This is a genomic window from Devosia sp. WQ 349K1 (genome assembly GCF_016595685.1).
In the GTDB taxonomy this organism is placed as follows: Bacteria; Pseudomonadota; Alphaproteobacteria; order Rhizobiales; family Devosiaceae; genus Devosia.
Genome location: NZ_JAENGO010000009.1, coordinates 1 through 57,671, shown reverse-complemented (window position 1 = coordinate 57,671; position 57,671 = coordinate 1). Strand labels below are relative to the sequence as shown.

53 protein-coding genes are annotated in these 57,671 nt (G+C 57.8%); 22 read left to right on the top strand and 31 right to left on the bottom strand.

The window, feature by feature from the left end; all coding sequences use genetic code 11:
* Window positions 1–8: 8 nt before the first annotated feature.
* Genes JHL21_RS16660 through JHL21_RS16645 form a run of 4 tightly spaced genes read right to left on the bottom strand, consistent with a single transcriptional unit; the run spans window position 9 to window position 3,395 of the window.
* Window positions 9–707, bottom strand: coding sequence for a fumarylacetoacetate hydrolase family protein (locus JHL21_RS16660; RefSeq protein ID WP_169196270.1), 699 nt, complete (start codon window positions 705–707; stop codon window positions 9–11).
* Between the two features lie 15 nt (window positions 708–722).
* Window positions 723–1,586 (bottom strand): ABC transporter permease, encoded by an 864-nt coding sequence (locus JHL21_RS16655; protein WP_182395330.1) that lies wholly within the window; start codon window positions 1,584–1,586, stop codon window positions 723–725.
* On the bottom strand, window positions 1,576–2,400 hold the full coding sequence (locus tag JHL21_RS16650) for an ABC transporter ATP-binding protein (protein ID WP_200214761.1): 825 nt from the start codon (window positions 2,398–2,400) through the stop codon (window positions 1,576–1,578). The genes JHL21_RS16655 and JHL21_RS16650 overlap by 11 nt, the downstream gene beginning before the upstream one ends.
* Window positions 2,397–3,395, bottom strand: a complete 999-nt coding sequence (locus JHL21_RS16645) for an ABC transporter substrate-binding protein (RefSeq protein ID WP_200214759.1) — start codon at window positions 3,393–3,395, stop codon at window positions 2,397–2,399. Before JHL21_RS16645 ends, JHL21_RS16650 begins: the two co-directional genes overlap by 4 nt.
* A gap of 106 nt (window positions 3,396–3,501) precedes the next feature.
* On the opposite strand from JHL21_RS16645, the gene JHL21_RS16640 reads away from it, so the two are divergent.
* Window positions 3,502–4,191 (top strand): GntR family transcriptional regulator, encoded by a 690-nt coding sequence (locus JHL21_RS16640; protein WP_169196273.1) that lies wholly within the window; start codon window positions 3,502–3,504, stop codon window positions 4,189–4,191.
* A 2-nt stretch (window positions 4,192–4,193) separates the two neighbouring features.
* On the opposite strand, the gene JHL21_RS16635 is transcribed toward JHL21_RS16640, so the two are convergent.
* Complete coding sequence (locus JHL21_RS16635) at window positions 4,194–4,820, bottom strand: TetR/AcrR family transcriptional regulator (protein ID WP_199530713.1); 627 nt, start codon at window positions 4,818–4,820, stop codon at window positions 4,194–4,196.
* Between the two features lie 437 nt (window positions 4,821–5,257).
* On the opposite strand from JHL21_RS16635, the gene JHL21_RS16630 reads away from it, so the two are divergent.
* Window positions 5,258–6,403: an FAD-dependent monooxygenase gene (locus JHL21_RS16630; RefSeq protein WP_200214758.1), complete on the top strand. Its 1,146-nt coding sequence runs from the start codon at window positions 5,258–5,260 to the stop codon at window positions 6,401–6,403.
* A gap of 31 nt (window positions 6,404–6,434) precedes the next feature.
* Complete coding sequence (gene dctP / locus JHL21_RS16625; protein ID WP_169196276.1) at window positions 6,435–7,442, top strand: TRAP transporter substrate-binding protein DctP; 1,008 nt, start codon at window positions 6,435–6,437, stop codon at window positions 7,440–7,442.
* A 108-nt stretch (window positions 7,443–7,550) separates the two neighbouring features.
* Here dctP and JHL21_RS16620 read toward each other — a convergent pair whose 3' ends face one another.
* Window positions 7,551–7,940, bottom strand: coding sequence for a RidA family protein (locus JHL21_RS16620; RefSeq protein ID WP_169196277.1), 390 nt, complete (start codon window positions 7,938–7,940; stop codon window positions 7,551–7,553).
* Window positions 7,941–8,187: 247 nt separating this feature from the next.
* Between JHL21_RS16620 and hpaD the strand changes: the two genes are divergently transcribed.
* The 7 genes from hpaD to hpaI all read left to right on the top strand — a co-directional run bounded on the left by hpaD (window position 8,188) and on the right by hpaI (window position 15,707).
* On the top strand, window positions 8,188–9,207 hold the full coding sequence (hpaD, locus tag JHL21_RS16615; protein ID WP_200214756.1) for a 3,4-dihydroxyphenylacetate 2,3-dioxygenase: 1,020 nt from the start codon (window positions 8,188–8,190) through the stop codon (window positions 9,205–9,207).
* 26 nt (window positions 9,208–9,233) lie between these two features.
* Window positions 9,234–10,568 carry an FAD-dependent monooxygenase gene (locus tag JHL21_RS16610; RefSeq protein ID WP_169196279.1) on the top strand — a complete coding sequence of 445 codons (1,335 nt, stop codon included), beginning with the start codon at window positions 9,234–9,236 and terminating at the stop codon, window positions 10,566–10,568.
* 39 nt (window positions 10,569–10,607) lie between these two features.
* A complete protein-coding gene (locus JHL21_RS16605; protein ID WP_169196280.1) occupies window positions 10,608–11,651 on the top strand; it encodes an amidohydrolase family protein in 1,044 nt (347 codons plus the stop codon).
* A gap of 88 nt (window positions 11,652–11,739) precedes the next feature.
* Window positions 11,740–13,194 carry an NADP-dependent succinate-semialdehyde dehydrogenase gene (gene gabD / locus JHL21_RS16600; protein WP_200214755.1) on the top strand — a complete coding sequence of 485 codons (1,455 nt, stop codon included), beginning with the start codon at window positions 11,740–11,742 and terminating at the stop codon, window positions 13,192–13,194.
* 25 nt (window positions 13,195–13,219) lie between these two features.
* The gene (locus JHL21_RS16595; protein WP_200214754.1) at window positions 13,220–14,089 is read left to right on the top strand and encodes a fumarylacetoacetate hydrolase family protein; all 870 of its coding nucleotides are present in this window, start codon (window positions 13,220–13,222) and stop codon (window positions 14,087–14,089) included.
* Window positions 14,089–14,889 carry a 2-oxo-hept-4-ene-1,7-dioate hydratase gene (gene hpaH / locus JHL21_RS16590; RefSeq protein WP_199530766.1) on the top strand — a complete coding sequence of 267 codons (801 nt, stop codon included), beginning with the start codon at window positions 14,089–14,091 and terminating at the stop codon, window positions 14,887–14,889. Before JHL21_RS16595 ends, hpaH begins: the two co-directional genes overlap by 1 nt.
* Before the next feature lie 8 nt (window positions 14,890–14,897).
* Window positions 14,898–15,707, top strand: coding sequence for a 4-hydroxy-2-oxoheptanedioate aldolase (hpaI, locus tag JHL21_RS16585; protein WP_200214753.1), 810 nt, complete (start codon window positions 14,898–14,900; stop codon window positions 15,705–15,707).
* Window positions 15,708–15,990: 283 nt separating this feature from the next.
* Here hpaI and JHL21_RS16580 read toward each other — a convergent pair whose 3' ends face one another.
* Window positions 15,991–17,223, bottom strand: coding sequence for a DUF3500 domain-containing protein (locus JHL21_RS16580; protein WP_200214752.1), 1,233 nt, complete (start codon window positions 17,221–17,223; stop codon window positions 15,991–15,993).
* A 124-nt stretch (window positions 17,224–17,347) separates the two neighbouring features.
* Between JHL21_RS16580 and JHL21_RS16575 the strand changes: the two genes are divergently transcribed.
* The 9 genes from JHL21_RS16575 (at window position 17,348) to JHL21_RS16535 (ending at window position 24,973) form a co-directional block, all read left to right on the top strand.
* Window positions 17,348–18,046: a GntR family transcriptional regulator gene (locus JHL21_RS16575; protein WP_200214751.1), complete on the top strand. Its 699-nt coding sequence runs from the start codon at window positions 17,348–17,350 to the stop codon at window positions 18,044–18,046.
* A 13-nt stretch (window positions 18,047–18,059) separates the two neighbouring features.
* Entirely contained in the window at window positions 18,060–18,869 is an 810-nt protein-coding gene (locus JHL21_RS16570; RefSeq protein WP_169196287.1) for an IclR family transcriptional regulator, read from the top strand.
* Between the two features lie 167 nt (window positions 18,870–19,036).
* Window positions 19,037–19,762, top strand: coding sequence for a dienelactone hydrolase family protein (locus tag JHL21_RS16565; RefSeq protein ID WP_200214750.1), 726 nt, complete (start codon window positions 19,037–19,039; stop codon window positions 19,760–19,762).
* 10 nt (window positions 19,763–19,772) lie between these two features.
* Window positions 19,773–20,555, top strand: coding sequence for an SDR family oxidoreductase (locus JHL21_RS16560; protein ID WP_200214749.1), 783 nt, complete (start codon window positions 19,773–19,775; stop codon window positions 20,553–20,555).
* On the top strand, window positions 20,555–20,956 hold the full coding sequence (locus tag JHL21_RS16555) for a nuclear transport factor 2 family protein (RefSeq protein WP_169196290.1): 402 nt from the start codon (window positions 20,555–20,557) through the stop codon (window positions 20,954–20,956). Before JHL21_RS16560 ends, JHL21_RS16555 begins: the two co-directional genes overlap by 1 nt.
* 37 nt (window positions 20,957–20,993) lie before the next feature.
* On the top strand, window positions 20,994–21,851 hold the full coding sequence (locus JHL21_RS16550) for a fumarylacetoacetate hydrolase family protein (protein ID WP_200214748.1): 858 nt from the start codon (window positions 20,994–20,996) through the stop codon (window positions 21,849–21,851).
* A 134-nt stretch (window positions 21,852–21,985) separates the two neighbouring features.
* Entirely contained in the window at window positions 21,986–23,005 is a 1,020-nt protein-coding gene (locus JHL21_RS16545) for a hypothetical protein (RefSeq protein WP_200214747.1), read from the top strand.
* 140 nt (window positions 23,006–23,145) lie between these two features.
* Window positions 23,146–23,655 carry a TRAP transporter small permease gene (locus JHL21_RS16540; protein WP_200214746.1) on the top strand — a complete coding sequence of 170 codons (510 nt, stop codon included), beginning with the start codon at window positions 23,146–23,148 and terminating at the stop codon, window positions 23,653–23,655.
* A 1-nt stretch (window position 23,656) separates the two neighbouring features.
* Window positions 23,657–24,973: a TRAP transporter large permease gene (locus JHL21_RS16535; protein ID WP_200214744.1), complete on the top strand. Its 1,317-nt coding sequence runs from the start codon at window positions 23,657–23,659 to the stop codon at window positions 24,971–24,973.
* Between the two features lie 74 nt (window positions 24,974–25,047).
* Here JHL21_RS16535 and JHL21_RS16530 read toward each other — a convergent pair whose 3' ends face one another.
* A complete protein-coding gene (locus JHL21_RS16530; RefSeq protein ID WP_169196295.1) occupies window positions 25,048–25,878 on the bottom strand; it encodes an IclR family transcriptional regulator in 831 nt (276 codons plus the stop codon).
* Between JHL21_RS16530 and JHL21_RS16525 the strand changes: the two genes are divergently transcribed.
* Window positions 25,867–26,118, top strand: coding sequence for a hypothetical protein (locus JHL21_RS16525; RefSeq protein ID WP_200214743.1), 252 nt, complete (start codon window positions 25,867–25,869; stop codon window positions 26,116–26,118). The two genes, JHL21_RS16530 and JHL21_RS16525, sit on opposite strands and share 12 nt — an antisense overlap.
* 55 nt (window positions 26,119–26,173) lie before the next feature.
* On the opposite strand, the gene argG is transcribed toward JHL21_RS16525, so the two are convergent.
* From argG to JHL21_RS16475, 10 genes are all read right to left on the bottom strand, one after another.
* Window positions 26,174–27,511 (bottom strand): argininosuccinate synthase, encoded by a 1,338-nt coding sequence (gene argG, locus JHL21_RS16520; RefSeq protein WP_169196296.1) that lies wholly within the window; start codon window positions 27,509–27,511, stop codon window positions 26,174–26,176.
* 182 nt (window positions 27,512–27,693) lie between these two features.
* On the bottom strand, window positions 27,694–28,440 hold the full coding sequence (locus tag JHL21_RS16515; protein WP_199530695.1) for an SDR family NAD(P)-dependent oxidoreductase: 747 nt from the start codon (window positions 28,438–28,440) through the stop codon (window positions 27,694–27,696).
* Between the two features lie 49 nt (window positions 28,441–28,489).
* Window positions 28,490–29,533, bottom strand: a complete 1,044-nt coding sequence (locus JHL21_RS16510) for a Gfo/Idh/MocA family protein (RefSeq protein WP_169196298.1) — start codon at window positions 29,531–29,533, stop codon at window positions 28,490–28,492.
* A gap of 11 nt (window positions 29,534–29,544) precedes the next feature.
* Window positions 29,545–30,546, bottom strand: a complete 1,002-nt coding sequence (locus JHL21_RS16505; protein WP_199530694.1) for a Gfo/Idh/MocA family protein — start codon at window positions 30,544–30,546, stop codon at window positions 29,545–29,547.
* A 13-nt stretch (window positions 30,547–30,559) separates the two neighbouring features.
* Complete coding sequence (locus JHL21_RS16500; RefSeq protein ID WP_200214741.1) at window positions 30,560–31,336, bottom strand: SDR family oxidoreductase; 777 nt, start codon at window positions 31,334–31,336, stop codon at window positions 30,560–30,562.
* Window positions 31,336–32,514, bottom strand: a complete 1,179-nt coding sequence (locus tag JHL21_RS16495; protein ID WP_200214740.1) for a hypothetical protein — start codon at window positions 32,512–32,514, stop codon at window positions 31,336–31,338. The genes JHL21_RS16500 and JHL21_RS16495 overlap by 1 nt, the downstream gene beginning before the upstream one ends.
* Complete coding sequence (locus JHL21_RS16490; RefSeq protein ID WP_200214738.1) at window positions 32,511–32,849, bottom strand: hypothetical protein; 339 nt, start codon at window positions 32,847–32,849, stop codon at window positions 32,511–32,513. Before JHL21_RS16490 ends, JHL21_RS16495 begins: the two co-directional genes overlap by 4 nt.
* Before the next feature lie 55 nt (window positions 32,850–32,904).
* Entirely contained in the window at window positions 32,905–34,029 is a 1,125-nt protein-coding gene (locus tag JHL21_RS16485) for an ABC transporter substrate-binding protein (RefSeq protein ID WP_200214736.1), read from the bottom strand.
* Between the two features lie 56 nt (window positions 34,030–34,085).
* The gene (locus JHL21_RS16480) at window positions 34,086–34,934 is read right to left on the bottom strand and encodes an ABC transporter permease (RefSeq protein WP_200214734.1); all 849 of its coding nucleotides are present in this window, start codon (window positions 34,932–34,934) and stop codon (window positions 34,086–34,088) included.
* 18 nt (window positions 34,935–34,952) lie between these two features.
* Window positions 34,953–35,750 (bottom strand): ABC transporter ATP-binding protein, encoded by a 798-nt coding sequence (locus tag JHL21_RS16475; protein WP_248306568.1) that lies wholly within the window; start codon window positions 35,748–35,750, stop codon window positions 34,953–34,955.
* A 293-nt stretch (window positions 35,751–36,043) separates the two neighbouring features.
* On the opposite strand from JHL21_RS16475, the gene JHL21_RS16470 reads away from it, so the two are divergent.
* Entirely contained in the window at window positions 36,044–36,982 is a 939-nt protein-coding gene (locus tag JHL21_RS16470) for a MurR/RpiR family transcriptional regulator (protein WP_200214732.1), read from the top strand.
* 4 nt (window positions 36,983–36,986) lie between these two features.
* Window positions 36,987–38,447: an amidohydrolase family protein gene (locus JHL21_RS16465; RefSeq protein WP_200214731.1), complete on the top strand. Its 1,461-nt coding sequence runs from the start codon at window positions 36,987–36,989 to the stop codon at window positions 38,445–38,447.
* Between the two features lie 25 nt (window positions 38,448–38,472).
* Here JHL21_RS16465 and JHL21_RS16460 read toward each other — a convergent pair whose 3' ends face one another.
* The 13 genes from JHL21_RS16460 to JHL21_RS16400 all read right to left on the bottom strand — a co-directional run.
* Window positions 38,473–39,402 (bottom strand): transcriptional regulator, encoded by a 930-nt coding sequence (locus JHL21_RS16460; RefSeq protein ID WP_169196307.1) that lies wholly within the window; start codon window positions 39,400–39,402, stop codon window positions 38,473–38,475.
* A gap of 307 nt (window positions 39,403–39,709) precedes the next feature.
* Window positions 39,710–40,486 carry an ABC transporter substrate-binding protein gene (locus JHL21_RS16455; RefSeq protein WP_200214729.1) on the bottom strand — a complete coding sequence of 259 codons (777 nt, stop codon included), beginning with the start codon at window positions 40,484–40,486 and terminating at the stop codon, window positions 39,710–39,712.
* A 3-nt stretch (window positions 40,487–40,489) separates the two neighbouring features.
* Window positions 40,490–41,356 carry an ABC transporter permease gene (locus tag JHL21_RS16450; RefSeq protein ID WP_254082101.1) on the bottom strand — a complete coding sequence of 289 codons (867 nt, stop codon included), beginning with the start codon at window positions 41,354–41,356 and terminating at the stop codon, window positions 40,490–40,492.
* Window positions 41,353–42,348 (bottom strand): ABC transporter ATP-binding protein, encoded by a 996-nt coding sequence (locus JHL21_RS16445; RefSeq protein ID WP_199530686.1) that lies wholly within the window; start codon window positions 42,346–42,348, stop codon window positions 41,353–41,355. The genes JHL21_RS16450 and JHL21_RS16445 overlap by 4 nt, the downstream gene beginning before the upstream one ends.
* Window positions 42,345–43,274 carry a DUF58 domain-containing protein gene (locus JHL21_RS16440; RefSeq protein ID WP_200214727.1) on the bottom strand — a complete coding sequence of 310 codons (930 nt, stop codon included), beginning with the start codon at window positions 43,272–43,274 and terminating at the stop codon, window positions 42,345–42,347. Before JHL21_RS16440 ends, JHL21_RS16445 begins: the two co-directional genes overlap by 4 nt.
* Window positions 43,271–44,272, bottom strand: coding sequence for an AAA family ATPase (locus JHL21_RS16435; RefSeq protein ID WP_367948217.1), 1,002 nt, complete (start codon window positions 44,270–44,272; stop codon window positions 43,271–43,273). Before JHL21_RS16435 ends, JHL21_RS16440 begins: the two co-directional genes overlap by 4 nt.
* A complete protein-coding gene (locus JHL21_RS16430; protein ID WP_200214725.1) occupies window positions 44,269–48,426 on the bottom strand; it encodes a VWA domain-containing protein in 4,158 nt (1,385 codons plus the stop codon). The genes JHL21_RS16435 and JHL21_RS16430 overlap by 4 nt, the downstream gene beginning before the upstream one ends.
* Before the next feature lie 34 nt (window positions 48,427–48,460).
* Window positions 48,461–49,831, bottom strand: coding sequence for a hypothetical protein (locus JHL21_RS16425; RefSeq protein ID WP_200214723.1), 1,371 nt, complete (start codon window positions 49,829–49,831; stop codon window positions 48,461–48,463).
* Complete coding sequence (locus JHL21_RS16420) at window positions 49,828–50,400, bottom strand: hypothetical protein (protein WP_200214721.1); 573 nt, start codon at window positions 50,398–50,400, stop codon at window positions 49,828–49,830. Before JHL21_RS16420 ends, JHL21_RS16425 begins: the two co-directional genes overlap by 4 nt.
* On the bottom strand, window positions 50,397–51,287 hold the full coding sequence (locus JHL21_RS16415) for an ABC transporter substrate-binding protein (RefSeq protein WP_200214719.1): 891 nt from the start codon (window positions 51,285–51,287) through the stop codon (window positions 50,397–50,399). Before JHL21_RS16415 ends, JHL21_RS16420 begins: the two co-directional genes overlap by 4 nt.
* Window positions 51,288–51,345: 58 nt before the next feature.
* On the bottom strand, window positions 51,346–53,109 hold the full coding sequence (locus tag JHL21_RS16410; protein WP_254082100.1) for a PQQ-binding-like beta-propeller repeat protein: 1,764 nt from the start codon (window positions 53,107–53,109) through the stop codon (window positions 51,346–51,348).
* Window positions 53,110–53,208: 99 nt separating this feature from the next.
* Entirely contained in the window at window positions 53,209–53,727 is a 519-nt protein-coding gene (locus JHL21_RS16405; RefSeq protein WP_169196316.1) for a c-type cytochrome, read from the bottom strand.
* Between the two features lie 576 nt (window positions 53,728–54,303).
* A partial coding sequence (locus JHL21_RS16400; protein ID WP_200214716.1) for a DUF5801 repeats-in-toxin domain-containing protein occupies window positions 54,304–57,671 on the bottom strand: 3,368 nt, incomplete at its 5' end.

Below are 57,671 nucleotides of genomic sequence, written 5' to 3'. Positions count from 1 at the left end.
GGTTTGCGTTATTCAGCGGCTAGAATGTTCAGGCTGATGGGCTCGAGGCCTTCAACGCCACCTTCGATGCTCTGACCGGCAACGATAGCGCCAACACCGGCAGGCGTACCCGTGTAGATCACGTCGCCGGGCTGCAGGTGATAGTAGTGCGAAAGGTGCGAGAGCAGCTCTGGAACCGACCAGACCAGATCGGAGAGCTTTGCGTCTTGGCGGGTTTCGCCGTCGACCTTGAGCCAGATCGACTGCTCGCCAATCGCACCGAATTCCGCAGCCGGGGTGATCGCTGTCAAAACAGCTGACTGTTCAAAATCCTTGCCGAAATCCCACGGACGACCCTTGGCGCGTGCGACGAGCTGGAGGTCGCGGCGGGTCATGTCGAGGCCACAGGCGTAGCCGAACACCGCATCACTGACCTCATCGATAGACGCCTTAAACAGCGGCTTACCGATGACCACGACGAATTCCATTTCGTAGTGGTAGTTTTCGGTGCCCGGCGGATAAGGGATCGACGAGCCATTGGCGGTCAAAGCCAGCGGGTTCTTGAGGAAATAGAACGGAGTCTCGCGATCGACCTCAACACCCATTTCCTTGGCGTGGTCGGCATAGTTGCGACCCACGCAGAAGATACGGTGAACCGGATAGAGATCGTCGGTTCCGACAACTGGAACTGCCGGGAAAGACGGGTCAGCAAAGAGACGATTAGACATAGAAAACCTTATTTATCAGTCGTTTCCGCGACGGTTCTGCCAGAAGACAACGCGCTTCTCGGTGAACATGACGATGGCGTACATCGATAGCCCGACGAGGCTGAGATAGATGATGAGGGCAAACACGCGTGCCGTATCAAGCTGCGATGCAGCCACACGGATCAGTTCACCAAACCCCTTGCCGCCACCGAGGAATTCCGCGGTGATTGCGCCGGCCATAACTGACAGAGCCCCGATCTTCAGACCTGTAAAGATCTGCGGCAGACCAAAGGGGAACTTCATGCGGATGAGCGTTTGCAGGCGGTTAGCGCCCATGGTGCGGAACAGCATGTGAGCATTTTCGTCCGCAGATTGCAGGCCCGAGGCCGTGCCGACGATGATCGGGAATACCGATACAAAGGTTGCCAGAGCAATCTTGCTTTCGAGGCCAAAACCCAGCCAGGCGACAAACAGCGGCGCAAAGGCAATCTTGGGCATGGTGTCGATGGCAACCAGATACGGCATCACCGCGCGTTCGCCGAACTTGGTTTCACCAACCAGCGTGCCGAGCCCGATACCGATGATTGCGGCGAGCAAAAATCCGATCAGCACTTCCTGCGTGGTGATCCACAGCGCGGCCAGCATATAGCCACCGGTCGCCAGATTGAGCCCGACGGTGATGATCTGGTTCCACACCTGAAACGGTGTGGGCAGGATGACAGTGTTGATCAGGCCCGACATGGTCACGAGATGCCAGAGCGCAAAGATAATCGCGCCCAAGCCGAGAATGGCGACCGAGCGGGGCAGGCGGTCGATGGGCGATACTTTTTCGGTCCAAACGGTGGATGGAAACTCAGTTGTATCAACCAGCGGCGGGAGGACCTTGATGTTACTTCCCATGGTTCACACCAATATCTAGTCGGTTGCGGATGTAAGCAACGAGTTCGCCGAAATGAGGATCAAGCATCATCTCCAGCGTACGCGGACGCGGCAGGTCGATGATCACTTCTTCCATGATCCGACCGGGGCGTGCGCCCATGACAAAAACCTTGTCCGACAGCAGAACGGCTTCGGGGATCGAGTGGGTGATCAGGAATGTCGTGGCATTGCGCGCCATGCAGATGCGCTGCAATTCCATATTCATGTGGTCACGCACCAACTCATCGAGCGCCGAGAACGGCTCGTCGAGCAGCAGGATTTGCGGCTCGGTGATCAGCATTCTGCAGATCGAAGCGCGTTGCTGCATCCCGCCCGAAAGCTCTTTGGGATAAGCGTTTTCGAATCCCTGCAGACCAACCAGCTCCATCAGCGCTTCGGCATTGCTCCGTTGCGCGCGTGCAGCCGCTTTTCCGTGACGGATTTCAATGGGCTGAAGAATGTTCTCGATCGTGGTCATCCACGGCAGTAGCACCGCCTGCTGGAACATCATCCCAATGTCCGGGCGCGTGCCCAAAACGGGCGAGCCCGCCAGCATCACTGAGCCTGCCGTTGGCGATACCAGACCAGCCATGATCTTGAGCAAAGTAGATTTGCCGCAACCCGACGCGCCGATCACCGAGGTGAAACTGCCACGCGGCAGGTCAAAGCTCACATTTTCAAGCGCGGTAACGGCCTGTCGAGCGAAGGCCTTTTGGAGGTTGCGGACCTGATAGACCGCAGGAGCCGAAGCTCCTGCGTTTGTTGTTTCCAGACCCACAGAAGGGGACTGCGTCATTTGCCGTTCCAAGTGTCGATGAAGTCATTGGTGTAGACGACGCTGAGGTCTTCCAGTGGCTTTTCCAGCTCGCCGGAGGCCACAAGGCTTTCTTCCCATGCCTTCCAGGCGTCGAGGTCCTGATAGCCATAACCGAGCGAAGCATCGAACGGGGTCTGACGAATGATGATCTGGTCGATCAGCGCATTCGCGAACTCTTTGTCCTCAACTTCCTGCGGGTTTTCAGCGCCAATGTGCTGGATCAGAGCTTCGCGGTTTGCCGGATCAGCAGCCCACTTTGCACCCTTGACCACAGCGCGGCCGAAGGCTTCAACGTCGGACTTGTTCTCATCCAGATACGGCTGCATCGCTGCGAGCGCGTTGCCGAAGAAGGTCTTGAACTTGTCCGGTGTGATGTTGGTCAGCTTGACGCCACGGGCGTTCAGAATTGCCGCGTCGTTGGTCGCTGCCGCATAGGCATCGATATCGCCGCGCAGGAAACCGGCCGTAGCCTGGCCACCATCACCAACCACGAGGAAGGTGAAGTCCTTACCTTCTTCAAGGCCGGCTTCGGTCAAGATCGAGCGCGCAAACGCCGATTCAGACCCGTCAGCGGTACCGATACCGATGACTTTGCCCTTCAGCTGATCAGCCGAAGTGATTTCCGAACCTTCTTTGACCACGATCGAGAACGAGCTGAGTGGGTTGAGGCGGTAGATATTGGTGATTTCGACGCCACGCGAACGCGCCTGTAGCAGCGGGCCTGCACCCGGATTGCCGATCTGCGCCTGGCCAGCGGCCAGTGCCTGAATAACGGCACCCGAGCCGTTCAGGGCTTCGATGGTGACGTTGACGCCTTCGGCTTCAAAATAGCCTTCGCCCTGCGCGGCAATAATTGGCAGGAGCAGAACAGCCGATGGATTTGGGACCGCAACGGTGATGTCACCGGCAAATGCTGCTTGGCTGCTCATAATTGCGAAAGCAGATGCAGCGATCCAACCCTTGAAATGATCCATGATTTCTCCTCCAAACAAGATAATGGATTATTCTTATAAATTCGAATAGAATTCCATTTTGCGACTTTGTCAACCTGCGCTAGAACAGACCGGTCTGGGGGACGCCATGAACGAAGACAAACCTGATGAGCCGACCAAGCTGACGGCCGCGAGCCAAATCGCCTTGGAGTTACGTCAAGAAATATTGCAGGGCTCATTGCCGCCCGGCAGTCGTTTGCGCATTGAAGTGCTTCGTCAGCGCTTTTCGACTGCGATCAACCCTGTTCGAGAAGCGCTCAACCGCCTTGTTGCAGAAGGCTTAGTTGATCTGCAGGACCACAAAGGCTTCTCGGTCAGCCAGGTATCTTTGGAAGTATGGCGTGATCTGCTCGAGGCCCGGTGTATTCTAGAGGTTGAGGCGCTTCGCCGGTCCATCGCCAACGGCACCGAAGAGTGGCGCGACGAGATTGTCGTAAGCCTGCATCGGCTGACCCGCACGCCGCGATTCTTGGATGACGCGCGCAAAGTCCGGAATGATAAGTGGGAGGTCTACCACCACCGGTTCCACCGGGCGCTGGTGTCCTGCTGTGGCTCAGACAAAATTATGGCGATCTGCGATGACCTGCGGGAACAATCGGACCGCTATCGCGCAGTTGCCGCTTCATCGCATAAGCCCCGCACCGATTATGATGATGAGCACAAGGCGATCGCTGAAGCCGCAATGGCCGGAAATGGCGATGAGGCCGCAGGGCTATTGGAGCGTCACTACCGGAAAACGCTCAAGGTGATTGAGCAATATTTCGCTGAGCAGCACTGATCTCAATCGGCGCGGACGGCTGTTTCGTCCAGAACAAAAACCGCGTTGATCACCACGTCGATAGACTCGGCAATTTTCTGCATCACCGGATTATTGCCGGTGAGCATGGCAGTCATCAGATTGACGCTGCAGGTCGCGCCAAACAGCATGCCAGCGATGAGGTTGGAGCTGAGAGCAACGCGTCTGCGTTGTTCCGGTATCCGGTCGATCGCTTCCACAAGCGACGCGCGACTTTGATAAATACCCAGCTCCAGAAACGTATCCGCAATCCCGTTCTTGGAAATGCTCTCTCCAACAGCGAGCCGACACAGATTGATGTGGCGGGGCGACAGCACATGCTTTGAAATAATGCGCAATCGCTGGCGCACTTCGTCCACCGGGTCATGCGCCACGGCCTGCGATGCCCCGGCGTCCCACAAGTAAGAGGACGACACCAGCTCGCGCAGCAGTTCTTCTTTGTCAGCGAACATCACATAGAGCGTCTTCTTGCTCATGCCCGCTGCCTTGGCGATTTCGGTCATCGTTACGCCGGAATAGCCCTTGTCACAGAACAACCGTTCCGCATGTTCAAAGACCAGTTCACGTCGTTCTTCTGCTGCCATCGTCACTGGCCGGCCGACACGTGCCATACTCACTGCCTTCGCTTTATTCGCCGCTCTTTTCACCGACTGTGCACGGTAAGACACCGCCCGAACCTATTCTTGTCCATATACTGGAAAAGTCTCAAGATCGTTGGTGAAGACCCAAAACTTTGTGTGTCGCCAAAGCTGACACTCCGACCTCTCGTCTAAGTATCTGAAACTAAGATATTTTCTTTCCATCCTTTGTGGTGCCGCAAATGCTCCCACAGGTGGTCTGTCAGACCCATGGTTTTGCCTTTTTGTCCGCGAAATCCACGCGGAAAATACAGAAATCCAGCCAGTTTTTCCGCGCCGAACCTGCACCTTAGCGCCAAAACCCACCCTCATTCCGTCCAAAGAATTCCCCCGATATCCGATACTTGACTTGGGAAACTTCCAGGTTTCCTAATGGCGGCAACAAAGGAACTCTAGGGAGGAGGTTTCCGATGAAGGAAATCAAAGTTCTCGTTGTCGGAGGCGGGATCGGTGGACTCGCAACGGCTATTGCAATGCGTGGCAAGGGCTTTGCCGTCGACGTCATCGAACGCAGCTCCGATATGCATGCATCGGTTTTTGGCGTCGGCATTATTCAGCCTTTCAACGCCTTACGCGCTCTGGATGCTATTGGTTGCGCGCAGCAGTGTTTAGAATTTGGCTATTCCACCCGCGCTTGGGGTAAGACCCTGAATGCAGAAGGCGTCGAAGTTCGTCAGATGCCGGGTGCGACCATTCCCGGTTCTAACCTTCCGCCCATGAATGGCATTACCCGTCCAAAGCTGCACGAAATTCTGACCACGCGGGCCAATGACGTCGGCGTCAACATTGCCTATTCGACCACTGTTTCCAGCTACGAGCAGGGCGCACATGGCGTCGATGTGGTGTTCTCGAACGACACAGCGGCCCATTATGATGTGATGGTTGCGGCGGACGGCACCTATTCCAAGCTCCGCGAAGACATCACTGGCGACGACACCAAGCCCGCGTACAACGGCCAGTCGGCATTCCGCGTCAACATTCCACGCGTCATCGACGGGGAGATGGAGATTGACCGTATCATTCTTCAACACGCACCCCACGGCATGGCCGGGTTCGTGCCCATTGGTCCAGACTTGGCCTACATGTTCTTCAACACCAGTTGGGACAAGTCGGTTCGCTATGAGGCCGCGGAATTGCCAGCGGTCCTGCGCGAGCAGCTCAAGGGCTTTGGCGGCCTGACCGGCGCGGTGCGCGATCGTTACATCTCCGATGATGCCAATATCGTGCTGCGCCCCATTGAGTGGATGATTGCTGATGGCCCATGGCACCGCGACCGTCTCGTGATGATCGGCGATGCCGCACACGCATTCCTTCCGCACATGGGGCAGGGCGCTGCTCAGGCCATCGAAGATGGTGTCGTGCTCGCGGAAGCACTCGCCGAACACGACGATTACGAAGCCGCTTTCACCAGCTACTTCGAGCGCCGTTACGATCGTTGCCGCCGGGTTATTCAGGCCTGTGTGGACATCGGCGAATGGGAGAAGGGCCGTCTTAAAGACTTCGACAACGTGGCCACCACGCAGTCGATCATCGAGACCTTGGTCCAGCCCATTTAAATCCATCAACCTGTCATTCAAGGAGGAGAGAATGACACTACTGAAGCGCTTGGCTGTTTTGGCTGCGCTGGGGGCGTTTTCGTCCCCAGTCGCCGCCCAAACGGAAATTATTTTCAACACTTACCTGCCGGTTTTTGAAGTCACTCAGCAAGTCGCCGTGCGCGAATTTGCTGAGCGTATCGAAGCGGAAAGTAAGGGCGACATCGACATCCACATCCCTGATGTGTCGTTGGCCCCGATTGATCGCCAATATGAGATGATCCTTGATGGCATCTCCGACATGGCCTTCATTCCAACCAATACTGTCCCGCAGATTGTTGCGCTCAACCGTATTGCCGATCTGCCCGGCCACGCCCCATCGGCGTCCGCTGCCTCGCAGGCGCTCTGGGCCACCTATAAAGAGCACTTTGAACCCTTGAACGAATACAAGGGCTTGGTTGTTCTTTCGGTGCATGCCCTCCCAGGTCGCCAGTTCATGTCGATCAAGAAGCCTCTGGAAGAGGTTGCCGATTTCCAGGGCATGAAGCTGTGGACCCCACCGGGCGCGATGAGCGAAATCGTCACCGGTCTTGGTGGCGTGCCGGTTATGGAGCCCTTCACCAGTCTGCATGAGAACGTCAGCAAGGGCACTGTTGAGGGCTTGGTGATCACACCAGACTCCGCCAACTCGGCTCGCGTTCTGGAAGAAGCCCGTTTCCAGACCAAGATTGATGGTGGTCTGGGTTCAATCTCTTTTGCGGTGGTTATCCGTGAAGAGCGTTGGAACGAGCTGAACGACGAGCAGCGTGCTGCAATCGTCCGCGCTGCTGAAGGTTTACCAGCCCGCACAGGCGCAGCCGTTGATGCGCGTGAAGTCGAAGTTGCTGCCAAGTTTGATCATCTGGCTCAGGTTGAGCCATCGGCAGGATTGGTGGAAGCCATTACGCCGATTTTGGCTGGCCAGCTTGAAAACTGGAAAGAACTCGCGAAGTCGAAAGGTCTCGCCGATCCAGACGCTGCAATTGCGACCTACCGCGCGGCCCTCGCTGCCGCTCAATAAGAACAAGCTCCCTCCCGGAGCTCGGGGCTCGATCTTCGGATCGGGCCCTATTTGTCTTTCTGGCAGCCGAAAGAGAAAGGCCCGATCTTCCGATCGAGCCCTGAGTGGTTACTTGCTGGCGACGGCCACAAAATCACATTGCACCAGCATTCCTCCCTGCAAATCCGCCTGCACGGCCTGCCGGGTTGGGCGGTTCTGCGGATCGGGGAACATTTTCACCCAATGCGGATTGACCATGTCGCGCTGCGAGCGGTCTTTCATCAAAATGGTGATTTTGATGATGTCATCCGTGGTCAGGCCCGCCGCTTCCACGATGGTCCGCACATGGCCGAACATCAGCTCGCATTGCTTTTCCATGCCCTCAGTCGAGGTTGCCATTGTTTCGGGGTCGAAGCCATGAATACCGCCCGAGTAAACAATGTCACCGATCCGGCACGCAGCCGGTGTCGGGTTTTTATGGACGAAGCTATCGACGTAGATGCTCTGACGTTTCGACACGTTTAGGGCTTCCTCTTCCCAATCTTGTTTGGTGCCAGCAGCAGTCACAATCGTTGATTGTTCAAGGTAAAAGCCCACTCTTTTTCACATTACGGACAGGCTCTTGCTTGTCGGTGGGCGCATCCGGGCTGGGTGATTTTAGTTTTCGCTATGTGAACAAAAACGCCAGCTTCAGTTGAGGCAAACTTCAGCACGCGCTCAACGTGCCTACCAAGAAAAGTCAGCAATGACCCTGGGAGGCAGGTCCATGAGCATGGACGATATCGTTCTTCATCCGCCGTTCAACATCACGCGTTCGAGCCACATTGTGCTCACCGTGGCGGATCTCGACGCGTCTAAGGCATTCTACACCGATCTTTGCGGCTTGGTGGTCAGCGATGCCGATAGCGAAGCGGTCTATCTGCGCGGCATGGAAGAGGCGGCGCATCACTCGCTGGTTCTGCGCAAGGGGACCGATCCAGTCTGCCAGCGCGTTGGTTTCCGCGTGCAAACCGATGACGATATCCGTGCTGGGTATGACTACTTCCAGTCCAAGGGTGTTGAATCGTCCATCGTTGAAGTCCCGTATCAGGGCCTGACCCTGCATGTGCGTGACGCGGTGGGCGTGCCACTGGAGTTCACCTCCAGCATGGAACTGCGTCCGCGCCTGATGACGGCTTACGATCAATACCGCGGTGCCTCGGCCCAGCGTCTTGATCACTACCAACTGCAGTCGGCGAAGGTTCGCAAGAGCTACGAATTCTATCAGCCCCTCGGCTTCCGCACCTCCGAATACACCTTCTCGGAAAACGAAGACGGCTCCGAACACCTCTGGGGCGTGTGGATGCAGCGTAAGGGCAATCCGCACGATATCGTCTTTACCCATGGTCCTGGCCCGCGCCTGCACCACTTTGCCTACACCCTGCGCGACGCGTCCGACATGATCCGTGCTTGCGACGTTGCCGGTGCTCTTGGTTTGGGCCAGCGCCTCGAACGCGGTCCGGGCCGTCACGGCATTTCCGGTGCCATGTTCATCTACTTCCGCGATCCGGACGGGCATCGCATCGAGCTCTTCAACACCCATTACCAGCACATCGACATCGAACCCGCTGTGGGTTGGTCGCTGTCCAATCCCAAGCGTGCGGATCAGTGGGGCCTGCCGGCTCAGGAGCAGTGGTTTGCAGAAGCCACGCGCTTTGCTGGCGCCGAGCCGAGCCAGCCAGACGAAAACATCCCGCTGCCAACTCTTGAAAAGTTCTTGGCGCGCAAGGCGGCCGAACGCGCCTGACGCGCGGCCATTAGAGGAGAAATGACATGCTGAACATTGCCATTATCGGCGCTGGCCCCGGCGGCCTCGCACTGGCTCTGCGCTTGCAGCAGAAGGGGTTTAACCCCACGATTTATGAAGGCGCACCAGAGCTGAAGCCGCTTGGCGTTGGCGTCGACATCAAGATCTATGGCGTCAAGGAAATCACCGAAATGGGGCTCCTTGAAGAGTTCCAGTCGATCTCGGTGGAAGCCATCGACAGCATTTTCTACACGCGCTACGGCCAGATGATCTATGGCGAAAAGTGCGGCAAGCACATGGGCTATCCCCATGAGCAGCGCTTCGTTCATCGCGGCGATCTGCAGATGATGTTCTACCGTGCGGTCCTGGATCGTCTCGGCCCGAACTCTGTTCAGCTGGGCAAGCGTTGCACGGGCTTTGAACAGGATGAAACCGGCGTCACCATTCACTTCGAAGGTCTGGACGGCACCAAGTCCTCGGCCCGCCACGATGTGCTCATCGGCGCCGATGGCATCAAGTCCGCTGTCCGTAACCAGCTCGTTCCCTCGTCCTCGGCTAGCCACTATTCGGGCGTTGCCATGTGGCGCGGCGTCACCGTCATGCCTCCATTCCGCAATGGCGGCACGATCCTGCACATCGGCGATCCAATCGCTCAGGGTTCGATGATCGTTTATCCGATCACCAACAATGTCGACGGCAAGGGCAACCAGCTCGTCAACTGGGTGGTCGAACAGAACGGCCAGCCAAAGTCGCTGGAAGACTGGAACCAGCGCATGGATCAGGGCGAAATCGCCCACAATTTCGACGAGTGCAAACTCGATTTCGTCAACGTGGGTGAGATCATCCGCAATGCGCGCGAAGTCTATCTGTATCCGTTGATCGACCGCGATCCTCTCGACCAATGGTCGTTTGATCGCGTCACCCTCATCGGCGACGCCGCCCACGCCATGTATCCGCGTGGTGGCAATGGCCTGTGTCAGGCGCTGGTTGATGCCCGCGTTCTGGCTGAAAAGCTCGCTGAGATCGACAATCCCGCTGAAGCCTTCAAGGCCTATGAAGGCGTTCGCCGGGAATTCGCTAACCGTCTCGTCATTGCCAACCGCGGGGAAGGCCCCGAGGTCGTCCGTCGCATTGTCGAAGAACGCTCTGGCGGCAAGCCCTTCGACAATATCGAGGACATTTTCCCCATCGCCGAATGCGAGAAAATCTTCCTCGAATACCACCGCATGGCCGGCATGCAGCGTCCCGACGACGCTGGTCCGCTCGGCTTCCGTGACGAGGGCTTCTTCAACGAGGATCGCGCCAAGAAGGCCGCTGTCGAAAACGACATCGCTGGCGCCAAGGGCTCGGCGCGCGCTTAACGCGCGCCCTCCCGCCGTAGAGATTTGAAAGGACTACCCATGACCGTTATCGACGCCAATATGCACTGGCTGCCAGACACGCTCTTCACCGATGAGAGCCTGCGTGATCTGATGATGAGCTGCATTCCACGCCAGCACGGCATCCACGTTTCGATGGTGCCAGTCGAAGGCAAGGACATTCGCCAGATTATCATCGAAGAGCCAAAGGGCGTAGTGAACATCAACTACGCTGAAGGTCAGTACAACATTGAAAGCCAGCTGGCGGACATGGACAAGGCTGGCATCGACCAGGCTGTGTTCCGTATTCCAGTGTGGCAGGAATGGCTGAACCTTGAAGCCTCCAAGCGCCTCAACGATGGCCTTGCCGAATACATCTCGCGCTCCAATGGCCGCTTCACCGCGCTGGCGGTTTGCCCACCTTGGGGTTCCAAGGACATGATCCGCGAAGTCGAACGTTGCGTTGACGATCTCGGCTTCAAGGGCGTTCAGCTCGCTTGTAAGTATGGCAACATCTACCTCGATGACGAAGCCTTCTTCCCATACTTCGAATTCCTCAACGACCGTAAGCTGCCAGCAGTTGTGCACCACACCCCGCTGCCAGTCGATCACGGCTCGATCCTGACCTTCAACAACATGCGTCGCCAGTACGGTCGTTCGATCGCACAGGGTACCGCTATCGGTCGCGAACTCTTCTCGGGCCTCTTCGATCGCTTCCCAGAGCTGCGCCTGTCGCACTCCATGCTCGGCGGTGGTTTCTTCGCTTTCGTCGACATGCTGGTACCAAAGCCAAAGCACACCTATGGCGATGCTGTTGATCGTTTCGACACCGGTCGTTCCGATCTGCGCGCCCAGCTGCGCAAGAACCTCTTCTTCGATATCTCGGGTGCACCACAGTGGGGCAAGGCCCAGCTTGAATGCGCTATCGAAGTGCTTGGCGAAGACAACATTCTGTACGGCGGTTCCTACCCGATCCGTAAGGACTGGTTCTTCGATGGCGTTCCAACCGTCAATGGTCTGAACGTTTCTGACGAGATCAAGACCAAGGTTCTGTCGGGCAACGCCAAGAAGCTCTTCAATATCTGATAAAAATACAGCCGACGCCTGCTTTTGGGCGGGCGTCGGCGTTATGTTTTCCTTTGGAAACACGAAACACCTCCCAAAGGAGCGGGATATGACCCTGAAAGATCCGAGCCTTTTCCGTCAGGCTGCCCTTGTTGGCGACCGTTGGATTGAAGGCACAGCCGAAAACGGCTCTCCGGTAAATAACCCCGCCACCGGGGAAATCATTGGCTACACGCCAAAACTTGGCGTTGCCGAAACGCGCGAAGCTATTCTTGCTGCCGAAAAGGCGCAGAAGGCTTGGGCCGCACGCACCGCCAAAGACCGCTCGAACATATTGCGCAAGTGGTTCGACCTGATGATCGCCAATAAGGAAGATCTCGGGGCGATCCTGACCATGGAGCAGGGCAAGCCGCTTGCTGAAGCCATTGGCGAAATCACCTATGGCGCAAGCTTTATTGAATGGTTCGCCGAAGAGGCGCGCCGCGTCTATGGCGATCTCATTCCCGGCCACCGTCCCGATGCGCGCATCATGGTGATGAAGCAGCCTATCGGCGTGGTCGCTGCCATTACCCCATGGAATTTCCCCAATGCTATGATCACTCGCAAGGCGGGTCCGGCATTGGCGGCTGGTTGCGCTATGGTGCTCAAGCCCGCAGCCCAAACCCCATTCTCCGCCATTGCCCTCGCCGTTTTGGCTGAGCGCGCAGGGCTACCGTCGGGCCTGTTCTCGGTCATCACCGGCTCCTCGCGCGAAATTGGTGGCGAACTCACCGCCAGCCCCATCGTGCGCAAGCTCACTTTCACCGGCTCCACCGAAGTCGGCGCGGAACTCTATAAGCAAAGCGCCCCGACGATTAAAAAGCTCGGCCTTGAGCTGGGCGGCAATGCCCCCTTCATCGTCTTTGACGATGCCGATGTGGACGCCGCCATCGAAGGCGCTTTGATCGCTAAATTCCGTAACAATGGGCAAACCTGTGTCTGCGCCAACCGCATCTATGTGCAGGATGGTGTCTACGAAGAATTCGCCGCAAAGCTCGCTAAGGCGGTGGGTGGTCTCAAGGTCGGCAATGGCTTTGACGAAGGCGTCAATCTTGGCCCGCTGATCGACGAGAAAGCTATGGCCAAGGTCGATGAACACGTCTCTGACGCGGTCAGCAAGGGCGCGCGCCTTCTCCAGGGCGGCAAGGCCCACACGCTCGGCGGCACCTTCTACGAACCCACCGTTATCGCCGATGTGACGCAGGACATGGCCGTCGCACGCGAAGAAACTTTTGGGCCACTGGCCCCGATCTTCCGTTTCACCGACGAGGCCGATGTTATCCATCAGGCCAATGACACCGAGTTCGGTCTGGCGTCCTACTTCTACGCCCGCGATCTCTCGCGCGTCTTCCGCGTCGCCGAAGCGCTCGAATACGGCATGGTCGGGGTCAACACCGGCCTTGTCTCCACCGCCGAAGCGCCCTTTGGCGGGGTGAAGGCATCCGGCCTTGGCCGCGAAGGCTCGCGCTACGGCATCGATGACTTTGTTGAAATTAAATACGTCTGCTTGGGCGGCATCGCCTAAGCCTATACTTCCCAGGGGGGACCCGATGAGGCCGAAATTTGCCAGCTTTGTAACACCAGAGGGGGCGTCTTTCGGCCTCGTCAGAGATGACGGTGTCGTCGACATTGGTCGTCGTGACCAGCGCTATGCTTCGCTCAAAGCCGTGGTCGAGGCGGGGGCACTGTCATCCCTGGCAACCCAATATGCCGATACGCCTGTCGACCACGCGCTCGACGCGATCACCTTTTCCATCCCGCTCGCCGATCCAGAAAAGATCATCTGCGTCGGCGTCAATTTCCCAGACCGCAACGAAGAGTACAAAGATGGGCAGGACAGTAAGCCCAACCCGTCGCTGTTCATCCGCTTCCCGCGCAGTTTTACGGGCCACGGCCAGCCGCTCGTCCGCCCGCCCGAAAGTGTTCAGCTCGATTACGAAGGCGAAATCGCTATCATCATTGGCAAAGCGGGCCGCCGTATCGCTGAGGCAGACGCTTACGATCACATCGCCGCACTAACCCTTTGCAACGAGGGCACGCTGCGCGATTGGGTCCGCCACGCTAAGTTCAACGTCACCCAAGGCAAGAACTTTGACAATTCCGGCGCTATCGGCCCATGGCTGGTCCCCTTCGAGAACGCCGACCAGATTGCCGACATTCGCCTGACCACCAAGGTCAATGGCGAACTCCGTCAGGAAGATCGCACCAGCCGCATGATCTTCACCTTCCGCAAGATCATCGCCTACATCTCAACCTTCACCACACTCGTGCCCGGCGACATCATTGTCTGCGGCACCCCCACTGGCGCTGGCGCACGCTTTGATCCCCCGATCTGGCTCAAGCCCGGCGACGCCATCGAGGTCGAAGCCGAAGGCATCGGCCTGCTCCGCAATACCGTTGCCGATGAGGTATTTCCATGATGAACACGGCAGACGTCATCGACGCCGCTCAGTCGCTTGATGGGGCCGAAAAGTCCCGCCAGCAGATCGGCCTTTTGTCCCTAAAATACCCCGACATGACCATGGACGACGCCTATGCCGTCCAGGCCGAATGGGTGAAGCAAAAGATCGCCGCTGGCCGCAAGGTGATCGGCTGGAAGATCGGCCTCACCTCAAAAGCCATGCAGTACGCGCTGAACATCGACATCCCGGATTCCGGCGTGCTGTTCGACGATATGCTCTTTGAAGACGGCGCGACCATCCCGCCGGATCGCTTCATCCAACCGCGCATCGAAGCCGAAATCGCCTTCATCATGAAGTCCGATCTTTCCGGCCCCAATGTCTCGACCTTCGACGTTCTCAACGCCACCGATTACATCACCCCGGCGCTCGAAATCCTAGACACCCGCATTCTGCGCGTCGATCCTGAGACCAAGAAAACCCGTACCATTGTCGATACCATTTCCGACAATGCCGCCAATGCTGGCATCGTTCTCGGCGGCCGCGCCATGCGTCCCAACGAGGTCGATATGCGCTGGATGGGTGCGATTGTCTCGCGCAATGCCGAGGTCGAAGAAACCGGCCTTGGGGCAGGGGTTCTCAATCACCCCGCCCGTGGCATTGCCTGGCTGGCCAATCGCCTGCACCAATATGGCGACAAAATTTCCGCTGGCGAGATAGTGCTCGCGGGCTCGTTCATTCGCCCCGTCGAAGCGCGCCACGGCGACACCATCACCAGCGACTACGGTCCATTTGGCACCGTCAGCTGCCACTTCAAATAAGGCGCGCCATGCCCGCACCCACCAATAAGTTCAAGCAGAACATCCGCTTAGGCAATCCGCAGCTCGGCCTCTGGGCCGCTCTCGCCAATCCTTACACCACCGAAATCCTCGGCGGTGCTGGCTATGATTGGTTGCTCTTGGATGCCGAGCACGCGCCCAACGATGTGCCGGTTCTTATGGCGCAATTGCAGGCTTTGAGCGCATCGCCCAGCCACGCGATTATTCGCTCACCGATCGGGGAAACCTGGGTCATCAAGCAGCTCCTCGATATTGGCGCGCAGACCCTGCTCGTGCCCATGGTCGAAAGCGCCGCCCAAGCCGCTGAACTGGCTCGCGCCATGCGTTACCCACCCTTTGGCGTGCGTGGCGTTGGCGCAGCCTTGGCTCGCGCCTCAAACTTCAATCGCATCCCCGATTATCTGCAAACCGCCAATGACGAGGTCTGCCTTCTCGTCCAGCTCGAAAGCCAAAAGGGCATCGCCGCGCTCGATGAAATCGCGGCTGTCGACGGCGTCGATGGCGTTTTTATCGGCCCGTCTGATCTCGCCGCTGACATGGGCTTTTTAGGCAAACCCGGCGCGCCGGAAGTGCAAGCCGTGGTCGAAGCCGCAATTCTGCGCCTCGTGAAACTCGGCAAGCCAGCGGGCATTCTCATCGGCGATCAGGCTCTCGCCCGCCGCTATCTCGAACTCGGTGCCACATTCGTTGCTATCGGCAATGACGTCACCCTCTTCTCGACAGCCGCCTCAAAGCTGCTCACTGAGTTCAAAGCCGGAGCGCCCATTGTCTCCGCAGGCTCCAAAGACCCTTACGGCTAAGGCGAGCACTCCAAATGCAAAAGGCCTCCAACGGGAGGCCTTTTTCTTTGTTGAAATGACTACTTCCCCCACCGTCATTGCCGGGGTTGTCCCGGCAAACCAGACAAGCTTAGCGCCGCACTGGATCACCGGGACAAGCCCGGTGATGACGAGAGCTCGCAACCGAAAATACCCGAATAGTCAGCCCTTCCTGAGCATTTCTCCCCAGCCCAACGCCCCTTCGTCTCCCTCCGCCTGGAGGGGAGGGATTAAGGGTGGGGGATAACCCCCCCAAAAAATACGACTACCCCTGTTTCGCTTCCCAAGCCCGCAACAGCGCCCGTCCATAATCATTCCCGTTCGGAATACGGGTAATGTGATGGATATGGAATTTGGCTGGCTGTTCATTGGTCAGCCACATGCCGGAGTGATGGTCAAATTCCAGCATGATCACCGGGCTCTGGATACGGAAATAGAACGGGTCTTCGTCCCCGTGTCCGCCGATCCAGCACCAATAGGTTTCATCCAAATGTCTAGCAATCAGCGCCATCTGCGCCTGACGCGCCGCATCCGGCACATGCTCAATAAAGGTCTCGATCAGCTTGAGCAGTGCAGCCTGTTGGTCCGCTGAAAACTCACTGGCCTTCACCCCCTCATAGGGGATCACGCGGTTGTCCTGAAACGCCCCGCCAAGGTGGCGTTGGTCGGCGAAGTTGAACCGATCCGGCCCCATCTTTGGGTCTTCCATCAGCTCAAAAATCGTCGCGCGCTGCTTCTGCTCGGAGCTCAGCGATTGCATCAGCGCCAGGCCCTGCCGCTCTTCTTCGGTGAACAGCGCAAAGCAATTGCCATTGCCGCGATCGATCACATTGGGCTCAACGCCCATGAACGTCGGTGAAATCACCATCTGATTGCCCACGATCAGGCAATTGAAGGCGACGTGGTGGCCATAAATATTCCAGCCCCAAGGCGCGGTGAGCGAAGGCGTACCAAACATCAGGAAGTGGAAACTCCACTCGTTCATGATGTTGAGCAGGTCATAAATCTCGCCCAGATAGCGATTGGCGGAGAGCAGGTTCTGCACCTTGGTAAAGCCTACTTCACTCGTGCAGGCCTTAAGCAGCTCTAGGAAAGCATCGCGCGCCGCCTCCGGCATATATTCAAGCCGGACCCCATGGTCGTTGAATGGGATTTCCGGATTATACCAGCCGCGCCATTTGTCATCGTCGCTCTTGTGCGCAACTCCGGCCTGATGCTCGGGCGATAGCGCTGCCAGCATCTTTTCCATAGCCGCGACAGCAGGGGCGGGGTCGAATCCCTGATCTTCCAGCGCAAACAAATCTTCAATGACCGTGCCGTCGGATGTCACGCCTTTGAACGGCTGGTTGTAGCGGCTCTGCCATTCGGCATTGAGCGCGATCGCCCGCTCCGTTTTCAGAATCGGTTGTGCGTAAACGAACGGGTCCAGCCCGCGCGCATTGGCAATTCGAGGCGTATCCAGCGCCAGCATGTAGTCGCGGAAGTTGTTGCTCGCCATGGTTTTCCTCCCAATCTCTGCGTCTAATCGATGGTCTTATACAAAATCGATTTTTTATGCAAAATAGTTTTGCTTGCATCTGATCCCATTTTAGAGGAACAAATAGACCCAATGGAGACTGCCTATGGCGCAAAGCAAAACCGCTGCTGTTTATGAAACCCTCAAAACCGAGCTGCTCGACGGCATGCATACGCCTGGCCAAAAGCTGGCGATTGACCAGTTGGCTGCGCGCTTTGGGGTAAACATCGGCGCGGTTCGCGAAGCGCTCTCGCGTCTCACCTCCGATCATTTGGTCACCTCGCAACCGCAAAAGGGGTTTCTCGTCGCCAAGGTGTCGGTGGCCGATATGCTCGACCTCACCGCCGTCAGAACCGACATTGAAACCCGCTGCCTGCGCCGGTCGATTGAGCTGGGGACTTTGGAGTGGGAAGGTCAGATGCTGGGCACATGGCATCAGCTGTCCCGCACCACGCCCCTCATCGGCGGCGAGCCCAATATCGAATGGTCGCGTCTCCACCAGAAATTCCACGACGATCTGATTTCCGCTTGTGATTCAGTGTGGTGGCTGCGGTTGCGTTCGCAATTGTTTACCCAAGCTGAGCGCTATCGTCGGATGATCCAGCCCCATCGTCGGGGTGGCCGCGATGTCGATGCCGAACACCGCCAATTGATCGAACTCTGTCTGGCGCGTGACGCCGACGGCGCCTGCGCCGCGCTCACCGAGCACCTGAACAGAACCGCTCAGACGCTGATCACTTATGGCGCACGCTATTTAGACGAACCTGAAGACGTAACGAAAAAGAACGCTGCATCAGCAGCATAACAGGGAGGCGACTATGTCTGAGGAGACCGTTACCAAGCCCCGCGCACGTCGGGATGAATCGGGTACGCAGTGCATTCACCGCTCCATTGGCGTCATGCGTCTTTTGGCGTCTAGCCCGCGCGAAGGGCTCAAGCTGGTCGACATCGCCTCGATGCTCGATCTTTCGCACCCCACGGCGCATCGCATTCTCAAAGCCCTCGAAGAAGAAGGCGTTGTCGAGCGCGTTCAAGGTTCGCGCCGCTACACCGTTGGCACCGAAGCCGCTTGGCTTGGCCTTGCCGCCAATGAGCGATTCCCGATCACCTCGGTCGCCGCTCCTGTTCTCGATGGGCTGTCTGCTTCCATCAAGGATACCGTGTTCCTTGCCGTCCCCAGCATCAATGACTCGGTCTATGCCGACCGCCGCACCGGCTCTTATCCCGTGCAGGTGACCACTCTTGCCGTTGGTGCGCGTCGCCCGCTCGGCATCAGCGTTGCCGGTCGCGCCATGATGGCCTTTATGGGAGACCGCAAGATCGAGGCGGTTCTCGCCCAAAACAGCGCCCGCTACGAACCCTATCGCATGACCGCCGAAACCGTCAGCGCCAGCGTTCGGGAAGCGCGCAATGCTGGCTATCTCTGGGCCGATAGTGTCACCGCCAAAGATCGTCGCGCCCTCTCGGTTCCTGTGCTGAATATGGCCGGAAACCCTGTTGCTGCGCTCAGCGTGATCGCGCCGATCCACCGTCTGCCAGAGGGGCGTATTCCCTCCATCGTGCCTATCCTCAAGCAAGCGGCGGCCGAGATTTCTCAATCGCTCGTCAAGCGGTCGATAGCCGCCTGATAGGCTTATAAAAATTCCACAGGGCGGCCTTCGGGTCGCCCTTTTTTGTGTCGTTGGTGGCTTTGTTTTCGCAATGTGAACAAAGCCCCAAGCGCAAGTTGCGAGCAAGCCGCCCTCACGGAAAAAGTCGTTTCTAAAATACGGCTTACCGCATGGGAGGGGTTCGTATGGCCCAGACGATCGCCAGCGATCTCGAATATAGTTTTGATGGCACACGCATGATTGGTCGCCGCTTCGTGCCTGTTGGGGCAGGGGATGTGCCGGGCGTATTGGTCATTCACGCCGCTCATGGCCTCGGTGAACAGGTTCTTGGCTGCGCCGAACGTGTCGCCGCTTTAGGCTATGCGGTTCTCGCCATCGATCTTTGGGGTGAGCGCAAGCAGATCACCAATCCGGCCGAAATCGGCCCCATGCTGGGCGCGTTTAATGCCAATCCCGACATGTGGATGGGGCGTATCGAAGCTGCGCGTCAGGCGCTGATCGCTTCGGGCAATGTCGATGCCAATCGTATTGCTGTCATGGGCTATTGCTTTGGCGGCTCGTCATCCATCGAATTCGTCCGCTCCGGCGCGCCAATTGCTGGCGCAGTGAGCTTCCACGGTGGTCTCGACAATGTCGGCGATGATTTCACCAAAGCTGGTGCAGATGCCCGCGTTCTCATCCTGACCGGCTCTCAAGATCCGCTCGCCTCCGCAGCCGATCTTGCGCGCGTTGAAGCCGGGATGAGTGCTGTTGGCCTCAATTGGGAAACCAATGTCTACGCCAACACCAAGCACGGGTTTACCGAGCCGGATCGCGGTCCCCGCCCTCCCTTCGCCGCTTACAATGCCATCGCAGACCGTCGGTCGTGGTCGGCTATGAGCGCCTTCTTCGCCGATCTTTTCGCCCACTAAGGATAGCACAATGGATCTTGGTATTGCTGGGCGTAAGGCCCTAGTTTGTGCGTCTTCTCAGGGGTTAGGCTTTGCCTGCGCCACCTCGCTCGCGCGTGAAGGTGTGGCGGTTACCCTCAATGGTCGCAACGCCGAAAAGCTCGTCGCCGCAGCTGATAAGCTCCGCGCCGAAGTGCCGGGCGCTGTGGTTGATTTTATCACCGCCGACCTCACCACCACTGAAGGGCGGGCCGCGATCCTATCTGCCCTGCCGCAGGTCGATATTCTGGTCAATAACAACGCTGGCCCCGCTCCTGGGGCTTTGGCCGATTGGTCCGAAGAGGCCATCCTCGGCGCCATCAACGCCAACATGCTCCCCGCTGTGCAGCTCATCCGTGCCTATGTTCCGGGCATGCGCGAGCGCAAGTTTGGCCGCATTATCAACATCACCTCCGCTATGGTGAAGTCTCCCCATTACATGATGGGCCTCTCGACCTCAGCCCGCGCTGGCCTCACCGCCATTTCCAAAGCCATCAGCCGCGAAGTTGTGGTCGACAACGTCACCATCAACAACATCCTGCCCGAGCGTATCGATACGCCGCGTCAGGAGTTCATGGCCGAAAAACTCTCCAAGATGCACGGCATCACCAAGGAAGAAGCGCGCGCCCGCTCGGTCTCCGAGATCGCTGCCAAGCGCTTTGGTCGCCCCGAAGAGTTTGGCGATGCCTGCGCCTATCTCTGCAGCGCTCAGGCCAGCTTTATTTCTGGTCAGAACCTGCAGCTCGACGGCGGCTCTTACGACGGGTTGATCTAATGAACACGCTCGAAAAAGACCTCGCCGACGTCCTTGAAACTGAAGAAGCGCGCCAGCACGCGCTCGTGAAAAACGATCAAGGCGCGCTCGAATGGCTCCTCGCTGACGATCTTGTTCACGTCCATTCCTCGGGTCAGGTCCACACCAAGCCCGAGTTCATGGCGCACCTTAATCGCATGGGCGGCTTCCGCTCCATTGAGCGCGGGCCACTAGACATTCGCGTCGAAGGCGACATCGCCATCGTCACCGGCTCGACCATCAATGGCGTCACCAAGCCCGACACCAGAGAACCGGTCACGCTCGAGGGCTTTGCGACCCAAATTCTGCGCCGCGGGCCGAAGGGCTGGCAGATCGTGCTTTCACAACTCACGCCATTTCGCGCCGGACCGCAGGGCAAATAGCCCCGTTCCCCGCACAGCTCATTAGCAAGGAATAGACATGAAACTCGCTCGCTTCTCACAAGCGTCGGTCGACGGGGTCCGCATCGGTCGGGTCGAGGGTGACACCATCATCGACCTCTCGGCATTTCTGGGTGTGAATGCCTCGATGCGCCATCTGATTGCCAATCTGGAGGCCCTTAAAGGCCAGCTAGATGCCATCAAAACGCCCATCCTCAAACTCTCTGATGTGACGCTTGAAGCGCCCATCAACGACCCACAAAAATACCTCGCTATCGGCATGAATTATAAGGAACATGCCGAGGAAGCGCGCGCTGCCGGGATCACCATTCCCACCAGCCAGATGTGGTTCAACAAGCAGGTGTCCTGCATCAACGGTCCCTTCGCCCCCGTGGTGAAGTGGACTGCCGTCGAGAAATGCGATTACGAAATCGAACTCGCAGTCGTAATTGGCAAGAAATGTCATCAGGTTAAGCGCGAAGACGCACGTTCCGTCGTCGCTGGTTACATGGTCTCCAACGACGTTTCTGCCCGCGATTGGCTGCCGAAATCCCCAACCTTCACCCTCGGCAAATCCTGGGACACCCATGGCCCAATAGGCCCGTGGATCACCACCGATGATGAGATCGAAGATCCGCTCAACCTTGAGATGAAACTCTGGATTAACAACGAGTTACGCCAGAACCATCGAACCAACGACATGATCTATAACATCTGGGATCAGATCGCCTATCTCACCCAAGTCATGACCCTTGAGCCGGGCGACATCATTGCCACCGGCACGCCGTCAGGCATCGGTGCTCCAAAGGGAATTTTCCTTCAACCAGGCGATGTTATGCGCCTTGAGATTGAAGGACTTGGCACGATCGAAAACCCTGTCGTCGCCGAAAAGGCCTAAGCGAGAAAACACCAATTCCGCATTGTGAAATTTTGGTCGCGCGCCGATTGCGGTGGACGCGGCCAATTAACACTATTCAAATTGCCGGTCTGTGTTTTTTATAAATCTGACAGGCACTAACGGGAGGAAGTACCATGTTATCCATTCGCAAGATCGCTCTTGCATCCATCTTCAGTCTGACCCCAGCCGTGGCTTTTGGTCAGGCGATCGAGCTGATTTACAACAACACGCTGCCGCCGTTCAATGAGACCTATCAGGTCGGCATTCGCGATTTTGCAGCAGCCATCAACGAAGCCTCCGGCGGCGAAATCAAGGTCACCATCCCAGATGCGCAGCTTGCGCCAGTGGACCGCCAGTACGAAGCCGTCCGTGATGGTATCGTTGATATGGCCCTGATCGACGTGAGCGCGGTCACCCAGCACGTTGTGCTCAACGGCATTGGCGAACTGCCAGGCTTTGCGCCGACCTCCGAAGCAGGCTCCGTAGCCCTTTGGGAAACCTACCAAAAGTTCTTCGAAGGCGTTGGTGAATGGGACGGCGTCAAGGTCCTCTCGACCCACGTTCTGCCGGGTCGCCAGATCCTGTCCGTTAGTGAATTTGTTCCAGATACCCCAGAGGGCATGCGCGGCGCTCGCACTTGGGCCACATCGGCAACCTTGGCCGTGATCGCCCAGGCCTTTGGCGGCGTGCCAATGGATACAGCCTACCCAGAACTGCAGGAAAACGTCGAACGTGGTAACTTGGACGTGCTGTTTATCACGCCAGGCTCTGCTGATGGCGCCGGCGTCCGTCCAAGCGTGACCCATCTCACCAAGATCCCTGGCGGTATCGGTACTGGCTCCTTCGCGGTCATCATCGCCGAAGAGCGTTGGAACGAAATGACCCCAGCGCAGCAGGAAATCATTTTGGCTACCGCCGAAGGCCTGCCACGTCGTCTTGGTCAGGCCAATGACGTCGAAGAAATCGAAACCGCTCCAGCCTATGCCAACGTCCCGACTACGGAAGTTGAAGGCGAGGCACTTGCGGCGTTCCACGAGGTTCTCGACCAGCAGGAATCGATGTGGTTCCAGCGCGCTGAGGCTGCTGGCCTTGCTGACCCACAGGCCGCGATCGACTTCTACCAGAGCGTCCTAAAGCGTGAAGCAGGCGAATAAGCATCACGTACTCCACTCGGCTCCTCAGGCCTTAAACCTGAGGGGCTGCCCCCCGGCACAAGCCCTAAGCGTTGTGTCCATTCCAGACCATTTCACGTTGCAGACGCGCGAAAGGGCCTGGTCTCTAAGGAAATACCGTTATGATTGACAAGATCAATCACTGGCTGATCATCCTGCTGAAAGTGGTGTCAGGCAGTGCCATCGTTTTCATGGCTCTGATCGCCTTTGTTGACGCTGGTGGACGCCAATTGCACATGCCCATCTTGGGCGCCTACGAGTTCGTCAAGCTCGCCCTAATGCTCTTCTTCTTCGCGTCGATCGGGCTCGTTGTTCGCGACGACTCCCAGATCCGTGTTGGTCTGATGGCTGAGCTGTACAAGCCGCTGGCAGCCAAGATCGAAGGGCGCATCACCCTCGTTGTCGAAGTGATCGCAATGGCGGGTCTGTCATGGATGATTTTTGACCAAGCCAGCCGTTTGACCCGCTTCGGCACGGTTTCGTCCTTCTTCCACTTCCCTATGGGCCCTTGGGTTTTCCTCGGCGCTCTCATGACACTGGTCGGGGTGTGGTTTGCAATATTGAATTTGGGTCGTTGGCGCACGATCGGTGAAGCACCGGTCAGGCACCTCCAGCCCGGTGAGGAGATTTGACGTGGGGGATTCCCTGATTATCGAAATTCTCGTGATCGGCAGCCTGCTTGGGCTCATGGTGTTCACGCGAATTCCGCTCGGCTTTATTATGATGTTCTGCGGTGCTGCGGGTATCGCTGCCATGCACCCGCGCGGTGTGGGTGCAGGCCTTGCCGTCGCCGAACAGCAAATCATGGATCTGGCCCTCAACTATAACTTCTCGGTTCTGCCGCTGTTCATTCTCATGGGCATTTTCGTGGTCAAGGCAGGTCTTGCCGACGAAATGTTCGACGCAGCAAGAGCTTGGCTCGGTCACTATCGTGGTGGCTTGGGCATGGCGACGATTGTTGCATGTGGTGGTTTCTCCGCCATCTCGACATCGTCGACTGCCGGTGCCGCAACCATGGGGCACATCTCGATCCCGGCCATGGTCAAGGCCAAGTACAACACAGGCCTTGCGGCAGGTGCTGTTGCTGCGGGCGGTACGCTACTCATCCCGCCATCGGGTGCGCTGATCGTTTATGGCCTCGTAACCGAAGAGAGCATCACCAAGCTTTACATCGCGTCGCTGATCCCTGGCTTGCTGCAGCTTGCCTTCTATCTCGTCGTCATGCTGCTGTTCGCTTACATCGTGCCATCTTGGGCTCCAGCCGACTCCCGCGTAAGCTGGAAGGAAAGACTGCGCGCTCTCAGCAAGGTTTGGGGTATCGCGGCTCTGTTCCTGCTCATCATGGGCGGTCTGATGGCAGGCTGGTTCTCGCCAACCGAAGCCGGTGGCATTGGTGCCGGTGGCGCACTGATCTTCGCCTTGGCGCGCCGCAAGCTCAACTGGGCCAGCTTTGTCGATGCTCTAGCGGATACCGCTAAAATCTCGACCATGATCTTCCTCGTGGCTGCCGGTGCTATGGTGTTGAACCAGTTCATCAATATCTCCGGAATCTCCGGCGATACGGTGAATTTCATCCAGTCGCTCAATCTCGAGCCTTGGCAAGTTATCCTCGGTCTCGTGGTCTTCTATATAGTGCTGGGCACGCTTATGGACGGCTACGCGATGATCCTGCTGACCGTGCCAGTCATTGTGCCGGTGGTTCAGGAACTGGGCTTCGACCTTATCTGGTGGGGTGTGATCACCGTCATCTTGGTTGAGCTGAGCTTGATCTCGCCACCGGTTGGGCTGAACGTCTTCGTGCTGCGCTCCGTCTTGCCAAATGTGCCTCTGAGCGCATTGTGGCGCGGCATGTATGCCTTTATCGCGGCTGACACGGTCCGTGTCCTTATCCTGATCGCGTTCCCAGCTCTTGTGCTGTGGTTGCCATCGTTCACGGGTGGTCACGGGTAGGGCTACCAAAACAGCGAAGCGCACTTAAGGATGCGGCCATCTTGGTGGTCGCATCCTTTGTCTTTTCAAAGGGCTTAGCTTCTGTCGCGGGCTTGCATGGCCGCATTCCGCCAGATCGCCTCAGAGGCCTCTCGAGACCCGGCATTCAGCGCGTCAATAATGTGAGGAAGGCGGCCGTCGTCGAGGCGCGACCGCGTCCCGATCACGCTAATCGCGGCGATGGCATTGCCCGCCATATCTCTCACGGGCGCTGTGATCGCGCGCGTATCGCGGACGGTCAGCCCTTCGCTCACCAAATGGCCTCGCTCCCGCACAGAAGCGATCTGATGGCGGAGCCCATTTTGCTCGTCTGCGTCCGCTGCCGCGATAATGGGTTCAACCAGACGGTCCGGCATATAAGCGAGCATTGTTAGGCCCGCAGGGGTGGCTTGTAAGGGCATTCTCGCGCCCACAGCGGCAGACGTGACACGGATTGGCAACTTGCCATTCCGTCGCTCGACACAAACGGAATAGATGCCACTCCGCACACTCATGATGACGGTGTCGCCGACCCCGTTGGCGATCGTGCTCAGTGCTGGCGCGACAAGCGAGAGAAGCGGGAAGCGTTGCGCGGCACGGAGCCCAAGCCACACCATCTCGACACCAATCACATAGCGCCGAGAATCTGCGCTGCGTTCCACCAGCCCTTGCTCTTCTAAGGCGCGCAAAATGCGATAGGCCGTCGGGTGCGACAGGCCTGTGGCCTCAGCAATATCGATCAGTTTCATACCGTTACGCGGTCCTGCCGATAGGACTCGGACGATATGCAGCGCGCGGTGTATAGCTTGCGCTCCGCCAGAACTTGTATCTGATTTCAGTTGGGCCAATGGCAGCTTCTGCTCGCCATCTTCAGTATGTTCGCTCATGCGTCTCGTTCCTCCCACGCCGCTGCATGGCATGGCCACAGCGCGATCCCTAAGGCATCGTATCAGCAGCGCTCGGCTCTGCCATACATGCTTTCAGGAATTCTGCGCATTCCCCAGACCTATTTCCAGCCAACTCAATGGGCTCACGCGACCGACCTTGTCAGTCTCCGTCGTGATGAAGTCTTCAATGTGAAGGGGAAGGGGGCGCTCGACGCACTCTTTGGCGGAGCCGAATGGTGACGGTGCCCAGTGTGTTGCCGGGCACCGTTAAAGTCATTTAGTCAGAGACGAGGTCTCAGTCGTTGTCGTTCTCGAGGCGGAACATCTTGTCGCCTTCGCGCGACGACAGCAGGCCAGTCTTGGAGTAGAGGTCTAGCTTGGCGCGGGTGTCGACGATGTCGAGATTGCGCATGGTCAACTGACCGATACGGTCCGCAGGTGAGAACGGCGCGTCTTCGACCTTTTCCATGCTCAGGCGTTCTGGAGCATAGGTCAGGTTCGGGCTCTCGGTGTTGAGGATCGAATAGTCGTTGCCACGACGCAGTTCGAGCGTCACTTCACCAGTAATGGCCTGTGCAACCCAGCGCTGAGCGGTTTCGCGCAGCATGAGGGCCTGCGAGTCAAACCAACGGCCCTGATAGAGCAGGCGACCGAGACGGAGCCCATTGATGCGATACTGCTCAATGGTGTCTTCGTTGTGAATGCCGGTGACGAGGCGTTCGTAAGCAATGTGCAGCAGCGCCATGCCTGGTGCTTCGTAGATGCCGCGGCTCTTGGCTTCGATGATGCGGTTTTCGATTTGGTCGCTCATGCCGAGGCCGTGACGGCCACCGATGGCATTGGCTTCGTAGAAGAGGGCGACTGGATCGGTGAAGGTCTGACCGTTGAGTGCAACAGGCTGGCCTTCAACGAAGCGGACTACAACCTTCTCGGCCTTGACGGGCTCTTCGTCCTTCCAGAACGGCACGCCCATGATCGGGCTAACGATCTTGATGCCGCTATCGAGGCTCTCGAGATCCTTAGCTTCGTGGGTGGCGCCCAGCAGATTGCTGTCGGTCGAATAGGCCTTCTCGGCGCTCATCTTGTAAGCAAAGCCGCTGGAGGTCATGAACGCCGACATTTCAGCGCGACCGCCGAGCTCGTCGATGAACTGCTGATCCAGCCAAGGCTTGTAGATGCGCAGGTTTGGATTGGTCAGCAGGCCATAGCGATAGAAGCGCTCAATGTCATTGCCCTTGAAGGTCGAGCCGTCGCCCCAAATGTTGACGCCATCTTCCTTCATCGCCGACACCAGCATGGTGCCGGTTACGGCGCGGCCAAGCGGGGTGGTGTTGAAATAGGTAACGCCGCCGGTCGAAACGTGGAACGCGTTAGCCTGAATGGCCGCGATGCCTTCGTGAACGAGCTGGGTCCGGCAATCAACGAGGCGTGCTTCCTCGGCGCCAAATTCCATGGCCTTGCGCGGAATCTCGTCATAGTCGGCTTCGTCTGGCTGGCCGAGGTTCGCGGTGTAGGCGTAAACCTTCGCGCCCTTTTGCTTCATCCAAAGCAGGGCAGCGCTGGTGTCCAGACCACCGGAGAAAGCGATACCAACTTTCTCACCCTTGGGCAGGTTTTTAAGAATTGTACTCACGGGTGGATTCCAGTCGGCTTGATTGAAATGATGTTCGCCGCGAATACCAAATCTCGCGCCACCCGCCAAGGGTGCGTATGGCCGCGTTGCATGATCAATACGTGTGATGGCCGCTGACGGGATGCCGTGGCTGAGGTGATCAGGCCACGGCAAATGGTACAAGCGCATTTAGGACGCGGCTTCTAATAGGTGCAGCGACCGCCGGAGAGGTCGAACACCGAAGCGGTCGTAAAGCTGTTGTCCTTGGAAACAAGCCAAGCCACCATGGCGGCCGCTTCATCGACTTCAAGGAACCGCCCACGCGGAATGCGCACGAGCATGTAGTTGATAAACTCCTCGGTCAGCGTTTCGAGGATGCGGGTTTTGGCTGTCGCAGGGGTAATGCAGTTCACTGCAATGTCGTACTTCGCCAATTCCTTGCCGAGTGACTTGGTCAAGCCAATGACCCCTGCCTTAGCCGCAGAATAGGCGGATAGATTGGGATTTCCTTCCTTACCGGCGACGGAGGAAATGTTGACGATACGCCCGTAATTCCGCGCTTTCATCGAGGGTATGACGACCTTGTTGACGTAAAAGGTGCCATTGAGATTGATCTCGACCACTCGCCGCCATTCATCGGGATCATAGTCCTCCAATGGTGCGTTGTTTCCGGCAATGCCTGCGGAATTGACGAGGATCGAAACGGGTCCGACTTCGCCTTCGACTTCCGCATGAACCTTCATCAGGCCCGCAAGGTCAGTGATGTCGACGACCTTACTCGACGCGCCCGCGCCGAGCGCTGTGACTGCCTTGTCGAGAAGCGCCGCATCGCGGTCCCAAAGGCTCACCTTAGCGCCGGAGGCCAGAATGCGTTGGGCCATTGCAAAGCCGAGCCCTTGCGCCCCGCCGGTGATCACGGCGACTTGGCCGTTAAGATCAATGTTGTTCAATTTTCTCTTCCCAAAACGAGGAGGCCCGGTTGACCCGGGCCTTTAGTGTTTAGAGGCGTACGACTTCGCCAGTATGGATTGACTCATCTGCGGCCAGAACGATGCGGAGGCTATTCACCCCGTCATTCATATGCGCGCTCAAGTCCAAATCTTCGGTGATGGCCTTGAGCAGATAGCGCTGCTCGCGTTCACACAGGTCATCGTGATCTGGTTCATCGGTCATGTCGATCCGCTCGTCTGGGCGGGTCATGTCGGCGTAGTGGCGCAGGATTTGGTTGGTCTTCGTGTGGGCGTTGATATCGTCCGATTTCACGCCCGAAGCATTCTCTGCCATGACGATGGAGACCGAACCCTTTGGCCCGAACACGTCTTTCACAAAGAATGCTGTCTCGCTGACCATCGGGCCCCAGCCAGCTTCGTACCAGCCAACGGACCCATCATCGAACTGCACCTGCAGCATGCCGTAGTTTTGCTTGGCCACTTCGTCGGTCAGACGAGCGCCAATGGCGTGGACTTTCACCGGCTTGGCGTCAGTCATCTGACACATGACGTCAACATAGTGCACGCCGCAGTCAACGATGGGCGGGAAGCTGTCCATAAGCCGCTTGTGCCATGACCAGGTTTCGCCATTCGACTGTTGGTTGAGGTTCATGCGGAAAACCAGCGGCGTGCCCAATTCGCGCGCGATTTCAATGAACTTCGTCCAGCTCGGGTGTTGACGTAGGATATAGCCGATGACGAGCTTCTTGCCAGTCTGTCGCGCGACCTCGACCACTTTTTCTGCGTCAGCCACGGTGAGCGCCATCGGCTTTTCGACAAAGACATGGGCACCGGCCTGCATGGCTTTGATGGCATAAGGAGCATGGGTGTCGGGCAGAGTGTTGATCGAGACAACATCTGGTTTGAGTTCCGCCAGCGCGGTCTCAAAATCATTGTAGCGTGCCGCTCCTGACAGCGCGTCAGGCAGTGACAGGCTTTCAATATGCCGCGTGCAAACGCCAGCCACCTCAAAGCCATCAATACGCGTGTAGGCGAGAGCATGGCTCATGCCCATATTGCCTAATCCTACAACCAGAACACGCAAAGCGCTCATGGTTAGCCTCCTCAACGAATATGAATAATAGTTCCCGTTCGGGCGGACTCCTCGGCCGCCAGACAGGCTTGCAATGCACCGGCGGCGTCCTCTGGTCGACCAACATCAGGTTGTTCGCCAGCAAGCGCTTTCCGAGTGAAGTAGTCGAACTCGTCTCGCAGCGCTCCTCCTCGAACGCCGTCGAACATCGGCCAATAGGTCGTGTCCGGGCTGTGCAATTTGTTGTTATCGACTATCGCCAGATTGGGGAAGGTATCCTGAATATGGATGATGCCTTCCGTGCCGATAATCGACATGCGCTCGTCGATGTCGAATGGGGTCTTTTCCGGCATGCACCACACGGTTTCCAGTGTTGCCGTCGCGCCGCCTGCAAAGCGGAACATCGTCTGGCCGATATCGGGATGCTTGAGATTGCGCAGCGAGGTGGTTTGGGCATAGGCGGAGACGATCTTGTCGCCCGTCAGCCAAAGCATAATGTCCGTGTCGTGGATCGCATCGCCAACGATGGGGCCAATCTTCTGCAGGATCGTCGGCGTCCAAGAGGCCGGAATATTGCGGCGTGAGGAGAGGGCAATGATCTTGCCGATGCGCCCCTCGTCGATTGCTTGCTTGGCCATACGATAGCGTGGATTGAACCGAACCACGTGGCCAATGAACAAAATGCCCTTGGACGTTTTGGACGCTTCCACGATTTTCTGTGCGTCTTCGACGTTTGAAGCGATCGGCTTTTCCAGGAAGACGTGCTTGCCAGCCTTGAGTGCCGCGATTGCAGGCTCGGTATGTTGGTCCCACATGGTGCAGATTGAGACGGCGTCGATGTCTGGGTCGGCGAGCATGTCGTTGTAGTCAGCGTAGAGCTTGCTAACGCCAAACTTTTTGCCCAGTTCAGCCAATCGATCAGGCGTGCGCGTGCAGAGCGCGTCGAGCTTTAGGTTGGGGATGCCCATGATCGTTTCGGCGTGGATCTCCCCAAACCAGCCCAGCCCAATGATGCCAATTCGTAATTGTGACATTGTTCTTCTCCCCTCAAAGATCCTCGAGCGTAAGCTCGCGGGTCATCACGATATTTCCTGAACTGAGGCCGCAATCGACCGGGATGACGGCACCTGAAACGGCGCTCGCTGCATCCGACGCCAAAAAGCCCACCACAGAAGCGACCTCTTCGGGTTCGACAATCCGTCCCAAGGGATACCAACGCTCTAGGGTCTTGAGGACATCAGGGTCCTTTTGCGCACGTTCCCGCCACAGCGGTGTGCGCACTGTTCCCGGCATGACGCAGTTAGAGCGGATGCCGAACTTGCCCAATTCCTGCGCAAGCGTCCGGGTCATGGAAATCATGCCCGCCTTGGCGGCGGAATACGCCGGGTCGCCGAGAGCACTTTGGCCGTTGACCGAGGCAACGTTGATAATAACGCCAGACTTTTGCCGCTTCATCCGCTCTGCCGCGGCGTGGGCGCAAAAGAAAGCGCCGTTGAGATTGCCATTGATCTCTTCGGTCCAGCTCTCTGGGTTTGTGAGCCGTAAAACGTGATGGTTGGAATAGCCCGCATTGTTGATCAGCACGTCGACTTGCGGGATTTCGCGGAAGGCCGTCTCCACAGCCTCTGCATCGCCAATGTCGAGCCGCAGAAAGCGGGCTTTCGCCCCGGCATCCTCGAGTGAACTCATTGCGCCGCCAGAGGTTATGGATTTGTCGATCCCGACGACCTCGGCTCCTCGGGCCCCGAACCAGTGGGCAAGGCAAAGGCCAATCCCCCCAGCCGCTCCAGTGATCACGACAGTCTTTTTTGAAAACTCAGTCATCACGGAACCCGCGCCAAAGCTTCGCCGATCCACTCAAGGTTGCGGCGGCGCTGGTGGCCCCAATTGTAAAAGGCGATGTCGGTTACTCCACCGGCAACCAGAATATCGACGGCCGAAAGGAATTCCGCTTTGCTTTCAATGTCCGGGTAGCTCGGGCGAAGAATGCCGCGGATCGTCGTGTTCGTCGGAACTCTATGTTTCAGGTCGAACAGGTCAGTGGCTATCCGAGCAGCATTGGGCTCGTAAAAGCACGCCTCGATAATTCCTGTCGTTTCGCCAATGGCCTTGAGATCGGTCCCTTCGTACCACGCCCCACCCGTGGGGCGAGCGACAGATGGGATGATGGCAACATCGACGTCCTGCCGAACCGCCTCGCGTATCTCAGCGATAAGGCTGGTGACCTGGCCCGCGCGGAAATCGAGATAGGTGCGAAGATCTTTATTGGTTGCGATTTCCGCCAACCAGAAGGCTCGGCCCATATCGTCGGGAATATCGACGTCGCTCTGCAAAAAGCTATCGATGCGGTTTGCGACATAGGCTTTTAAGTGGTGCGCATCAAAACCCTGTTTGGACGCAGCGCTGACGCAGTGATCGCAAAAGCACAGACCCATCAGACCCTCAAACATAGGGTCCTGACGCACAAAGCTCATCTCGTGGTGATAGCCATGGGCATAGGGCGTAAAGCCGGGCGCCTCGAGGGAAAGACCGGTAACAGAGTAGTTTTCTGTCACGTCGACGCAAAGGCCTACCGCATAGGCTCTGGCCTCTGGCGCGCTTGGACAGAGATTGTAGAAATAGGGGTCGCCGAAGGCGTTCCGGACCACTGCATTCGGGTGCTTCATGCCCAAGGCCGTGTTGTGCAGCAGCACCATCCAGACGTTGATGTCTAGTCTGCCGTCGTCACAAAGCTCTTGAAGAATGTCTCGTTCGGCCAAAAGGGAGTTCGGCAGAGGCTTAATCTCACCATAACGATCATCGTCGTGGCGGAAGTAAGCAGTTCCGTCTTCAGGGAAATAGACCTTGCTCGATTTGCCCTGTGGCCGCAGAAACTTCCCAGCGTGGTAGGTGCCTGCGATCGAGATCGTGTTGAGACCCATCTCTTTGAACACAGAGATGGACTCGGTGACACCGTGGTCCGCAAAATCCCAAGCATAGGTCAGAATGGCTTTGTAGCTCATTGTCCGAACCAGCCGTCCTTGAGGTAACGCATGTATTCAAAGACCATTCCGTGCTTGAGCACGAAAGCGACTTGAAGGAAGTCCCCCACGATGAAAGGCGGGATCAGCACTTCGTCAGCCTCAGCGAGACGCTTCTCCATATCGTCGATCCGATAGGCAACATGAGGATTGTTTTTGACAATCTCGGGGGTTGGGCTATCCGGCTCGTAGCGCAGAAACTCGATATGTTCCGGGTGATTGCGCGGGTTTGTCACCCACAAGCGCGATTGCTCGACCCAGTCTTCTTTCGGCTGTTTTGTGGTTGTTGTGATGCCAACATGGTCAAATTCGAACACAGCGATGCCTCGTCGGTTTAGAAGGGGCGGGGAGTGACCCCGCCCTCAGGCTTGATCAGAGGGTGGCTTCAATCGCTGCGATGTCGACGGCTTTGTACTCGTCGCGCAGCTCAAAACCTTCGGCATCGGCTTTGACCTTGGCGTGGTCAAAGTCATTAGCGCCGTCAATCAACGCATTGGTCACGACATCACCGGCCTTCAATGGCTGCGATATCTGACCGATTTTGTGGATGGCGTCGAAATACGACTGCCAGCTGTCCTCGAGGTGGAGACCCCACTTGCCGCGCTTGTCCCAGTGAGCGTGCATCAAGCCACTCTGCTGCATAAGGGACTCGACGGCGGTTGCAGGATCCATCTGAGTTGCCAAACCAGGGAACTCATCCATTGCGATCTGGGTCGCTGCGGCAGGGTTCAACCAGCCAAACTCAAGGCCCATCGACCAGCCACGCAGATACTTCGTATAGGTCTCGACTAGCGCTGGGTCGTCGAGGTCTTTCGCGCGAACGACGAAGCTGTTGGCAGGGAAAACCGAAGCGTTCTTGCCGAGCAGATAGTCGAAGTCGAAGCCTTGTCCACGCCACTGGGCGCGCAAGCCTTCCCAAGTCAGAGCGGCGTCCGCCTGACCTTGGGCGAGTGACTGTCCCCAACCGGCCACTTCCACATACTTGATCGTTGAGAGGTCCACACCGGCTGCCGCCAACATCGGATCAGCGATAGACTGCCAGCCAGCAGAACCCAGAACGATGGTCATGCCTTCCATGCCCTTGAGGTCGGCAGGGGCCTTGCCCTTTTGGAACGCAAAGTCGAACACGTCGCCAGCCATGATGTGGAAGACGGACTTGAGCTTCATGCCCTGTTCTAGGCCCAGTGAAAGCACGCCGGGCGATGGGTAACCGAAATCGGACTGGTTCTGGTCAACCAACTTGATTGCCGCTGTTGCATCTGGTGGACCAGCTTCAACGGACGTGTCGAGATCACCGAAGTAACCCATGCGCTTTGCCACCCAATAGGCGAAGTCGTCGACGACTTCCAAAGAGCCGCGTGGCGAAACCCAACGGATCGGACCGCTTTGCGCAAAGGCGCGAGTGTTCATTCCGATCGCCGACAAGGCAACGCCTGCGGCGGAGATTTGAAGCATGCGGCGACGGTTTAACGTAGTTGTAGTCAGCAGATTGGACATAGATTTCCTCCCATATGTCCGGTTGACGCCCGTGTTCGGTTGTCACGCTGGGCCCATCAGGACTCCCAGCTGGTCCATTTCTTCCCGATCTGGAAGAAGATGACGTAGATGCTGATGCCGATGGTCGCGAGAAGCACGATCACAGCGAAGAACTGCGGCATGCGGATCATCGACGAATAGTAGTTGAGACGGTTCCCGAGGCCTTCCGCGCCGCCGACCATTTCGGCGCCGACGGTTGTCAGGAGGCCAAAGATCGAGCCGATCATCAGGCCAACCATGATCATCGGCATGGCCATCGGAATGCGGATCTTCGTAAAGATTTGGAAGGTCGATGCACCGAAGGACTTTGCCAGTGCGATTTTCGCGAGGTCGACACGACGGAAACCCGTCGCCGAGTTAATCATCACCATGGGGCCAGATGCGAGCGCCACAGCGATAATGCGTGGTTCCCACCCAAAGCCGAACCGCAGCACCAAGAGTGGGACGAGCGCCAGCATGGGCGTTGTGACCAGAAGCAAGATGTAGGGCGTGATGATCTTTTCAGCGAACGGGAACTGAGTGATCACCGCCGCGAGAATGAACCCTATGGATGCCCCAATTGAAAACCCAATAAGCAGCTCGCAAATAGTGGTGACGAGGTGTGGCCACAGGAATGGCCATTCCGTAATCAAAGCCGATCCGATCGCGCTCGGCGGTGGCAGAATGTAGAGCGGAACTTCAAACAGGCGTATCAGCAGTTCCGCGCCGCCAATTATAACAACAGCGACCAGTGCGATAATTACAGTTTCGAATGCAGTGCGGTTTGAGTTGCCTAAGAGCGCGCCTGCGCCTCCGGCTAACCCTGCCTCAGTCTTCTGCCCCTTGTTCCCAAAGCTTGGGATTTTGTCGTGCAAGGCGTCACTCATTTCAATCTCCTTGCGCGCTCAGGTGGCCGGACGGTGGTCGATCATGCCCTTGATGGCTTCGACCCGTTCGAGAAATTCGGGGGTTGTCTGGAGCTTCACCGGGCGAGGGCGCGGCAAGTCGACATCAACAATATTGGAGATGCGCCCTGGGCGGGCGGACATGACAACGATCCGGTCCGCCAGGAAAACCGCTTCAGCGATGGAGTGGGTAATGAAAATGATCGTCTTGCCCGTCTCCATCCAAATCTCTTGAATGAGAAGGTTCATCTCGTCGCGCGTGAAGGCATCGAGTGCGCCGAATGGTTCGTCCATTAAGAGGACTGATGGGTCGACGGCCAAGCTGCGAACGATTGATGCACGCTGTTGCATGCCGCCGGAGAGTTCGCGCGGATATTTGTTCTCAAAACCTTCGAGGCCAACACGCTTGAGTAGCTTTTTAATCAGCTCCCGATTGGGGGGCTGCTTTTTGATCTCAAAGGGCAATTCGATATTGCTGCCCAAATTGCGCCAAGGCAGCAAATTGGCTTCTTGAAAGATCATAGCGATTTCAGGATGAGGCTTGGTAATAACGTCAGAGCCGAGGCGGATCTCGCCGCTGGTGAGGCCGTGCAAGCCGGCCATGGACCAGAGCAAGGTAGACTTGCCGCAGCCCGACGGTCCGAGCAGACACAGGAATTCCCCTTCTCGAACGTCTATCGAAACATTGTCCAGGGCATGTACGCCCCCTGACTTCGTTTGATAGATTTTCGTTGCCTGCGATATTCTCATTTTGGCTGGCATATGGGCGTCAGATATCGCCCCTGCTGCATTAGTCATGCAGCGTCCTCCCTCAGCAAGCTGTCGTGTAAAGCATGCTCGCCTCCTCTGGCAGAGCACACATTCTCCTGACCTGACTGAAACAGAATTTCATGACCCAGCGTATTATACTTTAGTCGCATTCCAATGGCGATTTTCGGGCTAAATCGGCTGTCTGAAACCGAAAATGTTGAAATTTCTCAAGCGTGTTAGTGATGGCTCTAACCACTCAAGCTTCCTGTTTCAAAAATTTCTTGCTTAAAAATCGGAAGGCTGTAATTCAATTTCATAACAGTGAAGAGGTGTTTGGCCGTATGACTGCTAAGTCGGCGAATGTTGTTCAGTCGGATGTCATTGATATCGTCTCGCGCATGCAGCGCGTGGAGAGCGAGCTGTCGCCAGCCGAGCAGCAGGTTCTTAAAGCCGTGCGCGTCGACTTCGAAGCCACGACGCGAATGACCATCGCTGAACTCGCCAAAGCGGCGGATGTCAGTCAGCCTACCGTGACGCGTTTCTGCCGGTCTATCGGTAGCGCTTCCTTTGCCGATTTTAAGATCAACCTCGCCACGACGTTGACCGTCGCCGCCGCCTATTTGCAGCCAGACCGCCAGTTTGACGATGATGCAGGGCACCTTGCGCAATCAATCATGTCGCGTGCGATCAACGCCATGAGAGATGCTCTGAATGGGCTCGATACTGACGCCGTAACCCGCGCCATCGCAGCGCTGTCCAATGCGCGTCGCGTGGATATTTACGGGCAAGGCGGGGGCTCGGCGAGCCTGGTCGAGGACGCAAAACTACGGCTGTTCCGCATTGGGTTGCCTGTGTCGGCCTATATCGACGGGCATCAGCAACGCATGTCGGCAGCGACCCTGAGCAAGGGTGATGTTGTCATCGCTATATCGAACAGCGGGCGGTCGAAAGCGGTGGCAGAAGCCGTTCAAATTGCGTCGTCTTTCGGCGCGACGACCATTGCGTTGACCCGACCTGATACGCCCGTGGCAGAGGGCGCCACGATCCTCATTCCTATCGTTATCGCCGAAGACGAAAACGTCCTCGCGCCAACGCCTTCCAGATACGCCCACATGATGGTGATCGATACGATTGCCGCAGGTGTCGCCTCAGAGCGAGGCGCTCAGGCGCGCGAAATCTTGCGGCGCGTTCGATACACGGTCGCCAGCATTGGCATAGCCATTCCCGCGCCATCCACTGACCCAACGATCTTGATGAAGACCATCAAACCGCACGAGTGATCCCATGACCTTGGCCAGCAACAATACGCCCGATTGGGTGTTCCGGAACGCGCGCATCATCGATGGCACGGGAGGAGCGTCCTATCACGGGGAGTTGGCAATCGTTGGCGACACGATTTCTGCAGTGGGGCCGGTCGGGTCAATTAGCCAGACGGGACGCAATGAAGTCGATCTGGAAGGGCTAGCACTCGCACCTGGTTTTATCGACTCTCATACCCATGATGACCGCATCGTGCTCGATGCGCCGGAAATGCTGCCAAAAATCAGCCAAGGTGTGACCACCGTTGTCGTTGGAAACTGTGGTGTTTCCCTCGCTCCCGTGACTTTTAAGGGCGATCCTCCACCGCCGATGAACCTTTTGGGTGGCAATCGTTCCTATGAATTCGTCACCTTCGCCTCTTACGCGCGGGCGGTGGCCGAGGTTGTACCCGCTGTAAACGTCGCTGCACTGGTCGGCCATTCAGCCCTGCGATTGGCGGTGATGGCTGACGTTAACGCGAAGGCGAGCGACAGCGAGATCGAGCGCATGGGTGCATTGCTATCCGAGGCAATGGAAAACGGGGCAGTGGGGTGGTCGACAGGCCTGTTCTATCCCACAAATGCAGCAGCAGATGCTGACGAGGTATCCCGGTTGGGGCGCTATGTTGCGCGACACAGCGGTGTCTACGCGACCCACATGCGCGACGAATTCGAGCATGTTCTCGAGAGCATCGACGAGTCTGCTGACACCGCTAAAGCGGCGGGTACACCATTGGTCATCTCGCATCATAAATGTGCGGGGGTCGAGAACTGGGGGCGATCGCAGCAGACACTGCCCAAGATTACGCGCTTGGCCCAAGATCAGGCGATCAATATCGACGTTTACCCCTATGCGGCTGGCTCGACCAATCTGCGCGCGGATCTGATCACCGATACATATCCGATCATGATCTCGTGGTCCGGGCCGCATCCGGAAATGACAGGTCGTTACCTTATCGACATTGCCGCAGAGTGGGGCCTCGACCTGAGTGCCGCTGCCGCGAAGCTGCAACCTGCTGGTGCAATTTACTTTCAGATGGATGAAGCGGATGTGCGGCGTGTCCTCGCCTCACCGCTCTCGATGATCGGTTCGGACGGATTACCGCATGACGTCCATCCGCATCCGCGTTTGTGGGGAACATTCCCGCGCGTACTTGGGCACTATGCACGAGATGAGAATCTGTTCGATCTGGAGACTGCGGTCCACAAGATGACGGGCAAGACTGCAAAGGTTTTTGGGCTGACCCGGCGCGGTCAACTCAAAGCCGGTTTCTTTGCCGACCTCGTCGCATTCCGCCCGGACGCCATTGCTGATCTGGCGACATATGAAAAGCCAGTCCAACAATCGGTTGGCATCGAACTGGTCATGGTGAATGGCAAAATGAGCTTTGGCCAAAGTGGTGCGTCGGTCACGCGTGCTGGACGACTTGTCTACCGCGACAGGTAATGGTTTTTCTTGGGTCGGTGGTGCGTTACGAGGCGACGTGCAATCTGAGCACAATGTCCTGATCGTAATTGCCAAAACCCTTGCCAAAAATATTGATGCCGCCGGGATGCTTGGCGTCGTCTTTGACCGCGATGCGTAAGCGGATCGAGTGGTGCGTGTCCAAATCAAGGTCGGCCATCGACACCGGCGAGATTTTCATCCCGTCAACGTAAGTGCCGGCAGCTGTCACGCGCCAGCTTTTCAGCTTTCCGTATTGGCTGCCTTTAAGCTTCCACCAGTCGGGCGTGTAGACGCCTCGTTTGTCGCCATAGTCGCCAGTCGACATCCAAGTGCCGATTTCGATGCCATTGATCGAAAGGGTAATGTCGCTTGGCCAATCGGCGGATGTGCCTGGCACCTCGGAGCTAAGCTCGATTGCGAACTCTAGGGTTTCTACGGTTGTTTTGGAGAGGCGGGCATTATTGGGAAATTGGTATTCTAGATAGCCGCGCGTGAACCATATCAGTCCGGCCTTCATGCGGTCGGGGTCGAGGAATGTGTCAGGCACGTCCAAGAGCCCAATGATGCTTTCCGTAGAACACAATCCGCATGGCGCCGTGACCTCACAACTGGTGTAAAGCCCCAAGGGCATGGACACTTCTATGACGCTGTCACGCTTGTCACTTTTGTCCTCGTTGAACATGACAAGGATCTCGTCAAAAGTGGAGTGGCAGATCTTTTGATTGCCCTTCCGTGCCTTTTGCGTTTCGAGCCGTAAGAGGCCTGCGGCCTCTAAGATCTGCACATTTGTGGAGACGGTCGATTGCGGCAGGCCCAAGTGGTCGGCAATGTCGTTGCCATTGAGCGGGCCTTCGGTCCGCAGAAGTTTCAAGATTTTGACGCGAATAGGGGAGGCTAGGCCTCTGATGATGTCTTGGCCTTCTTCCGGGTCAACCACTAGAAAATTGCGGCTCATCAGATCCTCGTGGCCCAGATCGGCGAATGTATATCAGATAGACTGATACGTATTGGCTGGCAACTCTGGCGCGGGCTTGCCGCTAAAACAAAAGAGACGCGCGCCGCTCCAGACGCACGTCCCTTTTGCGCGGCCACACCTCGGTGAGGATGGCCAGCTATTACCTACCCTTTGTGTCCCTCAGAAAACTGATCACGCAGGTTTTCGGCCATGGCTCTGTCGATCGTGACTCGGTCGTGAGCTAGGCCAATCCGTCAAATGGCGACTAACCCCTTTGACGGTGTAGGTAACGTATTCCGTTCGTCCGTCATCGGACTGTCAGACCGTAGTTCTCCGCCAGTTTTGCAACCGTGCCATCTGCCTTGAGGTCAGCAAGTGTTGCGTCCATTTGACGGCGTAGGGTTGTGTCACCCTTCCAGAAACCGAAGCTGAGCCCTGTGGCCGCGGGACCGTTTGGGACGGGGCTGAGGCTGAACTCGCTCGTGTCAAAATGGGCGGCCGCGATCGTGCTTTCGGTGATTGCAGAGCTGATTTCGCCTTGGGTGAAAGCTTCGACCAAGTCATCGACGTTTTGCATTGGCAGTGCGTCGACACCGGCCCGAATAAGGCTTTGAGCCAGCGCGACGCGATCCAGCGAGAAGGTGCCCGGTGCGAAAGCAACGCTCTCGGGTGGCCACGCTGCCTCGCCTTTGTGAACCCATGTCCATTCGCTCAACAGGTAAGGGGCGGTTAGCTCCAAAAGGCTTCTGCTCCAAACATTGTCGCGGATGCCGCCAACAATAACGCGGCAGTTGGCGCGCGAGATCCGCCAGTTGGTCGGATTGTATTCCCGGTTCATCGCCGCGTTCTGTGTCACCGTGATGGTGAGACCCATCCGACTGGCCGCCTCACGGAGCAGTTCGATCTCAAAGCCCGGCTTCTCGCGGTCGCGCGTGACAAGGGGACCCATCTCACGCGGGGCGCAAACGGTGAGGCGTTCGGCCTGATGAATTTCAGACCAGGACTCGTCGGACGGCAGAAAGCTAACGCCGAACAGAATGGCGAAAGACACTGCAAGCGGTACGAGGGGGCGAAGAGAGATCATCGCCTAGACCTTGCGGAATTCGTACATGGCGACGAGAAAGAGAACGATAGCCATGCCACCCGCGACCTGCCAGCCCAGCATAAGGGGGAAGGAGTGAAAGCCGATGAGGATGCCGCGTAAGCTATCGACGGCATACGTAATCGGATTGGCTTCAACCAGCGCGACGAGCCAGCGCGGATAGACGACGAGCGTTTGAGCGCGAGTAAGAGCCGGATCGAGCGGAAACACCGAGGACGAGGTGAAGTAGAGCGGGAGCACGAGCGCGTTTGAAAACACGCCAAAGCCCTCAAACCCTTTCACATGGTTGGCAATGACGATGCCAAGCGATGTCATGCCAAAGGAGATGACGAACATCAGTCCCAAGGCGGCAATGAAGTCCTCCAAGCTGATGTGGATATTGGCAAAGCGCGCTACGGCCAAAACCAGCATGCCGTGAACCACAGCTGTGGTGGCTCCGCCTAAGACTTTGCCCAAAAGGATGAAATTGCGCGGCAGCGGGGAGACGAGAACTTCACGCAGGAAGCCAAACTCACGATCCCAGATTAACGACACCGCCGATTGGATGGAGGTGTAGAGGATGTTGAGGACGATCACGCCGGGAAAGATGTACTGCAAATAGGTGAAGGGGACGATGAACTTAACGTCGCCCATGACTTCGCCCCGGAAGAACGGGTTGAGGCCAACGCCGAGAATGAGCACCCAGAGGAGCGGCCGAGAGACGCCACCGATCAGCTGTCCGCGATCGGTGAGTGAACGCTTCACCTCACGCCACCAAATGACCTGCACACCGCAAGCGATGTCCCACATATTGCGCAAGGCCGAAGGATTGTACTGACGGCGCGCGCGCGGAGTTGGGCTTTTCTGGCTCATTTGCGAGCTCCTTTGCCAGCGGGCTTGCCGCGTCCAGAGTTCGGTGCTTCTTCGCGCAAAGCGCGGCCGGTGAGGCTGAGGAAGACACTTTCGAGGCTTGGCGGTTCAAGGGTAGCCAGCGCAACTTTGCCACGCAGGGCGGCAAGCGCGGCCTCAGCTTCAGGTAGAGAGGCGAAGCGTACGAGCATCTGGCCGTCGGGCATTGTCATGGCGTCGGGGTGAGCAGAAACAATAGCTTGGCGGCCAGCGCTGCCTTCCGGCTGCAACCTCAAGAGCGTCGTGCCATGCTTGGCTTTTAGATCTGCCGGCGTGCCTTCAACGAGGATTTTGCCACGGTCGATGACACAGACGTCGTCGGCTTCTGCCACTTCGTCGATGTAGTGCGTGGTGACGACAACCGTCAGTCCGGTCTGCTCGCGCAGGTCCGTCAGGTGCTGCCAGATATTGGCGCGGGACTGAGGGTCGAGACCAACAGTGGGTTCGTCCATAAAGAGAATTTCTGGGTCGTGCAGCAGGCCGCGAGCGATCTCTAGGCGGCGCTTCATGCCCGCTGATAGGGCGCGAACGGGCGCTTTGCGCCATTCTTCTAAGCGGACGAGTTCGAGCATTTCATCAATGCGGCGATTGCGTTCGGAACGCCCCATGGCGTGAACGCGCGCGTGAAAGTCGAGGTTGTCGAAAACCGACAGTCGTGTGTCCAGCGTAGAGTTCTGAAATATAACGCCAATCCGGCGACGTACGTCGCGCGGCTGGCGCGCAACGTCGATCCCCGCGACGACAGCACGCCCGGCGACTGGCTTGCGAATGGTTGAGACAATATCGATAAGGGTCGACTTGCCTGCGCCATTGGGGCCGATCAGGGCAAAGAGGCTACCGTTAGGAACGGTGAGGCTGACATTGTCCAAAGCCAGGGTGCGGCCATAGCGCTGGGAGATGCCGTCCACAACAATGGCGGCGTTGTCACTGACGGGCGCTGACGGATATTGGGTCATGCGATGACTCCTGCTTGAGGCAAGGTCTCAAAACACAGTGTGCTGAGCCTGTCCTCGGCATGCAGAGTGAGGAAAATATTGCGTGGGTTTACCGCGGTGCGGAGCGATAGCTGCAATGTATCAAGGGCTTGCCTGTATTGGCTAAGCATTGTTTCGTCGATGGTGATGTCGCGCTCTTGCCCGGTTTCTGCGTCGACAAAGCGGTGAACGCCTTCGCCATAGGCCCCGGGATCACGCTCCACAGCGCTGAGAATTTGCAGGGCGGCTACACTCGCTGGCGTGGCCGCCAAACTGCCCAAGCTCTGCGCCGCACCGGGCTCCCAGAAATCTGAAAGCACGATGCAGACCGAGCCTGCATCGGCCGTTGCACGAAGAGATTCAACGCTTTGGGCAAGGCTAGACAGTGCGGGCCGAGGTACACCGACTTCACGGTCGGGGACTGGCCTTAGGTCTGTTTGCGTGAATGCGAAGAGCTCTGGTGCTCTGCTACGGCCTTGCCAAACGGGGGAGCGACGGATGGCATTGTCGCCCTCTAGGACGAGTATTTGAACGCGATCTTGACCGACCAGCGCGACAAACCCGAGGGCGGATGCCAGTGCTGAGGCAAGGCGAGCCTTCGCAGGAACGCTGACCATAGAAGGAGTTAGGTCGAGAACAATGGTAACGAGAAGCTGACGACGTTGCACATAGCTACGGGTCAGTGGCGCCCCAAGGGCGAGGCTGCGCGGATCAACATGGCGCAGATCATCACCAGCGCGATAGGCGCGGTATTCGGCAAACTCCATGCCCGCGCCACTCGTCTTTGACTGGCGCTCGCCAACACCGCGCGTGGCTCGCGAAGAGCCCGCTACAATATGCATTGCTGAAAGCTGATCCATCAATGCAGGCGTGAGTGCCGCCTGCGCTTGATTTGCCTCTAAGCTCATGAAATTGAACCGAGATGTTTGTCAAAGAGGCGGTTGAGCAGCTTGGTCACGGCCAGCGGATCCGCCTTGGCTTCGAAGCGAGCGTGGAGGCGATGGAGCAGGGTCGGGCCCATGACAGCACGAAGGTCCTCTACGGCAACATGGTTGCGACCGGCGAGGAAAGCGTGGGCCTTGGCCCCGAGGAGCATGGACTGGGCGCCACGTGGGCTGATGCCATAGCGCAGAATGCGATTGGCTTCGGCGTCGCTATCGGGGCTGCCCGGCTGGGTTGCTGTCGCGAGTTTGGCGACGGCCAGCGGGATGGTGGAGTGAACTGGCATGTCGCGGACCAGCGCGCGCAGGACAAGAATTTGCTCAGGCGTTAGAACAGCTTGTAGCTTTGGCTTCTCGGTGCCGGTGGTGGCAATGAGGATTTCAGCAAGGCTTTCCGGGCTCGGGTATTTGACTTCGATGCGCAGCATGAAGCGGTCAACCTGCGCCTCGGGGAGGGTGTAAGTCCCTTCCATTTCAATCGGATTTTGGGTCGCCAAAACCGTGAATGGCTGCGGCAGCTGTTCGGTGCGGCCATTGTGAGAAATGGCCCCGTCCTGCATCGCTTCGAGCAAGGCGGACTGGGTGCGTGGGGTGGCGCGGTTGATTTCGTCGGCCAACAGGAGCTGGGTGAAAATCGGGCCCTTCTGGTAGTCGACGCGGGGGCGGCCGGTCTCGTCTTCCACCAGCGTCATGCCACCGGTGATGTCGGCGGGCATGAGGTCAGGTGTGAACTGAATGCGCGCGAAATCGAGCCCGGTTGCAGCGTGAAGGCTTTGAACGAGAAGAGTTTTCCCGGTTCCCGGAGGACCTTCAAGGAGAACGTGGCCGCCTGAGATAATGCCGATCAGGGTCAGCAAAATGGTCTCGTCCTGACCGCGCACGGCCTTGGCAATCTCACTGCGTGCAGCGCTGAGGGCAGTGCGGAGCGTTTCAATATCTGAAGCAATTGGGGCGTGAGCGGTCACGATGCCAGTCCTTGATTGGTGGGGGCTTGCATACCGGCCTTGGCGCGGGGGCGCGGGGGACGCATGTAGAAGAATAGGGTGATGAGGAAAGCGAGGAGCGCCAGCGCAGTCCAAGGCGTGGTGAGGCCGGGGACGAGGCGCAGGGCCATGCCTTCGGGGGCTTTTTCGATGCCGCCAACAAAGCGTGGCGCGACGTCTGAAATCGGTTCTGCCCAATAGGATCGATTGATGAAGGTGGCAGATTCCGCAATTAAATCAGAGGTATCGCGTGCCGCCGCGCCAAGACGCTTCGGCGGGGTGATGGCGACGCGGGCGTGAACGCGGCCGGTTTGCTCGGTGAGAACATTGGCCGTGTAGGTGCCGGGAGAACTTTCTTGCAAAGCGATGTGTTGGACCGCTCCATCGGCGAAGGTCACTTCGGCGATGGGGGCGAGACCAAATCGTGGCGCGCCTTCATCGTCCAAAACGTCGAGCGTAAGCGCTATGGTTTCGCCTTGGCCTCGAATGGCCAAAAATGGGCCGCTGGCCGGCACTATTGGGCGTATCTGGCGCAAAACATGGGCCCAGAAGGGGCCTATGGTGGCGTCATTTCGCCAGTTCCGTGTCCATTCGCCGGTGGCATCACTTGCAAAAGCGAGAACGGAACCATTGCCATAACGCCAGCTCGCCATAAGGGGCGCTTCTTCGCCCTCAGCATTGGTCGAGGTCATGCTGACGAGTGCCTCCGGCTTTTCGGTGGTGAGCACCAAGCCAGAAATACTCGGCGGGGTCGCGGACAAGCCGCGCATCAGATCGGCGCTGAGCTGTTTAACGCGCGGCCGTTCTACGCCCTCACGTACGGGCGAGGACAGCAGCATAGCCTCTTGCGAGAGGATGGAGGGTAAACTTGCGAAATCGTCCGAGGCGTGGACCGAACCGCCACCGGCTTGCGCGATTTCGATGACGGCACGGGTATCGGCTTCGGTGCCGACAGCGACGGCCGACACGGTAATGCCTTGGTCTCGCATTTGGCCAGCGATGCCAGCGAAATCGCCGGGCAGGCTGAGACCATCGGACATGACAATCATGTGGCGCGCTTGCGCTTCGGAATTTTGAAGCAGACCCCAGCCAGCTTCGAGACCGGGCACGATGGCAGTGCCGCCGCCGGTATCGACCTCGGCGAGAGCCGCACGAATGGCATCGCTTTCGCTAGCAGCTGTGAGCGGGAGAATGACCCGGGCTTCGGTGTCGAAGACCACAATGCCGACCTGGCTGGCCGGATTGAGCAGCTCAATTGCGCCAGCAGTTGCCTGCCGGGCGAGTTCAAGACGCGTGCCGCTACCAACCGTCTGGTTCATGCTGCCTGAACGGTCGAGCACAAACACCATTGTCACCTCTGGCGCTTCGCGGGGGACGCGGGCCGAAAGAGGGGAGAGGTTCTCAAATGGCGTGGCGTAATAGCCGCCGGGTCCAAAGGCCTTGTTGCCGCCTAGGGCGATGAGGCCAAGGCCGTGTTCGGAGACTGCTGTTTCAACCAGACCAGCTTCGCGGGAGGTAATCGCGCGCGCAGGCATGTTGACCAGAACCACGGCATCATAGTTCAGCCAGCCGCGAAGATAGTCGGGTGCGGACGCTGGGTCGAGTACGGCGACGTCCGCTTCCGTGTGGCCGGGCAGCGCCATTTCGGCAAAGGCCTCGCCGTGCGAGAGAGCAGGCGCTAGGACAAGAATAGGGCGACCGGCACGGGCCGTGGTGATCGCCGACATTTTGCTGGCGAAGCCGCGCTCGGTGGAGACGTTGACCGTAAACAGAGTTTCGCCCAATGCCAGCGGAGGGAGTTCAGTCTCAATCCGGTTCATGCCCGGCAAGAGGGCGATGTTTTCAACGACAAGCTGGGTGCCGTTGGCATGGAAGGAAACTTCCGCGGGGAGTTCCACGGGAGTGCTGACGAGAGCCGTTAGTACAATGCGATCGCCGGGCTTGGCGTCGGCGGGGACGGCGAGCGCTACGAGTTCAGGCTGCTGTGCTTCTGGCACTGAGGCATCAGTGTGGGTGATGGCGGTCCGGCCGGATAAGGCGAAGCTGTTGCTTGCCGACATCTCGGTGCGGATTGGCGCGCTGATGGTGATCGCTGCGTGTTGATGGGGCGGAACGAGCGCTTCAGCGAGGGCGAGAGCAGGGCCCAAATGAGTCAAGCGTGTCGCGGGTTGTGCTGCGGTATCTGATGGCGCTAAGCGCGGAACTGGCCCGGCAGCAATTGTCGCGGTGTCAGGCACTGACGCCGCGCCCTGCGGAGCGATGGTCACCGCAACACTGCGCACGAATGGCAAGGGCAAAGCGAGGCCGATCACTGCAGCGCCCAGCAAAGCCATTGGGATGAGAGCGGTCAGCGCACGTCGGCCGCTTTTGCGATAGCGGAGGGCCGCATCGGCAGCCATGAGGGCCAAGGCGAGCAGGATCAACCACGGCATCAGTGCCAAGGGAGCCGACGCAGAATCTGGCTCAACATTTTCAGCTGAAACTGCTGGTGCGCGGCTCGGAGCGGCGTTGATGGCAATGAACTGGCCAGTTTCGGAGGTGAAGACGCCAGCGGTGCTCGGGGTGAACGCAGCGGCCGCAACCGAGAACGGCTCCGCGCCCGTCACCGACGTGTACGGTCCCGTCTGTACACCACACGGCAAACCGACCTGACAGTTGAGCAGCGGCATGCCGGAGAGGCCAAGCCAATCGGTGATCTGGCCCGAAAGGATCGGCAGAACATCTGAGCCCTTCCAGTCAACTGTGCGCGGGTCAAAGCGGACGAAGAGATCGCGATAGGTTTCGCGCTCGATAGTTGCGAGGAGCGGAAGGGTATTGCCGGCAACCAAGACTTCGGCACCAGCCGGGAGCGAACGCGTGGACACCTGAGCATAGTCGGGAATGTGCCAATCTAGCCCACGGGTGAGGGGGTGCACCGGGTGCCAGTAATCAGCGTCATGCGCTGCGGCAGTGGCATCGCTGGTTTCAGCAATTCCGGCCGCGCCGATCCAGATTGTATGCGCGGCGGGCGCACTTGGAAGTGTGAGATTATCGACCACGACGAGCGCAAACTCGCTCAGGTCCGACGGCAACTCTGCAGTTTTGAAGACCTCAACATTGTCTTGCGCCAGCAATGCGCGAATGAGCGGCTGATCGGCGCTGGTCGGATCGGCAACATAGAGAACACGCTGCGGCACTGAGCTCGTGGTTAGCGTGTAATGGGTCGAGCCAGCCCAAGGTTGTGTATCTTCGGCTGAGACGCTGACGGTGATGAGGCCCAGATCTTTGAGCGTGATGGTTTCGTCGATCGACGCGACACCATCGACAAACTTGAGACGGAAACTGGTCCACGGAAGGGGTTGATGTTCGCCAATGTCAACGAGGCTGGTGAAGCCAATTTCGAGGCGCGCTTCTTCTACTGTGGCGGCCGCGGTTGCGCCGCCCTGTATGCGCCACTTGCCGTCTGCTGTGGGCGTTAGACGCAGATCAAGACGCGGCGCGAGGACTGGAAGCGTGATTGGCGTGTGCGCAAAGCTTGGCAAGGCTTCATCCGAACGAAGCGCCTGGGGCAGGTGCGCACCGATATAGAGGCCTTCCACCGTCTCATTGGGGAGGAGGGTTTGGTGAATGAGATCCAGAACTTGCGCAATGTTGGCGGGACCGTCGCTTGACAAGGTGGCAGCGACGAGGGGCGCTGCCATTTCGGGTTCATAAGGATGGCGTGCCGCCAGCAATTGCGGCGCGGGACCCGAGAGAATGATGGAGACACGCTGAGGCGCTGCGCCGTTGCGCGTACGTAAGCTCGACTCTAGCGCGGCACGGGCCTTGTCGAATGTGCGCACGCCATCGGTCGAGACATTCATCTCGGCGGAGCCATCGAGAACGACCACCAAATGGTCAGCCGGGCGCGCGCCGAGGAAAGGCTGCGCGAGCGCGAGGACGAGTGCGGCCAAGGCTGCCAGTTGCAAGAACAGCAGGGCGGAAGGCTTGGGCAGGCGGCGGCGACGCTTGGACACGCCCGCCATGTCTGGCAGGGAGAGCCAAATTTGCATGCTGGGCACGATGCGACGCACAGGCTGGGTGCTGTGCAGCCATATGATCAGTGCGCCGAGCGCGAGAAGGAGGAGCATCGCGGGAGCGAGAATGCCAGGGGTCACGACGCAATGGTCCCGGATAGTCTAGGGAGAGAGTTCATTCCGACACCTTCTCGAAATAACGCGACAAGGTAGATCGGTGGCTGGCGCTGATGGTTGACCGGGTGACCGGGACAGGCGCATGGGCGCTGACTGTCGCTCCGGCTTCACCTGAACCGGCCCCTGCAAGTCCTTGTTCTGACTCAGAAGGGGGCAGGCTGATACGAATGCGACGGCCTGTTTCCTGTGTCGACTGGGGCAGGGAGAAATCTTCGGCTCCGTTGGCGCCAAGGGCAAAGCTTTCGCCCAAAAGATCGCTGCTGCCACCACCGGCTTGATCGGCTGGGCCCTTGCCAGAGTCCGCCGAAGCACCGACCGCTTCACGAGCCGCGATCTGCAATTGCTTGGGTTCAAGCTTTTGCATCGACATAGCGCCGCTCATCGGCTTGTTGTCGCCTTCGGTGATCTCGCCAAAAGCTTCGGTTTCGTCCAACTGTTCGCCATTGGCTTCCATAATGTCGAGCTGGCGCTGGCGGCGCGCGCTTTCGAGATCATCCAGATTGATCGCGAAAGTATCGTCGCCAGCCTGCTCGGGCGCATTGCGCGGGCCACCAGTGATGGTCGCGCCTGCTGTGCCCTCTTGCGGTTTGCCCGTGATACGATTGTTGTTGAGCCAACTCGGAGGGGTATCCCCGAAAGCGGACTTGGCTTGATCGATCAAGGCATCAAGCTCGGCCTCAAGCTCTTCGCTAGAGGTCTCCTCGCTGGCATTGGCAACCCGCTCTTCGATGGCGCGGGCGAGCGCTTCGAGAATGGGTTCATTGCGGCCAATGGCTTCGCGCTTGAGCTGATCAGCAAGGGACTGCGCGCTGTCGCGAATGTCGTCGGCAGAACGCTCGGACGTCTCGACAGCAGGCTGGAGGGACGGCGTGAGGACGGTGTTTTGAAGGGCTAACGCAAGACCGCCGACGAGCAAATTTGCGGCCAAAAACATCTGAACGGTTTTGGTGAAATAGGGCCAGAGCTTGGCTTGGTCCAGACCAGATGATGCAGCTCTGGCATTATTAATCAATGCCTTGGCGACTGAACTGGACTCATCGCGCGAATAGGCTTCGAGCGCCGTGGCGTACCCCAGGCGCATATCGCTTTTGCGGTCGATGGCGAGAGCAAGCTGCTGCGGGCTGGCGAGGCGACGCCAGTCGGACGACAGGAAAATGCCGAGACCAATGCCCGTAAAAGCTGCCGCGCTGATAAACTGATTGAGCGGCGACAGGCCTTGCTGACCGAGCAGGCGAAGACCCGTATCAACCGCCAAGACGAGCGACATTGCAGAGGTGGCACCAATGCAGGCTGCTGCAAACAAGCGGAGCTTGAGCCTCGACCGGCCTTGGACGAGGGGCTGGAGAATTGGGTCTGCAGATGCGTTCATCGCCACACCCAAAGTTTGATCGCAAAGGCCAGAGCGAGCGTCAGTGCGGAAAGCCAGGTGGTGGGCAGACGCAGGCGGGCGGGCAGAATGGGCTGCACGATGTGCGCAGCGGTCAGAGCAAACAGCGGCAGGAGGTTAAAACCAGCGATGCGATCGGAGAGGCGGGTGAACGAGAAGAGCCACGCTTCGGCAAACTGCAGTAAATCGGGCGGTGTGATGGCAATGAGGGTGCCGCGATTGGCCATGGCCAACCGGCCGAGTGCGAAGGTCGCTGCAATGGCGAATAGCGCAGCGGCGGCAATGCCAAAGAGGCGGCCTTTGATGTCATTGGGCCGAATGTCCATGGGCTTGACCCAGCCAAAGCCGGTCACGACCACACCAACCAAGGCGTAAATGTCGATATGAACGCTCGGATCAGCAGTGAGGCGCCCATCGTAGCTCGGTCCACGATCGCCCAGCCACTTGGCTGCCAGCGCCAAGAACAGGCCATGCAGGGCGAGGACGACGACACCAGCACTGGCGTCGTAGAGTATGCGGGTCGGGTGGAGTTCCCATAGGAGCGAGATCATCGCGCTTCGCTCCAGAGAACTTTGTGACGGAGACCCATTTCCACCAGCGTGCCGTTCTCGTCGAGCGCGTTCAGCGCTTCATCGATGAGGACACCCAGAAAGCGATCTTCAATGCGCACGGCGGCGCTGACGCCGATGGGATCAACTGGGAAGGGCAGGCGGGCCATGGGATAATAGCCCTCGGGGTTGCCGTCGGTGCCGGCCATAAGCGCGCCTTCCCATATCAGGGCGGCGTCGACTTGATCGGAACTGAGCGCCGCGAAGAGATCCTGATTGGAACGGAAGCTGACGCGTTCTGGCGTCGTGCCCTTCGCTTGAGTGTTGAAATAGCTCACGAGAGCAGCGTCGCCTGAAGCTTGACCGTGCACGCCCAAGCGAATGTTGGGACCGAGGTCTTCGAGCGACTTTAGCGCGGGATCACGCGTGATGCCGAGAACATTGGCAGAAATGTAGGGGCGCGACAGACGCAGCCATTCAGGCGAGGCCGCGGACAGGTGTATGCCCAGCACGACGTCGCAATTCTGCGCCATCATGATGAACATCTGATCGTCGGTGAGGCCGAAGTAGTAATCGAAAATCGAGGGGCGAACCGGGAAGCTGCGCGGATTGAGCGTGTAGGTGCGCACTTCGGTGAGGAGCATCTTGCCGATCTGCTCGGCGAGCTCGGCTTCAAAGGCTGCGATGGGACCAAAGGGCCGCAGGCAGAAGGAGATGAGATTGCCCTCGTTGCGCGTACGCTCGGTGTAGAGATCACGAGCGACAATATCGAGTTGGGCAAGGGTCGGAGCGCTGGTTGCGAGGAATGCGCTGCTGATAACGGCGGCCAAGCAGATGCAACGGCTGGCAAATTCGCGAGCAGACCGCAGCGATAGAGAAAAATAGTGCATTAGGCCGAACGTTCTAGAGGGTGATCGGCGCGGGGTGAGCCGCGCCGATCTGGGAGGATTATTCCTGCGGGAGAGCGAAGACGTGGATCGAAGCGCCGAGTGCACTCATGTCAGTTGGCTTTTCGTTCAGACGGGTTTCGAGGGTCGAACCGTAAGCCGGGTTGCCGGTGACGATTGCAACATACTGCTTGCCGTCGACTTCGTAGGAGACTGGAACGCCCATTGCCGAAGCAGCGAGGCGGGTCTTCCAAACCAGATCACCAGTGGTCTGGCTGATAGCCTTCAGGTAGCGGTCAGCGCCACCGGAGAAGAGCAGGTCGCCAGCAGTGGTCAGGAGCGATGCGTAGTTCACCGAATCCTGTTCGTAGCGCCAAACAGTTTCACCGGTTTCCATGTTGATCGCGTCGATACGGCCAGCCTTGTCCATGCCTTCTGGCAGGGAGTAGGTCGAAGTCTGGTTGTACGAGTTGACCGGAATTGGAGCATCCGGACGTGGGGTCATGGTCTGGCACGCGTTGGTCAGCGGTACGAACATAACCTTAGAGGTTGGGTTGTACGCAGTACGCGGCTGGTCACGGCCACCGAGGAAGGTTGGGCAGTGGTAAACAGAGTCGCCACCTTCCTTGTGGACGACATCTTCGTTGACGGTCACGAGACCGGTTTCGTCGATGTTGTCGATCATGTTCTGGAACGCGGTGTCACGAGCGAAGATGAACTCGCCGGTCACTGCGTCGAACTGCCAAACGGTACCAGTCTTACATGGCACGCCAGTCAACACGCGGCGTTCGCCGGTTGCAGCCGAGGTGTTGATCGCCTGGAGGGTTTCCATGTCTGCGCTTGGATTGACGTTGAGGGTATCAACGACCATCTCGAAGGTGCATTCCTGATCCCAGTTGTCGCGTGGCAGGGTCTGGTGACGCCATACGATTTCACCGGTCGATGGCTTAACAGCAAAGCGGGTGTTGGTGCCGTACTGGGTGCCGCCGATGGTGCCGCGCTGAACTTCAGACGCAGGGCCGGTCGAGGTCGAGCCGTAGTAAACGAGGTCGTTGACCGGATCATAGGTCATCTGGCCCCAAGCGCCGGTCATCCAGCGGGATTCGTAAGCCGAACCACCCCAAGTGTCGTCGCCTTCTTCACCTGGCTTCGGGATGAAGTAGTTGCGCCACAGTTCTTCACCGGTCTTTGCATCGTGGCCGGTTACGTAGCAACCAAAGCCCGAGTACTGGCAGGAAGAACCGAGAACGATCACGCCATTAGCGATGATTGGACCGGAGGAGTTGGAGATGCCTTCATCGCCTTGGCCACGGTCGATGTCGAATGCAACCTGACCAGTACGCATGTCGAGAGCGACGAGGTGGTTGTCCCAAGTGGCGTAGTAAACGTTCTCGCCATAGATGGCGATGCCGCGCTTACGGTCACGGGTGATCGAGTTGAGCTCTTCTGGCTCAGCTTCCATACGGTGGCGGTATTCCCAGAGGAGATCGCCGGTCACGGCGTCGAGCGCCTGCATGACTTCGCCTGGGGTCGCGATGAACATTACGCCGTCATACACCAGTGGTGCAGTCTGGGTCTGGCCGGATTCAATGCCGCGTGCCCAAACCTGAGTCAGGGACTTAACGTTGTCAGCATTGATCTGTTCGAGAGGGGAGTAACCAAAGTTGGATACGTCACGACCGTAAGCGAGCCAGTTGCCTGGAGCTACGTTCTGCAGGTCGGCATCAGTAACCGGCTTCAGGTCAGCGAGTTTGTCAGCAAATGCCGGAGCACTCGCCAGAGCGAGCGAAGCGACCGTTGCCATCAGTAGGCGATTGATCTTCATAGGTACCATCCTCTTTTGAAGAATCGTGGTCGACAAATCCCTGCCGCTGGCGCGATTGCGTCAGCGGAGAGATGTCGAAATAGGTGTTTTGAGTGTGGCTTAGTGCCCGTCGTTAAACGGTACCTTGACCTCTTCTTCTTCCTCTTCGCCTTCAGCCTTAGGAGCTGGAGGTGGGAGGTCAGCTGGGGTTTCGATGATTTCGAAATCACCCAGTTCCTTGATCTTGTACGGCAGCTCAGTTTCGCCTGCTGGTGCGCCATGCAACTCAAGCATGAAAGCGAGAACGTCCGAGTATTCCTTGTTCCGCAGCTTGCCTGGAGCTTCAGGCGGCATCGCCATGATCATGAAGTCCATGACGTCGGCAAGCGTACCGCCCGCCTTGTAATCAAGTGCGCTACCGGTCAGCGGAGGAGCAGCTGGGCCGCCACCACCCTTGGAACCATGGCAGTTCGCGCAGCTATCCATATAGATCTGCTTGCCACGGCTGGCTTGGTCGGCGCTGTAGACGCCTTCGAAGATGTTCTTCGGGCCAACGGTGTAAACGGTGTCCGCCAGTGCGGCAGAGGTTGAGAGTGCCGCGATTAGGCCTGCGACTGCGACAATTTTGGTTCTGGTCATGAGGAGGACCTTCTTGATATTCAAAGGGAATTGCCAAAGCGCAAACCGGTAGTCGTGCCCTCTCCAAAGTGCATAGCGGCTAACCGAAAGTTGCGCCGTAGACCGATCTCTACCCGTTAGGCAAAGAAACAACGTTCTCCATGTCCGTAGGATGTGGAGGTGCAGTGGTGCGGCACTTTTCGTGATGTATTACTGGCGCGACAAAATGTTCAGTTCGGCGTCACTCCGATCCGTGCATAAAGACTAGGCGTACGCGTGGCGAGGTGTTTTGTCGCTGTGTACTTGTATGCCATTACGTCGCACTTATAACTTAAGTCAATGATCGACTTTAGCTTTGCCTATAAGCGCCGTGGCCACAATTTGCGCATTCAGATGCCGTGAAAATGCCGCAACCACGCGGGTGTGGTCATTTGATGCAGGGTCAAATAGAGATATTAGGCAAAAAGTTTTCCACAGTAGTCTATTCAATTTGCGACGTTTTTCTGTCGCAGGGTGGAACCAAGCTCAGCCGATAGCGACCGCCACGGCGAAAAAAAACGGCCCACCGAAGTGGGCCGCGTTGATCATGAGTTTTGCTTAGATCGTCTGGTTGTGAAGGTTGACGTCATACTCCTGACCTTCAATCACCACTGTCACGGTTGGACCAGTATCTATGAGCTTGTCCAAATCGGCACTGTTGACCTCAATGATCGTGCCATTGTTATCAGCGCTGCTTGAGGCTTCAGTCTGGCCAGTGGCTCGATCGAGGAGCTCTGTGATATCGAGAGTGTCCTCAGCCATGTATTCGTCGAGGCTCGCGGACGCATCCATATCTGAGCGTGCTTCGGCGGCTTTCTCACCATCGGTCCACGCCTGCGTCGCGGCTAGGCTCGAAGCGAGATCATCTTCAGCCTGGGTGTAATCATCCGCGTCACCATCGCCAAACTCGGTATCGAGTTCCACTTCGACATAGGTGCCTGTGGTGCCGTCGTCACGCGTGAACGTTCCCGCGCCAACAACGGTTTGGCCATCAATTTCTTGGCCCGTGGAGGTTGTCGAAGCATCGATACTGGTGATGCCGTGCTCAACCAACGTTTTCAACTCGCCAGCGTCCGTAAACCCGTCGCCATTATCGTCTTGCCAGATGCGTAGCTTGGAGAAGGCCTCATCTTCAGGCGAAATTATGCCATCGCCATTGCTATCGAGGGAGGCGAGAGCGTCTGCCCCGCTGACGAAACTTCCGCCTTGGAACCAAGGTGTGAACAGCTCTGTACCATCGTCGGCAATGCCGTTTTCATTGCCGTCATAAACCAGAATGCCATCACTGGTGTTGTTCCAGGCCAGCTTGTCTTTGGCCCCGTCACCATTGAGGTCGAAGACGACACCATGGGAGAGGCTGCCAAAGCCAACACCATTGCCATCGAGATCGAGGATAATGGGGTCGTTAGCATCGGAGTAGACGACGAAGTCGGATGCTTTGAGGGCGGATACTTCGGCAGCCGAAATAACGTTTTCGAGCGTCGCAATCAGCGTACGGGTTGAGGGGACGCTCCAGTTTGTTGCGAACCAAATCTCGCCGTGCTCCGAGGTGCTATTGTAGACAATGACATAGCTGTTGTTTGCGCTCGTTACGCTGCCGGTTTTAATCGTGGCCTCAGACTGGGCGGTCGATATGACGATGACCCTTTGATCGTCGGAGTTGTCGATATTGCTCATCGACGATCTGGCGACGAAGTCATTGCTGTTAAGCACTGCCCCGGCAGATGTGCCCGTCGTATTGGCAAAGTTGACACTGCCACTTGCACTTGTGCCTGTATCCAGGAAGCCAATCTTGTCGCTTTGGAAGCGATTGAAGTCTCGCAGGACATCAGTGCCTGAATTGGACGATAGCCGGAACTGATCGGCTCCCGTGCCGCCGGTGACGACATCGTTCCCGGCTCCACCAGCAAGGATGTCATTGCCCGATCCGCCAATGATCACATCATTGCCCGATCCGCCAAGGATTTTGTCGTTGCCACTGGAGCCGGTGATGCGGAGGCTTTCAGTTTGGTTGGTTAGATCCGCGATTGTGCGGTTGCCTGATGCCGGCGCGGCGAGTTCGACGCGTTCAACATTGACAAGTTGTTCATTGCTGGCGGTCCGGAATGTGCCAGACACGCGCAACGTGTCGATGCCTGAACCACCATCGATGAGGGTGTCGTTGCTATCGGCAATGATGATGTCGTTGCCGGCGCCAGCATTGATGGTGTCGCTGCCAGCTTTGCCATCGATGATGTCATTGCCGACGGTACCGGTGAGCGTTTCAGGGCCTGCCGTGCCGTTGATCGTTTGACCGGCAGTGATGATCTGACCGTTGCTATCAACCTTAGAGATGTCGAGCGTGAATGTGGCTTCATCGGTGTCGCCGTCACCATCGGTTATGCGATAGGTAAAGACCTCCTTGGCTCCTGTCGGAACTTCGCTCGCATCCTTGGTGAGGGTGTATTTGTATTCACCCGCACGATTGACGGTCAGCGTGCCGTATAGACCTTGCACCTGATAGACGCCATTCTCGAGCGTTGTATCAGCCGCGCCGGTGCCGATGAGTGCAACTACTGCCAAGCCACCATCCGCGCCCGCAGTGTCTGCATTGCTGAGCAAATTGCCATTCGCAGTAATATTGGTGGTGTCAGATGAGACCAAGCGTACGGCCAGCTGATAGGTATTGCTCTGTCCTTCATAGGTCCGAACAGTGTTGACGATCTGATTATTCTCATCAACAAAACCGGTGACGTCCAAGGTGTACTTCTGGCCGGCAATGGTAATGGTCGTCGTTGACGTCGCAATCGAGATGATGTCGCGACTGGCCTCTGGGTCGTTAGAGTTTGGTGTCTCGTTGTGGGTAAACGTTATCACCACAGGGCCGACGTTTACGGTCTGCCCATTGATGATGACTTGGAAATTCACTGTCAGCTGAGCCTGAGTGATGGCTGTACCAGACGTGACTGGCAAGTTCCTGTGCGTGAACTCGCCCAGGTAGAAAGTCTGGTTCGTGAGCAGATTTTGGAGATCTGCTGCTGGGGCATCGACAAAACCATAGCCCGAGCGACCACTGCTGTCGCCCCAGGTGACGTGGTCACTGAGCCCGTCTCCATCCTGGTCCGTATAAACGAGATTTCGACCGCCGCCAGTGATTTTCCATGCGGCATTAATCGCGCCCACGCCAAGCTTGTCATAGACGATCTCAAGAGTGCCGGTGTCGTCTTTGGCGGTTGGACCATCGTCCTTAAAGGCAAAAGTGTCTTTGCTCAGGTCGAGGCTGTGGGACGCGGTGTCGCCATCGGCGTCGGTGACGGTGGCAACAAGCTTGAGGGCATTGGCCACAGCGTTGAGGGTCTGAGTGTCATCTGGATTGGTCTTGTCGCCGTGCCAGATGGCCTTGATCTGGTCGAGCTTGAGTGTGCCATCGGCATTGAGCGTGATGGTGAAGTAGTTTTGTCCACCAGCTGAGCCGGTGATGACATTGCCCGTCTGATTGAGAACGATCTGGGTCCCCTGAGCGCCATTGGTGCCATGGGCGTAGAGGCCACTGGCGACATTGGAGCCGGTGAGGCTGAGGGCATAGGTGGTGGAGCCAGCGCCGTCAGCGCCATAGGAGATGGCACTGCTAAACAGATTGGTCAGATTGGCCGAAGCGTCGGTTGTGAGGGTGGTTTCATCGACGATGAGTTGGGTTGGTTTCCCGACCTTGTCGCCGTCGATCTTTGGACCGTCATCCTTGAAGGCAAAAGTGCCCTTGCTCAGATCGAGGCTGTGGGACGCGGTGTCGCCATCGGCGTCGGTGACGGTGGCAACAAGCTTGAGGGCATTGGCCACAGCGTTGAGGGTCTGAGTATCATCTGGATTGGTTGTGTCGCCGTGCCAGATGGCCTTGATCTGGTCGAGCTTGAGTGTGCCATCGGCATTGAGCGTGATGGTGAAGTAGT

Bases quoted from the DNA above. Each gene is read 5' to 3' on its own strand.
- JHL21_RS16660 (WP_169196270.1), bottom strand. From the start codon at position 707: ATGTCTAATCGTCTCTTTGCTGACCCGTCTTTCCCGGCAGTTCCAGTT.
- JHL21_RS16655 (WP_182395330.1), bottom strand. From the start codon at position 1,586: ATGGGAAGTAACATCAAGGTCCTCCCGCCGCTGGTTGATACAACTGAG.
- JHL21_RS16650 (WP_200214761.1), bottom strand. From the start codon at position 2,400: ATGACGCAGTCCCCTTCTGTGGGTCTGGAAACAACAAACGCAGGAGCT.
- JHL21_RS16645 (WP_200214759.1), bottom strand. From the start codon at position 3,395: ATGGATCATTTCAAGGGTTGGATCGCTGCATCTGCTTTCGCAATTATG.
- JHL21_RS16640 (WP_169196273.1), top strand. From the start codon at position 3,502: ATGAACGAAGACAAACCTGATGAGCCGACCAAGCTGACGGCCGCGAGC.
- JHL21_RS16635 (WP_199530713.1), bottom strand. From the start codon at position 4,820: ATGGCACGTGTCGGCCGGCCAGTGACGATGGCAGCAGAAGAACGACGT.
- JHL21_RS16630 (WP_200214758.1), top strand. From the start codon at position 5,258: ATGAAGGAAATCAAAGTTCTCGTTGTCGGAGGCGGGATCGGTGGACTC.
- dctP (WP_169196276.1), top strand. From the start codon at position 6,435: ATGACACTACTGAAGCGCTTGGCTGTTTTGGCTGCGCTGGGGGCGTTT.
- hpaD (WP_200214756.1), top strand. From the start codon at position 8,188: ATGAGCATGGACGATATCGTTCTTCATCCGCCGTTCAACATCACGCGT.
- JHL21_RS16610 (WP_169196279.1), top strand. From the start codon at position 9,234: ATGCTGAACATTGCCATTATCGGCGCTGGCCCCGGCGGCCTCGCACTG.
- JHL21_RS16605 (WP_169196280.1), top strand. From the start codon at position 10,608: ATGACCGTTATCGACGCCAATATGCACTGGCTGCCAGACACGCTCTTC.
- gabD (WP_200214755.1), top strand. From the start codon at position 11,740: ATGACCCTGAAAGATCCGAGCCTTTTCCGTCAGGCTGCCCTTGTTGGC.
- JHL21_RS16595 (WP_200214754.1), top strand. From the start codon at position 13,220: ATGAGGCCGAAATTTGCCAGCTTTGTAACACCAGAGGGGGCGTCTTTC.
- hpaH (WP_199530766.1), top strand. From the start codon at position 14,089: ATGAACACGGCAGACGTCATCGACGCCGCTCAGTCGCTTGATGGGGCC.
- hpaI (WP_200214753.1), top strand. From the start codon at position 14,898: ATGCCCGCACCCACCAATAAGTTCAAGCAGAACATCCGCTTAGGCAAT.
- JHL21_RS16580 (WP_200214752.1), bottom strand. From the start codon at position 17,223: ATGGCGAGCAACAACTTCCGCGACTACATGCTGGCGCTGGATACGCCT.
- JHL21_RS16575 (WP_200214751.1), top strand. From the start codon at position 17,348: ATGGCGCAAAGCAAAACCGCTGCTGTTTATGAAACCCTCAAAACCGAG.
- JHL21_RS16570 (WP_169196287.1), top strand. From the start codon at position 18,060: ATGTCTGAGGAGACCGTTACCAAGCCCCGCGCACGTCGGGATGAATCG.
- JHL21_RS16565 (WP_200214750.1), top strand. From the start codon at position 19,037: ATGGCCCAGACGATCGCCAGCGATCTCGAATATAGTTTTGATGGCACA.
- JHL21_RS16560 (WP_200214749.1), top strand. From the start codon at position 19,773: ATGGATCTTGGTATTGCTGGGCGTAAGGCCCTAGTTTGTGCGTCTTCT.
- JHL21_RS16555 (WP_169196290.1), top strand. From the start codon at position 20,555: ATGAACACGCTCGAAAAAGACCTCGCCGACGTCCTTGAAACTGAAGAA.
- JHL21_RS16550 (WP_200214748.1), top strand. From the start codon at position 20,994: ATGAAACTCGCTCGCTTCTCACAAGCGTCGGTCGACGGGGTCCGCATC.
- JHL21_RS16545 (WP_200214747.1), top strand. From the start codon at position 21,986: ATGTTATCCATTCGCAAGATCGCTCTTGCATCCATCTTCAGTCTGACC.
- JHL21_RS16540 (WP_200214746.1), top strand. From the start codon at position 23,146: ATGATTGACAAGATCAATCACTGGCTGATCATCCTGCTGAAAGTGGTG.
- JHL21_RS16525 (WP_200214743.1), top strand. From the start codon at position 25,867: ATGTTCGCTCATGCGTCTCGTTCCTCCCACGCCGCTGCATGGCATGGC.
- JHL21_RS16530 (WP_169196295.1), bottom strand. From the start codon at position 25,878: ATGAGCGAACATACTGAAGATGGCGAGCAGAAGCTGCCATTGGCCCAA.
- JHL21_RS16510 (WP_169196298.1), bottom strand. From the start codon at position 29,533: ATGAGCGCTTTGCGTGTTCTGGTTGTAGGATTAGGCAATATGGGCATG.
- JHL21_RS16505 (WP_199530694.1), bottom strand. From the start codon at position 30,546: ATGTCACAATTACGAATTGGCATCATTGGGCTGGGCTGGTTTGGGGAG.
- JHL21_RS16500 (WP_200214741.1), bottom strand. From the start codon at position 31,336: ATGACTGAGTTTTCAAAAAAGACTGTCGTGATCACTGGAGCGGCTGGG.
- JHL21_RS16495 (WP_200214740.1), bottom strand. From the start codon at position 32,514: ATGAGCTACAAAGCCATTCTGACCTATGCTTGGGATTTTGCGGACCAC.
- JHL21_RS16485 (WP_200214736.1), bottom strand. From the start codon at position 34,029: ATGTCCAATCTGCTGACTACAACTACGTTAAACCGTCGCCGCATGCTT.
- JHL21_RS16480 (WP_200214734.1), bottom strand. From the start codon at position 34,934: ATGAGTGACGCCTTGCACGACAAAATCCCAAGCTTTGGGAACAAGGGG.
- JHL21_RS16475 (WP_248306568.1), bottom strand. From the start codon at position 35,750: ATGACTAATGCAGCAGGGGCGATATCTGACGCCCATATGCCAGCCAAA.
- JHL21_RS16470 (WP_200214732.1), top strand. From the start codon at position 36,044: ATGACTGCTAAGTCGGCGAATGTTGTTCAGTCGGATGTCATTGATATC.
- JHL21_RS16465 (WP_200214731.1), top strand. From the start codon at position 36,987: ATGACCTTGGCCAGCAACAATACGCCCGATTGGGTGTTCCGGAACGCG.
- JHL21_RS16460 (WP_169196307.1), bottom strand. From the start codon at position 39,402: ATGAGCCGCAATTTTCTAGTGGTTGACCCGGAAGAAGGCCAAGACATC.
- JHL21_RS16455 (WP_200214729.1), bottom strand. From the start codon at position 40,486: ATGATCTCTCTTCGCCCCCTCGTACCGCTTGCAGTGTCTTTCGCCATT.
- JHL21_RS16450 (WP_254082101.1), bottom strand. From the start codon at position 41,356: ATGAGCCAGAAAAGCCCAACTCCGCGCGCGCGCCGTCAGTACAATCCT.
- JHL21_RS16445 (WP_199530686.1), bottom strand. From the start codon at position 42,348: ATGACCCAATATCCGTCAGCGCCCGTCAGTGACAACGCCGCCATTGTT.
- JHL21_RS16440 (WP_200214727.1), bottom strand. From the start codon at position 43,274: ATGAGCTTAGAGGCAAATCAAGCGCAGGCGGCACTCACGCCTGCATTG.
- JHL21_RS16425 (WP_200214723.1), bottom strand. From the start codon at position 49,831: ATGAACGCATCTGCAGACCCAATTCTCCAGCCCCTCGTCCAAGGCCGG.
- JHL21_RS16420 (WP_200214721.1), bottom strand. From the start codon at position 50,400: ATGATCTCGCTCCTATGGGAACTCCACCCGACCCGCATACTCTACGAC.
- JHL21_RS16415 (WP_200214719.1), bottom strand. From the start codon at position 51,287: ATGCACTATTTTTCTCTATCGCTGCGGTCTGCTCGCGAATTTGCCAGC.
- JHL21_RS16410 (WP_254082100.1), bottom strand. From the start codon at position 53,109: ATGAAGATCAATCGCCTACTGATGGCAACGGTCGCTTCGCTCGCTCTG.
- JHL21_RS16405 (WP_169196316.1), bottom strand. From the start codon at position 53,727: ATGACCAGAACCAAAATTGTCGCAGTCGCAGGCCTAATCGCGGCACTC.